This window comes from Streptomyces sp. NPDC046915, from assembly GCF_040644935.1.
Taxonomy (GTDB): domain Bacteria; phylum Actinomycetota; class Actinomycetes; order Streptomycetales; family Streptomycetaceae; genus Streptomyces.
This window is the reverse complement of sequence record NZ_JBEYXB010000011.1, coordinates 111254-167603: the sequence shown is the minus strand read 5'-3', so window position 1 is coordinate 167603 and position 56350 is coordinate 111254. Positions and strand designations below refer to the sequence as shown.

Sequence of the window (56350 nt, the reverse complement as noted above, 5' to 3'; positions counted from 1 at the left end):
GCCCGGCGGTCGAGTTCCTCGTCCAGGGCACCCTCTACCCCGACGTGGTCGAGTCCGGCGGCGGCACCGGCACCGCCAACATCAAGTCGCACCACAATGTCGGCGGCCTCCCCGAGGACCTGGAGTTCAAGCTCATCGAGCCGCTCCGCAAGCTGTTCAAGGACGAGGTCCGGATGGTCGGCCAGGAGCTCGGCCTGCCGGAGGAGATCGTCCAGCGCCAGCCGTTCCCCGGCCCGGGCCTCGGCATCCGGATCGTCGGCGAGGTCGACAAGGAACGCCTGGACCTCCTGCGCGAGGCCGACGCCATCGCCCGCGAGGAGCTGACGGCGGCCGGCCTCGACCGGGACATCTGGCAGTGCCCGGTGGTCCTGCTCGCGGACGTCCGCAGCGTCGGCGTCCAGGGCGACGGCCGCACCTACGGCCACCCGATCGTGCTGCGCCCGGTCTCCTCCGAGGACGCCATGACGGCCGACTGGTCGCGACTGCCGTACGACGTGCTCGCCCGCATCTCCACCCGGATCACCAACGAGGTCCGCGACGTCAACCGCGTCGTCCTCGACGTGACCTCCAAGCCGCCGGGCACCATCGAGTGGGAGTGATCACTTGCGCTTGACGACGCGCAAGGGCTCACCGGGCTTCCAGACCTGGACGACCAGATACGTGTCGTCCTCGACGTAGGTCCTCACGACCTCCGTCAGCTCGGTGCGGAAGAGGTGGAACGGCTCCGGCGGTTCCACCTTTTCCGTGTACGCCCCCTTCACCGCCGGGTCGTCGACCTCGACCGCGCGCCCGCCGATCCGTACGTCCCCGCCGCCCAGCCCCGTGCCTTCGCCCGGGTTGGCCTGGAGCGCGAAACGCGGATCGCGGCGCAGGTCGAGCGCCTTGAGCGAGCCCGGCATCATGCCGAGCCACAGCTGACCGTCGAGGAACCGGACCTCGAGCCCGGACGTGCGCGGTGAGCCGTCCGCGCGCAGGGTGGCGAGCACATGGTGGGTGAAGGCGCCGAAGCGCTCCTCGACGGTCTTGGCGAATTCGGGTTCGGCGGCGCTGAAGGATTCCCAGGTCATGCGCGCCAGTGTTCCGTCGATACCAGACGTCTTCTGTCGGAATTCGAGCCTGTGCGCCATCTTTACAGAACAGCTCTGCCCTTTTGCGCTGACCGGGGGTAACTTCCGGCGCGTGAGCAATCCCAGTGCCGCAGGCTCCCTGCACGGGCCCACCCCGCCCCCGCCGCTGCCCACCGACCAGCTGCGGTTCGCCATGCCGCCGAAGTTCGACTCGGTCGACGACGAACGCCGACACCGGAAGGAGCGGCTCGCGGGCGCCCTGCGGATCTTCGGGCGGTCCGGCTTCGAGGACGGGGTGTCGGGGCACATCACCGCACGCGACCCGGAGTACACCGACTGCTTCTGGGTGAACCCCTTCGGGATGCCCTTCAGGCACGTCACCGTCAGCGACCTGGTCATGGCCAACCAGGACGGTCAGGTGATCGAGGGCCGCTACCACGTCAACCAGGCCGCGTTCACCGTGCACGCCCAGGTGCACGCCGCCCGCCCGGACGTCGTCGCGGTCGCCCACTGCCACTCGGTGCACGGCCGGGCCCTGTCCGCGCTCGGCGACCTGCTCGACCCGATCACCCAGGAGAGCTGCGCCTTCTACGAGGACCACGCCCTCTACAACACCTACACGGGCGTCGCCGTGGACGCCGACGAGGGCCGCCGGATCGCGACCGCGCTCGGCAGCCACAAGGCGCTGGTGCTGCGCAACCACGGGCTGCTGACCGTCGGCGACTCGGTGGACGCGGCGGCCTGGTGGTTCCTGTCCATGGAGCGGTCCTGCCAGGTGCAGCTGATGGCGAAGGCGGCGGGCCGGCCGCTGCTCATCGACCACAAGCTCGCGGTGGCCACCCGTGAGCAGCTCGGCGGCGACCTGGTCGGCTGGATCAACTACCAGCCGCTGTGGCAGGACATCAGCCGCAGCGAACCCGACCTGCTCAGCTGAAGCCCCGCAGCACCGCCGCCTTGGTCATCGCGAACTCCTCGTCCGTCAGCACCCCGTCCCGGTGCAGCTCGCCCAACTCCCTGAGACGGCGCAGCAGCACGTCGTGCTGATCGGCCGGCGCCGGTACGGCCGCCCCCGCCCCCGGCCACCCGTCGGTGTGCTCACCGCCGCCGCGGGTGGAGGGGTGCGGCAGGCGTGCGGTGACGGCGGCCGCGACCAGCGCGGTGAGCAGGTCACGCCGGACGTTTCCCCACAGGTCGAGGGTGTACGGGTCGCGCTCGGGCGGCAGCTTGGAGTACGCCGTCTCGCGGGTGACGAACCGCAGGAAGCCGTCCTCGTACCCCGAGTTCGGCAGCCACTCGACCTGGGCCAGGTCGCCGACGCCGATGATCCGCGGCCCCGTGGCCCGCTTGACCCGGTCGGAGGTGTCCGCCCAGTCGATACGGACCTGGCTGCCGTCGAAGGAGACCGTGCCGTCGGAGGACCGCACCGACACCGGCACCGGCGGCCCCGCCAGCAGATACGTCGTGGTGGGCTCCTTGGGGATCTGGTCCAGCAGCAGGGCGTGCCGGATCTCCTCGGCCACGTACTCCGCCACCCCGGAACGGTCCGCGTCCACGGTCAGCCGGTAGGGGTCCGCCGTGTCCGGCAGCCGTCCGCCCGTCGCGTGCAGCAGCGGGTCGGCGCCCTCGCGCAGCCGCATGCGCAGCCTGCCGCGCTTGCGCTCCGGTTCGTAGACGACGCCCGAGACGGCTTCCAGGGGCACCGTGATCTCCCCGTAGGTCTGCCGGAACAGCGGCACGGAGCGGTGGAGTCCCGGCGTGATCCGGACCGTGCTGCCGTCGAAGGCCCAGGTCCCGTCGCGCTGGATGATCTCGGCCATATCGGAATTCTCGCAGCAGGGTCAACAGTGCAGGACCCGCTTCACCCGCGGTGACCACACCTGCCGGGCAGGGAGGGCGTGGTGTAGGGCACAATGCGTCGTCGCAGGGGTCGCAGGGGAGTTCCACGGCGACGGCGGGGCCCGCGGAAGACGGTGCCGGCCGTGCCGGCCGTGCCGGGGTCGTGGTTCGTGGGGTCGTGGGGAAGGCGGGCATCGGGCGTGGCGGTGCAGGAGGCGAGACAGGGTGCGGACACGGGCGTCCACGCGGGCGGCTGCGCCTGCGGGGACTGTCCGGTCGGGGCGCGCGAGGGGCACCGTCGGGCGGTCGCGGAATTCCGGCTGAAACGGGACGAGTTCGCGGCCGGACAGGGCCTGCCGGTGGCCGTGGCCCACTCCGCGTCGGCGTCCCGGCAGTGGGTCTCCGAGGAGTTGACGCAGTCCGCCGAGGTGGTCGCCGAGCGCGGCCGGGTGGAGGGCGAGGCCTGGCTGGCCCGGCTGTGGGTGCGTACCGCGTGCGCGGTGTGGGCGGCCGTCTTCGCGCTGCTGCTGACCCAGTCGCTGACCGCGACCGGCACGGGCTGGACGAGCGCCCGCACCGCCGGACTGCTCGCCGCGCTGGTGACGGCCGGTGCGCTGACCGCCGCGTCCTGGTTCCACCGGGCGCGCGGCGGGGCGCTGGCCCCCGTCGTCGGCGAGGACAACCGGCTGTCCACCTCCCGTACCGTGGCCGCGGTCTGGGTGCTGTTCGTCGCCTACGCGGTACTGGTCCTGGCCGGCCGGCTGGCCGCCGCCTCCGGGCACGCCGAACGCGACGCGCTGATCTCCGGCCTCGATCTCGCGCGCGGGGCGGGCGTGGTGACCGTGCTCGCCGTGGTCTGCGGGATCGCGATGCTGGTCCGGCGGGTGGTCGGGACCCGGGTCACGGGGCAGCGGCTCCAGAAGGTGCGCGCCCATCGGCCGAGGGCGGCCGATCTGCTCACCGACGACGCCGGGCGGGGCACCTTCGCCGACATCCAGTACGTCGTGATCAGCGCCGTCGCCCTGCTGTTCGCCGCCGTCCGGCTCGCCCGGCGCCCCGACCAGTTGCCCGACCTGCCCTGGGGGCTGGCGGTGGTGATGCTGGTGTCGGCGGCCACCTATGTGGCGGGCAAGTACGCCGAGGGCGGCCGTCCGGTGATCCACTCCGTGGTCCGCGCCCGCGAGGCCGGCGACCTGGACGGGCCGATCCGCACCGGCGACGACATCGAGATCCGCGGCACCGGCTTCGTCCCGCCCGGCGCCCAGACCGCCGACCGCCTCTCCCGCATGGTCGTCCGCATCGGCGCGGTCAACGTCCACGTCCCCCTGATCCCGGTCACCGGCGGCTTCAGCAACCCCACGGACACCGTGCTGACCGTCCCCGTGCCGGCCGAGGTCGAGCCCGGATCGGTGGAGATCCAGGTGGTGACGGCGGTCGGGGTGGCGACCAACCGGTGCGTGGTCGAGGTGACCGAGTGACCCGGCTGTGCGGCCTTGCCCTCGCCGCTGCCGTCGGGCCTCCCGTACGGCAGATACGGGCATACATCTGACTCGTCCGGCTCATCCGACACTCCGCAGAAATTCGGAAAAACGTACGGCGCAGGATTGAGCAGCGCCGACTTGTCGTACGTATCGTCTTGTTGAGGGTGTCGGCACGTCGGGTGAGAGGTGGCTAGAGCGATGACTCACGGCATGCGCATGGACACGCAAAGTTCCTATCGTCACGGCGGGGGCCGGGACTGGCGGGATGCCGCTGCCCACTACGCGCTCCTTCCGCTGCGCGTCTTCCTCGGCGTGACCTTCATCTACGCCGGGCTCGACAAACTCACCGACAGTGCCTTCATGAAGTCCGGCGGCGCCGGCTCGATCGGCGACACCATGCGCTCGGTCCGGGATTCCTCGGCCATCCCGGCCCTGGTCGACCTGGCCCTGAAGAACCCCGTCGGCTTCGGCTACGCCATCGCCTTCGGCGAGCTGGCCGTCGGCATCGGCGCCCTGCTCGGCCTGCTCACCCGCCTGGCCGCACTCGGCGGCGCGCTGATCTCGCTCAGCCTGTGGCTGACGGTGAGCTGGGCCTCCGACCCCTACTACTACGGCAACGACCTCGCCTACCTGATGGCCTGGCTGCCCCTCGTCCTCGCCGGCGCACCGTACCTCTCCCTGGACGCGGCCCTGCGCACGAGGCGAGGACCACGGACGGACGATTTCCGCTAGGGGCGGATCTGCGCCGTGTCCGGCGTGCTGACCCGGCCGCGACGTCTGCGTATCGCCCGGGTCAGCGTGCCCACCGCGCCCGCCAGGCACAGGCCGCCGACGACCACGGGTATGCCCGCGAACCACGGGGCGTCCCAGGCGTCGCCCGCGTCGCCGGCGTAGATCGCGCCCGCGATGGTGAGGAAGAGACCGGCGACCAGCTTCCCCGGCTGGAACTCATGACGCAGCACGGGTGACCTCCACCTGTCCCACACCGACCTGGAGGTCGAGGTCGAGCGTGCCGGTGTTCTTGACGCCCGGCTTCGGCGACAGCGTCACGTCCTTGTGCCTGTCCGGCTTCACGTCCACGTCCTTCCTGTCCTCCCCAGGCAACCGGATGTCGCCCACACCCACGTCGATGCTCATTTTCACGGTCACGCCCGCCGGCGCGATCACCTTCAGTTGCCCCGCGCCGACCTCGGCCTCCGTCTTCAGCGTCTGCCCCTTGCCGGGCCGTACCCGGCTCAGGTCCAGGGTGCCGACGCCCGTGCCGAGGTCGTACGCGGGCCGCAGGTCACTCGCGGCGGCGGGCGTCCACGACGTGCGTATCCAGTGTGTGGTGATGTTCTTGGGCAGCACCGCCGTGCCGACCAGCAGCGCCGCCGTCACCATCGCCAGGAACACCGACCCTGCCCCGGTCCGCCCCAGGAAGGAGCTGACCGCGATACCGAGTCCGAAGACGACCAGCGCGCAGGCCAGGCCGGTCTGGAGGCTGGTGGCGAGCGGATGCTCCTCCCACGTCGCGCCGGTGCCCAGGCCCCCGGCCAGCAGAGCCAGCAGGAAGACCCAGCCGCCTATCCAGCGGGGGCCGCGCGGCCTGGCGGGCGGGGCGTGCCGGGCGCGTGTGCCGTCGTAGGCGAGCCAGGAGTCGCCGCGGGCGACGTAGACCCCCGCCGCGACATCGCGGTCGCGTGCCTCACCGGGGCCCCACAGATAGCCGGTGCCGCCGACGTGCGTGCCGTCCTTGACGATCGGATCGCGCCACCACGACGGGTAGGAGACGGCGACCGGCGGGGCCTGGGCCTCCGGAGGGGCGTCGGCGACGGCCTGCGCGGCCAGCGGATCGGGATCGGGGGCGTCGCGCCGCTGCGACCAGTACCCGGCGCCGGCCACGAGCAGGGAGAGGACCACGGCGAAGGTGAGCACCCCGCCGTTCCTCAGCATGGTCAGGAAGACCCCGCACCCGACCAGGGCGAAAAGCACGGCCGCCAGCGCCTGTCCGTCCACCCGGCCGGTCAGCAGCTTGCGGACCTCGTTCTCCTCGTCGTCCTCGTACGGCACGAAGAGCCAGGCGAAGCCGTAGAAGATGAGCCCGATCCCGCCGGACGCGGCCAGCACCGCGAGCGTGATCCGGAAGATCACGGGATCCATGTCGGTATGGCGCCCGAGCCCCGCGCACACGCCCGAGATCATCTTGTGCCGCCGGTCCCGCCGGAACCTCCGGGGAGCCTCGGTCGCGGCGGGCGCGGCATCCGTCGGCCCGGCGCCCCGGCTGGGGCTCGGGCCGGGGCCGGGTCCCGGACCCGTCGCGGCGATGTGGTGTTCCGTCATGCGTCCATGGTGACGGCCCGGCCGCCGCGGCGGCAGTCGGTATGACCCTGGGCGAACCCTGATATCCGCCCTGAGACGGAGCCCGTGACGTGTTCGACGTACAGATTTCCGAAGATCAGGGCTGTTTCGGGGCTGGACCCTGATGCCCCGCTGCTCCGGCCGTGTGACCATCGTTGGCATGCCGGAAGCCGCAGCAGTGCCCCACGACGACCCGCGGCCCCTGCGCAAGCTCTACCGCAGCAGCGACGGCCGCTGGCTCGGTGGCGTGGCGCGGGGCCTCGCCGGGCATCTCGGGCTGCCCGTGATCTGGGTGCGGCTCGTCTTCGCGGGCCTGTTCCTGGCCGACGGCCTCGGCGGCCTGCTGTACGCGGCGTTCTGGTTCTTCGTCCCGCTCGGTGTCGGAGGCGTCGGCGACCAGCGGCCGCCGTCCCTGGTCGGTACGGAGACCGCGCCGGACGGCCGGCGCCGGCTCGTCGCCCGCAGACCGGACCGGGGACAGATCGTCGCCCTGCTCCTCATGGTCGTCGTGGCCGTGGTCTTCGTGGGCAGCGTCAACCTCGGCAGCGCGGCCAAGGCGTATCTCATCCCCGCCGTCCTGGTCGGCGCGGGTGTCGCCCTCGTCTGGCGCCAGGCGGACAACGCCCGCCGGGCCCGCTGGGTGGAGGTCGGCAGACGCCGCCGCACCCTCACACTCCTGCGCGCGGTCGCCGGCGTCCTGCTCGTCACCGCCGGTGTCTCCGGCATGTTCGTGCTCCAGGGCTCCGCGGCCCACCTCGGCTCCGTCCTCCAGGCCGCCCTCGCGGTCCTCGTCGGCATCACGCTGCTCGCCGGTCCTTACCTCGTCCGCATGACGCAGGACCTCTCCGAGGAGCGCCTGATGCGCATCCGCGCCCAGGAACGCGCCGAGGTCGCCGCACACGTCCACGACTCCGTGCTGCACACCCTGACCCTGATCCAGCGCAACGCGGAGAACGCGGGCGAGGTGCGCCGCCTGGCCCGCGCCCAGGAGCGCGACCTGCGCGCCTGGCTCTACAAGCCCGAGGGCAACGGCAAGGACGAGGCCGACGAACCGGCCACCCTCGCCGAGGCGGTGAAGCGCAACGCCGCCGAGGTGGAGGACAAGCACGGCGTCCCCATCGAGGTCGTCGTGGTCGGCGACTGCCCGCTCGACGAACGGATCGGCCCGCAGATGCAGGCCGCGCGCGAAGCGATGGTGAACGCCGCCAAGTACGGTGGCGAGGGCGGCGCCGTGCAGGTCTACGCCGAAGTCGAGGGCAGGACGGTCTTCGTGTCCGTCCGCGACCGCGGCCCCGGCTTCGACCTCGACTCGATACCCGCCGACCGCATGGGTGTCAGAGAATCGATCATCGGCCGCATGGAGCGCAACGGCGGCACGGCCCGGCTGCGGGCGGTGCCGGACGGCGGCACGGAGGTCGAGCTGGAGATGGAGAGGGCGGAGAAGACGTCATGAGCGACGCGACCGAGGCGAACGGCACGGCGGGGGCGACGGGTGAGCGCCGGGTGCGCGTGGTCCTCGTCGACGACCACCGTATGTTCCGTACGGGAGTCCAGGCCGAGATCGGCCGGACCGAGGAGACCGGCGTCGAGGTCGTCGGCGAGGCCGCCGACGTCGACCAGGCGGTCACGGTGATCACCGCGACCCGGCCCGAGGTGGTCCTCCTCGACGTCCACCTCCCCGGCGGCGGCGGGGTCGAAGTGCTGCGCCGCTGCGCCGCGTTGATGTCCGACGCCGAGCAGCCGGTCCGCTTCCTCGCGCTGTCCGTCTCGGACGCGGCCGAGGACGTGATCGGCGTGATCCGCGGCGGTGCCCGCGGCTACGTCACCAAGACGATCACCGGCACGGACCTGGTCGACTCCGTCTTCCGTGTCCAGGAGGGCGACGCGGTCTTCTCCCCGCGGCTGGCCGGCTTCGTCCTGGACGCCTTCGCCTCCACCGACGCCCCACCGGTCGACGAGGACCTCGACCGCCTCACCCAGCGCGAGCGCGAGGTACTCCGGCTGATCGCACGCGGCTACGCCTACAAGGAGATCGCCAAGCAGCTCTTCATCTCCGTCAAGACGGTCGAGTCCCATGTGTCGGCGGTCCTGAGGAAGCTCCAGCTGTCCAACCGGCATGAACTGACCCGCTGGGCTACGGCGCGCCGGCTGGTGTGAGCGTCCCGTTGCCCCGAGGAGCGGGAGTCAGCGTGGGCGGAAGAGATAGGCGAGGTTGAGCACCACCAGCCCAGCCCAGGAGACCAGCACCGTGATCCCACCGGAAGTGAAGATCGTCGCGACGGTGCCGAGGACCAGCGAGGCGAGTACGACCCCGAGCTCCGCCCTGCGGTCGCGGGCCACAGCCCGCTGGAGGGGGCCGGGCTCCGCCAGCCGCTCGGCGTACAACTCGTCGAACGACGCGGCGACATGATCGTCGATCCGGTCCCCGAGCCGTTCGACGAACAGGTCCACGATGGTGTTCTCGCTGTCGCCTTCCGGGGTCTCGGCGCGCTTGGGGTGCTCGGCCGGTGCCGGGGGCTGCTGGGGCATGGTGGTCTCCTCCTGTGGTGTGGGCGGGGGTAATCCGGGGCGGTAGGGAGCGGTGGCCAGCACGACGCACAAGGCCGCCATCGGCAGTTCCGCGACGGCGGCCATCGCGATCGCTGCGGTGAGCTCGGCCCCGGGGGCTGCGGTGACGACGTCGAACCAGGCGTCGACGACCAGCAGTGCGCCCGTCGACGCCGCGGTGAGCGAGCGCCGAGGATCCCGGCGCAGCAGCAGTACCCCGGTGGCGACCAGCCCCACGGCCTCCAGCGCATCCAGCCCGACCCATGCGGCCGACCAGTGAGGGACGCTGGTTGTGGCGGGCAGCGAGACCGCCAGCACCAGCAGCCAGGGCAGCATCGCGATGCCGCACCCGATCAACGCGATGCCGGGCCACCGCGTCCTGCTACTCCTCCCTTGCTCACGCAGGCCGGCGGTGCGCGGGAAGAGGATCACGTCCGCGATGCCGGCGGCCGGCGCGTGCGCAGCGCCGCGGACCGCCGAATCGACAAGGGCCATGGGGATGCGTCTCCTCCTGATGCCGGCTGTGTGCCTTACAGGGACAAGCCTTCCTGCGGTGCGGGCCCGGGTCGGTAACGCGAAGGTCCGACTTGGGGGTGGCACCAGCTTCACCATCGATCCGGAAGCACGGTGCATGGCATGTCCATAACCTGGCGCTTTACCGTCGAGCCATGAGGACTTCCCGGACGCTGCGACGCGCGTCTCTTCGAGCGCGGCGGGACACCGGTTTCGTGGCGGCCGGGATTCCACTGCACCTTGCTCTGGTGCCGCTGTGGAGCTGGGGCGTGACGAGCGTCGTGGAGGCGAACGCGTGGGCCGTGGTCCCGATACCGTTCGCGCTGTTCCTCGTCGTCGCCCCGACGCTCACCGTTGTGCAGAGAATCCGTTACCGATCGCTACTCGGCGTGGAGGTCCTCCGGCTGACACCGACGCCGGAACGATGGCTGCCGAGGCGGGCCCTGCGGTGGCTGTCCTCCCCCCAGACCTGGCGGCAGGCCGGATACCACCTCCTGCTCGGGCCGTTCCTGGCGGTGCTGGAACTGCTGGTGCTCGCGGTGTGGGCCGCAGGCGTGGCGGGCGCGACCGTCTACGCGTGGGCCTGGGCGCTGCCGCTAGAGGTACGTCTGACCGAGTTCGCCTATACGACGCAGGCGCTGTACTACACCGTCGGCGGCGTCGTGCTGCTGTGCGGCGCGCCCTGGCTGGCCGGTGCGACGGCCCGGTCCGAGACCCGACTCGCGCTCGCGCTGCTCGGGCCCAGCCGGAGCCAGCGGCTTCAGCAGCGGGTCGAGCACCTGGCCGAAAGCCGCACCGATCTGATCGAAGCCGTCGACACCGAGCGCCGCCGCATCGAGCGCGATCTGCACGACGGCACCCAGCAGCGCCTGGTCTCCCTCGCGGTCAATCTGGGACTGGCCAAGGCCACCCTCACCGACCTGCCGGACGATGCCCGCACCGTGATCGACGAGGCGCACCGGGAGGCGAAGGAGGCCATCGCCGAACTCAACGACCTCGTGCGCGGGTTGCACCCCGCGGTCCTCGAAGACCGCGGGCTGGACGCGGCGTTGTCCGGCCTGGCCGCCCGGGTACCGTTGCCGGTGCGCCTACGAGTCGACATCGAAGAGCGGGCGGCGCCCACCGTGGAGTCGGTCGCCTACTTCGTGGTCTCCGAGGCGTTGACCAATGTCACCAAGCACGCCCGCGCCACGAGCGCGGAGGTGACCGTGAAACGGATCGGGAAGGTGCTGCGCGTGAACGTCACCGACGACGGGATCGGCGGCGCCGACGCCTCCGCCGGCAGTGGGCTGAGCGGACTGGCCAAACGCGTCGGCTCCGTCGACGGATCGTTCCGCGTCAGCAGCCCCGCCGGGGGCCCGACCACCATCGCCGTGGAGCTGCCGTGCGAGCCGTGATCGCCGAGGACTCGGTGCTGCTGCGTGTCGGGCTCGTCAAGGTGCTCGAGATGGCCGGCTTCGAGATCGCGGCCGACGTGGACGACGCGGACGCCCTGTTGACCGCCGTCGAGCAGCACCGGCCCGAACTCGCCCTGGTCGACGTCCGGATGCCACCGGGCTTCACCGACGAGGGGGTGCGCGCCGCGTTGGTGATCCGTCGCCAATGGCCCGGAACGGCGGTGGTTCTGCTCTCGCAGTACGTGGAGGAGCGGTACGCGGCCGATCTGCTGACCGCCAACACCAGCGGAGTCGGCTACCTGCTCAAGCAACGCGTCGCCGAGGTAGAGGAGTTCATCGCCGCGGTGCGGCGCGTGACGGACGGCGGCACGGCGCTGGACCCCGAGGTCGTCGCCCAGTTACTGCTGCGCCGCCACAGCGACCCATTGGAGCGGCTGACACCGCGTGAACGGGAGGTGCTGGCGCTGATGGCCGAAGGGCGCTCCAACGCCGGGATCGCCGAGGCCCTGGTGGTCAGCGACAGCGCGGTCGCCAAGCACATCAACAACATCTTCGCCAAACTCGACCTGCCCACCGCCGACGCCGACCACCGGCGCGTCCTCGCGGTGCTGAGATTCCTCGGCGCGTCCCCGGCCTAACAGCCCGGACCGGTGGCGAGTTCGAACCACACCTCCTTGCCGATGCCGCACTCCCTGCCCGCTGCGCCCCAGTCGTCCGCCAGCGCCGCCACCAGCGCGAGGCCCCGGCCCGACTCGTCGTCCGGGGAGGCCGTGCCCGGGGATGGGAGGGTTGCGCTCGCGTCCGTCACCGTGACGCGGAGGCGGTCCTCCGTGACCGCGCAGCGGGCCCCGATCTCGCGGCCGGCCGGGACCTTCGCATGGCGGTACGCGTTCGTCATCAGCTCGCTCAGGAGGAGTTCCGCCGTGTCCGTCACGTCCTGCGGGAGCCCCCAGGACGCCGCCTGTTCGCGGAACAGCGCGCGTGCCCTGCCCGCGCTTCGGGCATGACGCGGCAGCCGCCACTCGATGTCCTTCGGGGCGGCCGTCGTGGGCAGTGGGGGCCACGGGGTGTGCATGCGCTGTTCATCCCTTGCGTGGAAGTTCTGACGTTGTGCCAGATCACGCTCCTGGGGCGCGCGTAATCTCACGAGTAACCGTGCGGGTACAGAGGGTGGTGGTACCTGTCGTGGACCCGGTGGAGGTGTGCGTGACGACCGAGGTGAACTCCCAACCGCCGACCGCGTGGCGGTACTGCGGCAGCCAGATCAAGCTGTGGCGCGCGGAGGCCGGCATCGGCCGGGAGGCGCTGGCCAAGGAGGCCGGTTACGACTACGAGTACGTCAAGTCGATGGAGAACGGCCGCCGCCGGCCCACACTGCGGTTGTTGCAGATCGCGGATCAGGTGTGCGGGGCGGGCGGGAAGCTCGTCGCGGCGCAGGAGTACCTGAAGCCGGAACCGTTCCCGGCGCGGTCGCAGGAGTTCATGGTCCTTGAGGCAGAGGCGATCGCCGTCTCGTGGTACGAGCCTCTGCTGATTCCGGGCTTGTTGCAGACAGAGGCGTACGCGCGGGCGCTGATCGGCGACAGCTCACCGCCTCTTGATGACGAGACGGTCCACGAACGCGTGGCTGCCAGGCTTCGCAGGGCCGACGCGCTGCGGCGCAAGGTCGGGGTGATGTACGGGTTCGTGATCTACGAGGCAGCCCTCCGCACGTGTGTGGGTGGGACAGAGGTGATGGGTGAGCAGTTCCGGCACCTGTTGGAAGTAGGTGAGCTCCGTAACGTGTCGATCCAGGTCCTGCCCTTTGGGCGCTGTAGCGGTGTTGCCCTCAACGGCAGCATCGTTCTGTTGGAGACGCCTGAGCACGAGCACTATGGGTACATCGAGGCGCCGGAGGTCAGCGTTCTGCATGCCAGCCCCAGCAAGGTGAGTGCGCTGACTCAGGCTCATGCAATGATCCGCATGCACTGCCTCAGCGTGGAAGAGTCGGCCACGTTCATCAGAAAGGTGGCGGAGTAAAAATGAGCGAACCCTTGGCCTGGTACAAGTCCAGCTACAGCGACAGCCAAGGCGGCGCCTGCCTCGAAGTCGCCCCCTGCCCCCACACCGTCCACGTCCGGGACTCGAAACTCGGCCCCGACAGCCCCCGGTTCACGGTCGCCGGACAGGCCTGGGCCGCGTTCGTCGCGTACGCCCCAACCGTCCTCACGCCACCCGCGTAGCCCCCGCGAACGGCATCTCGTCGATCGGGGCCAGCCTTACCGGGGCCGACGGGTTGGGGGCGTGGATCATCTGGCCGTTGCCCACGTAGATGCCGACGTGGCTGATGCCGGAGTAGAAGAACACCAGGTCTCCGGGGGCGAGTTCGGAGCGGGAGACGCGGCGGCCCGCGTTGATCTGGGCGTAGGTCGTGCGGGGCAGGGAGATGCCGGCGGAGCGGTAGGCCGCCTGGGCGAGGCCCGAGCAGTCGAAGGCGTGGGGGCCGGTCGCGCCCCATACGTAGGGGCTGCCGAGTTTCTGGTAGGCGTACGCGACGGCCGCCGCGGCGCGTGAGTTCGGGGCCGTCGGAATGGCCTCGTCTGCGGCCGGAGGGGCCGGCGTGCGGTCCCGCGCGGGCAGTTGGGACAGCAGCCGCCGCGCCTCGGCCAGCTTCCCGGTGACGGTCTTCTTCTGCCGCTCCAGCTCCGCCTGCCTGGACCTGAGCGAGGTCAGCTCGACGTGGGCGGCGCCCCGCAGCTGCTCGATCTCCCGCAGGCGCTTCCGTACCCGCGCCACGGCGTGCGCCTGCCGGTCGCCGGCGCGTTCGGCGAACGCGGCCCCGTCCAGGTACTGGTCGGGGTCGTCGGACAGCATCAGCTGTAGCGCCGGATCGATGCCGCCGGCCCGGTACTGCGCCGTGGCGACGGAACCGAGCGCGTCACGGGCGGAGTTCAGCTTCTCCTGCTTGCGGGCGGCCTGGTCCCGCAGCGTGTTCAGCCGCCGCTGGGCCGTGTCCGCCTGCTCCTGGACGCCGTTGTACTTCTCGGTGGCGACCTCCGCCTCCTGGTACAGCTTGTCGACCTTGGCCCTGACCTCGGCCGGTGTCAGCTGCGGCGCGGCGTGCCCGGTCCCGTCGAAGCCCGTCGCGGTCGCCGCGCCCGCCAGGGCGATGGTGGCCGCCGTGCGGGCGGTGTTGCCGCTGAGCGGGCGCTGTCTTGGCTTGCGGTGCGCTGCCACCTGGACCGTCATGTCCTCTCGTACGACCGCCGTGGGGAGCGGTTTACGCGTCCGGCGGCGGCCCGCACAGGGGGAACGGGCCGCCGCCGGACCTTCTTGGCGGTGGTGTCCGACTGCCGCCCCTGGCCCGGGCGGCGTTGGGGAGCCGGTCACCTGGAGGAGGACGCTAGGCCCCACAGTGACGGCTTTGTAACGCAATGTACGCAACTGACCTCACAGGGTCGCCAGATGTCCGTACCTGACCGCGCTCCCGGCCCACAGTCGCCGACTTCGGGCAGCGCACTGACCGATGCGGCGGTTTCCCGGGTGTGCGCCGGCCATGGGGTGCTATGGGGCGCATATATGCGGCCCATTAGGCTCCGACCTCATGGACGTACTCATCCATCTCTTCGTCGGCCTGCACATCGTCGGCATCGCCGCGCTCCTCGGCGGCTTCCTGACCCAGATGAAGGCGATGGGACGCGGCGAGGCCCGCTTCGTCCCGGCCATGCTGCACGGCGCCTTCACCATGCTGGCGACCGGCGTGATCCTGGTCGGGCTGAACGAGGCCGACGACCACCACGTCAACACCATCAAGATCGGTGTGAAGCTGGCCCTGCTGATCGTGATCCTCGGGCTGGTCTACGTGAAGCGGGACGAGGAGCGGGTCGACAAGAACCTCTTCGGGCTGGTCGGCCTGCTGACCACGGCGAACATCTTCATCGCCGTGCTGTGGACCTGACCGCGCCCACGGCGACCACGAGCCACGCCGCCACCGAGATCCACACCAGCACCACCCCGGGCCCCCGCAGCCACGGGACCCCGAGGGCGGTGCCGACCGACAGCGTGCCCGCCGCGGTCATGCCCATCGGGAACACCGTCGACCAGCGGCGCACGTCGTAGCCCGGACGTGGCCGCACCGCCTCCGTGACCAGCAGGGCGGCGTACCAGGCCCAGTCCAGCACGAGCAGCGCGACCGTCACGGCGCGCAGGACGCCCTGGTCGTCGCGGCTCCACAGGTACAGGGGCGTGTCGTCGGCGGAGACCAGGCGCGCCCCGGCCAGCGCCGACACGGCGAGCGCGCCGCCGCCGATCCACTGGTCCCCGGCACCCTCCAGCAGCTGCCGCGGATCGAACCGGGCCAGGGCCAACCCGTAGAACACCAGTCCCAGCCAGAACAGCACGAGCGCGGTGTGCGCGAGCCACGCCGTGGCCGTCGCCGCGGCCAGCACGGCACCCAGCGCGGCGATCGACTCCGTGGCCACACAGCCCAGGAACACCGCCCCCGGCATACGCCGCTCCCACCGCCGAACGACGAGGACGAGCAGCACGGGCCAGAGCACGACCGCCGGCGCGAGCAGCGCCTCGGCCAGGACCGGCCGGCCCAGCAGTGAGAACCGGGTGCCCAGCACCGCCGTGGCGGCCACCGCGGTGAGCGCGCTCGGCGTCTCCGCCTCCGCCGCCCACCGCTCCCGCTCGCGCAGCAGCCGCAGGGTGAAACCGGCCGCGAACCCCAGCCAGGCGGCGCAGGCCAGCCCCAGGGCGACCCGGGACAGCACCTCGTGACCGATCAGCTGCAACCCCACCGACACGATCCCGGTCGCCATGACAGCGGCACCGGCCGCCGGTGAACGCCGAGCCCACCAGACGCGTATAGGTGAGTAGGGGCCGGGCATGAGCCCGATGCTAGGGCCCCGCCGGCTCAGGCCGGACGCACCACGCTGTGGATGATCGATTCGCCGCCGTAGTAGATCGACTCCTCACGGACGTAGGCGCCGGGCTTGGGGGCGTGGATCATCATGCCGTTGCCGATGTAGACGCCGACGTGGCTCACATCGTCGTAGAAGAAGACCAGATCACCGGGCTGGGCGTTGGCGAGGGAGACCGTGGTGCCGGCATTGACCTGGTCGTAGGTGGTGCGTGGCAGGCTGACGCCGGCGGCTCTCCAGGCGGCCTGGGTGAGGCCGGAGCAGTCGTAGGAGCCGGGGCCGGTGGCGCCCCAGACGTACGGCTTGCCGATCTGCGCGCGGGCGAACGCGATCGCCTTCGCGGCCTTGGCGGAGGACGAGGAGGTCGGCGTGGACGGCGAGGTCGACGTGGACGAGCCCGACGAGGAACCCGTCGAGGTCGACGTGTCCGACGAGCCGCTGTTCTGCTGCTGTGCCTTCGCCTGCGCGGCTGCCTGCGCCGCCGCCTGCTCCTTCGCGAGCTCCGCCGCCTTGCGCGCGGCCTCCTCCTGCTTCTGCTTCTCGATCGCCGCGAGCCGCGCCTTCTCCTGCGCCGTCAGCGTGGACAGCAGCTCACGCGCGGTGGAGAGCTTCTTCTGGACGGTCGACTTGGCGGCCTGGAGGTCGTGCTGGGAGTCGGTCAGCGTCTCGAGGCTCTGGGTGGCCTCCTGACGCTTCTTCATGGTCGCGGACTGCTCGGTGACGTAGTCGTCGACCGCGCCCTTCTCCCGCTTGGTCAGCCGGCTCATCAGCTGGGTCTGGTCGAAGTAGTCCTGCGGGGTGTCCGCGAGCAGGAAGGTGGCGGTGTCGGGGGCGGCGGCCCCGGTCCGGTACTGGGCCGCGGCGAACGAACCCAGCTTCTCGCGCGCCTTGTTCAGCTTCTCCGTGCGCTTGGCCACTTCGTCGAGGAGGGTGTCGACTCGCCGGCGCTGCTTGCCGGTCGTCTCCTTGGCCGCGTTGTACTTCTCGGTCGCCGACCCCGCCTGCCGGTACAGGTCGTCGACCTTCTTCTCGACCTCTTCCATGCTCGGCTTGTTGTCGGTGGAGGGGGTCGAGGGGGTGGCGTTGGCCGTCTGGGAGAGCAGGGCGACGGAGGTGAGGGCGGCGGTGGCGAGGGCGGGCTTGCGTATGCCTGCCCCACCCGAGGGGCGCTTGCGGTGCGACGCCAAGGGAGGCGACTCCTTCCAATGCTCCGCCTACCGGGTTAGCTGTCGGGTTCGGGCGGGTGGTTCGGAAGGGTTGCCCTACGGCCGTCGTCCCCGGTGGGGAGGGCGGGCCGATTCACCCCAAGGTCTCGGTGGGTCCCCGGCTCCGGCTGCCGTAAGGGGCGCACCGGACTCGGCGGAGGCCGCGCGGCCCGGCGAGGTTCGCCGGTGGGGGTCGAGCGGCCTGGCCGAACGCTAGCCAACTCGTGTGACTCATGTGAAGGTTGGTGCACTATATGTCCGATACATTTTCGTGACACGGGACACGCGTGTCGCTCTTGTGACCATGCGGTTCCGCAGGGTGAGGGGATCGTCCGCCGGCCAAGTTCCGAGGGTGGCGGCCGGTTGTCGGTGGGGCGCCCTAGACTCGGAGAGCGATGAGCAGCCTCTTTGACGACAGCTTCCTGGCGGACCTCCAGACCCCTCGTGGGCACGAGGAGGAACCCCCGCCGCCGCCCGAGGACGATCACGCTCCGGAGCCGGTTCCGGACGATCTGTTCGGCGGGAAGTTCGATGTGCCACCGGACCGGGACGGGTACTACCGTGACGGCGCCCCACGCCCGGCGATCGACGCCGCCGCGCTCCTGGACGGGCTGAACGAGAACCAGCGCGCGGCCGTCGTCCACGCCGGCTCCCCGCTGCTCATCGTGGCCGGCGCCGGTTCCGGCAAGACCCGCGTGCTCACCCACCGCATCGCCCACCTGCTCGGCGAGCGAGGCGTCCACCCCGGCCAGATCCTCGCGATCACCTTCACCAACAAGGCCGCCGGCGAGATGAAGGAGCGCGTCGAGCAGCTCGTCGGCCCGCGCGCGAACGCGATGTGGGTGATGACCTTCCACAGCGCGTGCGTGCGCATCCTGCGCCGGGAGAGCAAGAGGCTCGGCTTCACGTCGTCGTTCTCGATCTACGACGCCGCCGACTCCAAGCGGCTGATGGCCCTGGTCTGCCGCGACCTGGAGCTCGATCCCAAGCGCTTCCCGCCGAAGTCCTTCAGCGCCAAGATCTCCAACCTGAAGAACGAGCTGATCGACGAGGAGGACTTCGCCGCCCAGGCCGCCGACGGCTTCGAGAAGACCCTCGCCCAGGCCTACGCCCTGTACCAGTCGCGGCTGCGCGAGGCCAACGCGCTCGACTTCGACGACCTGATCATGACGACGGTCAACCTGCTCCGCGCCTTCCCGGACGTCGCCGAGCACTACCGCCGCCGCTTCCGTCACGTCCTGGTCGACGAGTACCAGGACACCAACCACGCCCAGTACGCCCTCGTGCGGGAGCTCGTCGGCACCTCCGAGCATCCGGCGCACCCGGCGGACGTGCCGCCCGGCCCGGACGACCTGACGCCCGCCGAGCTGTGCGTGGTCGGTGACGCCGACCAGTCGATCTACGCCTTCCGCGGCGCGACCATCCGCAACATCCTCCAGTTCGAGGAGGACTACCCGGACGCGACGACGATCCTGCTGGAGCAGAACTACCGCTCCACCCAGACGATCCTCTCCGCGGCCAACGCGGTCATCGAGCGCAACGAGTCCCGCCGCCCCAAGAACCTGTGGACCAACGCGGGCGCGGGCGCGCAGATCACCGGCTATGTCGCCGACACCGAGCACGACGAGGCGCAGTTCGTCGCCGACGAGATAGACCGCCTCACGGACGCGGGCGAGGCGAAGGCCTCGGACGTCGCCGTCTTCTACCGCACCAACGCCCAGTCCCGTGTCTTCGAAGAGGTCTTCATCCGCGTCGGCCTGCCCTACAAGGTCGTCGGCGGTGTCCGCTTCTACGAGCGCAAGGAGGTCCGGGACGTCCTGGCCTACCTGCGCGTCCTCGCCAACCCCGAGGACTCGGTCCCGCTGCGCCGCATCCTGAACGTGCCCAAGCGCGGCATCGGTGAGCGCGCGGAGGCGATGATCGACGCCCTCGCCCAGCGGGAGAAGGTCAGCTTCCCGCAGGCGCTGAAGCGGGTCGACGAGGCGTACGGCATGGCGGCGCGGTCGACGAACGCGGTCAAGCGGTTCAACGTGCTCATGGAGGAGCTCCGTACGATCGTCGAGTCCGGCGCGGGCCCGGCCACCGTCCTGGAAGCCATACTCGAACGCACCGGATACCTGGCCGAGTTGCAGGCCTCCACCGACCCGCAGGACGAGACCCGCATCGAGAACCTCCAGGAACTCGCGGCAGTGGCGCTGGAGTTCGAGCAGGAGCGCGGTGAGGGCGAGTCGGTGGGTCTGTCCGACTTCCTGGAGCAGGTCGCGCTGGTCGCCGACTCCGACCAGATCCCGGACGAGGAGGACGGCGACGGCGTCATCACGCTGATGACCCTGCACACCGCCAAGGGTCTGGAGTTCCCGGTGGTCTTCCTCACCGGCATGGAGGACGGCGTCTTCCCGCACATGCGTGCCCTCGGCCAGACCAAGGAGCTGGAGGAGGAGCGGCGCCTGGCGTACGTCGGCATCACGCGCGCGCGGGAGCGGCTGTATCTGACCCGGTCGGCTCTGCGCAGCGCGTGGGGCCAGCCCTCGTACAACCCGCCCTCCCGCTTCCTGGAGGAGATCCCGCCCGCCCATGTGGAGTGGAAGCGGAAGGGAGGGGCGGCGCCGATGCCCTCCGGACCGGCGTCCGGGGTGGCGGCCTCGCTGTCCTCCACCCGCTCGCGCTCCTCGGCGTCGGGCGCCTCGGGCTTCGCCACCCGCAGGAGCTCGGAGAAGCCGGTGGTGGCGCTGGCCGTCGGGGACCGGGTGACGCACGACCAGTTCGGGCTCGGCACGGTCGTCGGGGTGAAGGGCACGGGCGCGAACGCCGAGGCGACGATCGACTTCGGCGACACCAAGCCCAAGCGGCTGCTGCTGCGGTACGCGCCGGTGGAGAAGCTGTAGGGATGTAGGGAGAAGCCGTAGGAGGCGCGGGGCGCCGGGGTTCCGGGGGCGCGGCCCCCGGGGGCCTACGTCGGGTCGAGCCCGTGGCTGCGCAGCCACGGCAGCGGGTCTATGGCCGCTCCGCCGCCCGGCCGGACCTCGAAGTGCAGGTGCGGGCCGGTGGAGTTGCCGGAGTTCCCGGAGTACGCGATGGGCGTACCGGCCTTGACGCTCGTGCCGGCGGGAACCCGGTAACTGGAGAGGTGGCAGTACCAGGTCTGCGTGCCGTCCTTCGCCGTCAGGATCAGCATGTTGCCGTAGGCGCTGTTCCACTTCGTCGAGACGGTGCCGTCGGTCGCCGCCATCACCGTCGTGCCGTACGAGACGGGGAAGTCGATGCCGGTGTGCACCGACATCCAGTTCACGCCCGCCTGGCCGAAATAGGCGCTGAGCCCTTTCTGCGTGACCGGGAGGACGTACTTGGGGCGCAGCCGCTCCTTGCGGGCCGCCTCCGCGGCCGCCGCCTTCTTGTCGGCCTCCTGCTGGGACTTGAGGTCGATGCGTTCCTGCGTCCGGCTGGCCCGGTCGGCGAAGTCGTCGGCGCCGGCGGAGAGGGTCCTGAGCTGCGAGTCCAGCTTGCTGTTGGCGGCGGACGGTTTCACCGCATGTGTGTCCGAAGCGCTGGCCGTGGTGTCCTTGCCGCCGCCGTCGGTCAGGCTGCCGACGGAGGCGGCGGCGATCCCGGCCACCCCCATCACGCAGACCGAGGGCACGGCGACGGTCAGCAGGGCGGAGCGCTTGGGAGGCGTACGGCGACGGGAGCGGGCCGCGCTGCGGGAGCCCGGCCGGGGCGGCGCCGGGGTGACCTCTTCCTGGTCGTCGAGCAGGGGAGCGACGCCGGGCAACTCACCGGTGGCGGACAACTCGTCGCCGTCCGCGACGGGTTCCGCCTCGACGTCGTTCTCGTAGCTCTCCTCGTAGTTTTCCTCGTACCCCTCGTAGGAGACCTGCTCGAAGGTGGCGGTCCCCTGCTGGTCGAAGGACTGCTCGAAGGGCTCGGGTTCGGTGGCCGCGGCGGAGCCGTCGGAGTTCCACTGCGTGGCGTCGTACGCGCCGGTGTCGAAGGTCTGTGTGCCCCACTCCCACTGCTGGGTGTGGTCGGGCGCGGCCCCGGACTGGTCGGGCTGGAGCCAGGCGTTCGCTTCCCACTGGCCGCTGACGTCCGGGGACGTCGCCTGGTGCGGGATGCCGGCGAACTGCTGCTGGCCGGTCGTCCAGGCGGTGGCGTCGTAGGCGCCGGAGTCGTAGACGGTGTGGTGCTGGGCCGCGTACGGGTCGTAGTGCGCGCTCTGGCCGGCGCCGGTCGTCCACTGCGTGGTGTCGTACGCGCCGGTGGTGTGGCCCTGGCCCGGGAGATTGCCGAAGAGCGGGTCGGAATCGAAGGTCGCGGTGGCGTGGGCGCCGGTCTCGAAACCGGTGGCGCCGTACCCGTCGTACGTGGTGAAGTCGCCGTACTGGGTTTCCTGGCCGCCGTGGGTCGCGTAGTGCGCGGAGGCGGCGTCGGAAGCCGAAGCCGGGGTGGTCATGGTCCCCGACGGGTGACGGTCGTTCACCAACTTCTCTTTCGCCTCGACAACAGGGGCTGGCAGAGCAGTGCGGCGACTGTACCCGGCGGTACGCGGGCGCGACAATCTTCGGCCGGTTTCACGTTCGCGGGAAACGGGCATTCGGCCGTGTTTCGGGGGACGACGGGCGCGGGTTTGGCTTTGTGTTCGAAGGACGTTCGAAGCCGGATGGGTGTCGGCCCGGTAAACGGGCCGTCCCGGGCGGCTGTTGCACCGCCCGGTACGCGCGTGGCCGAGCCGGGATCAGGATGCGACCGTGAGGCCGTTCCGGCGCTTCGCCGCCCTTGCCGTCGGCCGCTCGCTGTCGAGGGCCTGCCGTATCCCGGCCGCGACGGCCGGATGCACCGGCAGGGCGAGATGCCCGATCCCCGTTACCGGCACATTCAGTGCCATCAGGTCGGGATGGTCGATACGGGCGGTTTCCAGCGGGTCCATCAGGGAGTCCAGGTCGCTCCAGAAGCTGACGAAGTACGTGCGGCAGCCGGGCGCCGGCCGGGTGAGCTCCTCGATCAGCTCGGAGTCGGGGCGCATCTGGCGCACGATCGGGTGCGCGTTCGCCAGCGGCACGGCCCGGGTGCCGCCGTGCGGGCTGCCCAGCGTCACGAGCGTACGGACCCGGTGGTCACCGCCGAGCCGCTGCACGTAGTAGCGAGCGATCAGCCCGCCGAGGCTGTGGCCCACCACGTCGACCTGCGGACTGCCGGTCCGCTCGCAGACCTCCTCTATGTGCCGGCCCAGCAGTTCCGCCGCGGCACGGATGTCCCGGGTCAGCGGCGAGTAGTTGAGCGACTCGATCCGCTGCCTGCCGTGCTGGAGGAGATTGCGGCGCAGCAGCAAGAAGACCGAGCGGTTGTCGACGAAGCCGTGCAGCAGGACGACCGGCGGCCGCTCCTGGACCGGCAGCTTCGCGCCGCCGTCCGGCACCGCCACGAGAGGGGAGCGGCGTTCCGGGAGGATGCCGGTCGGATACAGCAGCACATGCCCCGCGAGGATCGCGGCTTCCAGGGCGGTCGCCTTCAGGAGCGCCAGGGACAGGCCGGCGATTCTGTCCGGCACGAGACGGCGGCAGAGCGGGAGTATGGGGTCGAGTGCTCTGGTGACCATCATGGCCGGCCTCCTGTCGGCACGCCGGAGGACGGCTCCGCCCCCCGTGTGCGCTCATGGGATGCCACAAGAAGCGCGGTCGACGGGACACGAGTGGCCCGCGTGAGAGACGTGAGGCATGCGGCGCCCGCGGCGTCCTGCCCTACCTGCCCAACGTGCCTTTCGTGACCTCGTGGACCACGCCGCGGCTCCCTGACGTGTCCCACCGTGTGATTTCCCCCTCGGTCAGCGCCGTGAAACTGGTGGTTGCGGGATCCTGTAGATAACGTTCGTTCACTTCTCGCTTCATGGAGGCAGTCATGGGTGTGGCAGCCGGTCCGATCCGCGTGGTGGTCGCCAAGCCGGGGCTCGACGGCCACGACCGCGGCGCCAAGGTGATCGCGCGGGCGCTGCGCGACGCCGGTATGGAGGTCATCTACACCGGCCTCCACCAGACACCGGAGCAGATCGTCGGCACCGCGATCCAGGAGGACGCCGACGCGATCGGCCTGTCCATCCTCTCCGGCGCCCACAACACCCTCTTCGCGGCGGTCATCGACCTCCTCAAGGAGCGCGACGCCGAGGACATCCTGGTCTTCGGCGGCGGCATCATCCCCGAGGCGGACATCGCGCCCCTGAAGGCGAAGGGTGTGGCGGAGATCTTCACACCCGGTGCCACCACGGCGTCGATCGTGGAGTGGGTGCGGGAGAACGCGCGCCAGCCCGCGGAGGCGTAGCACCCGAGCCGGCTCGCCCGGCCGGGGCGGCGCGCCGGTCAGGGGACCTGGTGCCCCGGCGAGCGAGGGCACTGGGCCGCACCCAGCTCGTCCGCCATCGCCGCGCGCAGGCGCAACGTCGTGACGAGCCGCTGGAACGCCTCCGCCCAGTACCCTCCGGCCCCCGGCGACGCGTCCTCCGACTCGTCCGGCACCGCCAGCAGCCCGTCCAGTCGTGAGGCCTCCGCCGGGTCCAGACACCGCTCGGCCAGGCCCATCACGCCACTGAAACTCCATGGATAACTCCCCGCGTCCCGAGCGATGTTCAAGGCGTCCACCACCGCCCGCCCGAGCGGAGCGGCCCACGGCACCGCGCACATCCCGAGCAGCTGGAACGCCTCCGAGAGCCCGTGCGTCGCGATGAACCCAGCCACCCACGCGGCGCGTTCCGTCGCGTCCAGCGTGCCCAGCAGCTTGGCCCGCTCGGCCAGGGAGACCGCCCCGGGGCCACCCGCCTCGGGCGCCGACGGCGCTCCGAGCAGCACCCGGGACCACTCGGCGTCCCGCTGCCGCACCGCCGCGCGGCACCAGGCCGCGTGCAACTCGCCCAGCCAGTCGTCCGCGACCGGCAGCGCCACGATCTCCTGAGGTGTGCGCCCGCCGAGCCGTGCCGACCAGGTCCCGAGCGGTGCCGCTTCCACCAACTGGCCCAGCCACCACGACCTTTCTCCTCTACCCGTAGGAGGTTTGGGCACTACACCGTCTCTCTCCATCCTCGTGTCGCACTCAAGCGGTACTTCCACCACGATCGTCGCCCTGTCCCGCGTGTGATCGACGGCCACACAGGCCCCGGCCCGCACCGCCATCCGTGCGGAGAGCGCCGATCCCGGCAGCGCGGACAGCAACTCGGCGGCCGTCGCCCGTACGTTGCGGCTGCGGTCGGCCAGCGCCTGCTCCAGGAAGGGCTCGTCCTCCGCGGCGAGCCCCGTGCGCAGCGAGTCGAGGAACATCAGCCGGTCCTCCGCGCGCTCCGTCGCCCACGTGCCCGCCAGCAGCTCGCGCGCGACCGCCGGTCTGCCCGCCCGGACCGCCGCGAGCAGCGCGACCCGCTCGGCGAACAGCCCCTCCTCCCAGAGCCGTCGCACCCCGTCGGCGTCGTCCAGGGCCGGCAGCGCCGCGCCGCCACCGGGCGCCGCGCGCAGGGCGAACCGCCAGTCCGGGTTCAGCCGGGCCAGCCACAGTGCCCGCGCCCCCGCGAACTCCAGCACCGCCGCCCGCAGGTCCGTACGGCCCCGGGCCGCGTCCAGCAGTGCGGGCAGCGCCTGCGGGGGCGGAGCGTATCCGCGCGCGTTCGCCGCCGCGAGCCACTGGGGCAGCAGCTCCATGAGGTCGGGCGAGGTGCCCCGCCGGCCGCCCCCGCCCGTGCCGGGGCGGTCGGCCAGCAGCATCGCCAGCCTGCGCGCCGCCGGGGCGGGCAGTACGGGGCGCGGGTCCTCGGGCGCCGGTTCCGGCCGCCGGGCCGCCGGTGCGGGACGCAGCCCGGCCCGCCGCCGTACGGTCTCCACGGCCGCCGCGTCCAACAGCGCCACCGGGGCCTCCCGTCCGGGCGCGCCCCCGGCCGGTGGACGCCGGTCGGTACCGAGCAGGGCCGCGGTGACGAGCTCCTCCCACACGCCCGCGACGGGCGTGTCCGCCGGAGCGGGGGTGCTGTTCATGACGTGCCTCTCGGTCGGGGGCGGTGCGGCGAAGCGGTTGAACGGTCACCCACGCCGGGTGTCCCTCGGGACGGGCGATATGCGTACGTTCGCCCGGTCAGCACAGCGCCACCGCCTCTCCCACCCCCGCCGCCCAGGCCGTCAGGGGAGTGAAGCCCCGGTGGCCGCACTCGCCGAAGACCTTGACGGGAGCGCCGCCGGAGAGGGCGACGAGGCGCCACAGGCCCGGTCGGGAGCGGGCGGTGGGAGTGAGGGGGAGCGCCGAGTCGGTGCCGGCGTCCACCAGTTGCCAGGAATCACCGGCAGGGGCCGGGACGACCCGGTCCAGCGTGACCGGAACCGCGTCCAGCCAGGGATCGGCCCGCAGCGCCTCGCCGTACCGCGCGGCCGACTCGGCCGTGGTCAGACCCGGCGGCCGGATCGCCGCGGGCGCGGGCGCGGCGAACCGCTCGCCCAGCGCCGCCCGCGGCTGCCCGGCACCCGGGTACGCGGACACCTCGGCGTCCAGGGCCAGCCCGACCGGCAGCGCCAGCTCCGGGGGGCGGCCGGCCGCGCCGTACGACAGCAGCAGAGCCGTACGGCCCGACTCGGCGCCGTACAGCCATATCCGGCGCGTGGTCAGCTTCGGGTCGGAGGTGTCGTACTGGGCGAGGACGAGCCAGCGGTCGCGCACCGGCGGGCCGTCCGCCGAGGCGGGCAGACCGACGCGGGAGCGGACCGTCGCCGCGAGGCCGTCCGGAAGCCGCTCGCGGCGCAGCCAACCCTGGTCGAGCAGGTGCAGCAGCGCGCACTCCTCCAGCAGCCGCACCGGCCAGCCCGGCCCGGACGCCGGTATCGCCCCCAACTCCCGCACCCGGGCGGCCAGCCCCGGCGCCTGGGCGTCGACCATGCGGGCCGCGGTCTCCTCCCACAGTCCGTACCCCGCCGACTCCGCCGAGGCGAGGCCGCCGCGCAGCAGGTCCGCCAGCCGCTGCTCCAACTCCGTCGCGCCCGCGGTGACCCGCTCGGCCCGGCGCTCCGCCCGGCGCCGGGCCGCCTCCGGATCGGCGGCCCCGGAACCGGAACCGCCAACGTCACCCGCCCGTTTGTCCTCCGAGCGCTTACGTCTGCCCGAGATCCACTGCTCCGCCCAGTCCGGTGCCTGCGCCGCCCCCGGCACCGCGCCGTCCCCGCCCGCCCACAGCAGCAGCAGGCCGAGCGCGTGCTTGCACGGGAACTTCCGGCTCGGGCACGTGCACTTGTACGCCGGCCCGGCCGCGTCCGCGATGTCGACGACCGTCTGATACGGCCTGCTGCCACTGCCCTTGCACAGCCCCCACACCGTCCCCTCGTCGGCACTGCCCGTCTCGGACCACGGCCCGGCCACGCCGAGCTTGCTCCCCGCCTTGCGTGACGCGGCGTCAGGCGCCAGTGCCAGCACCTGCTCCGCGGTCCAGCGCACCCCCTGCTCAGTCATGCCAACGACGGTAGATCCCGCCACTGACAATCGGCCCTGCGAGCCCGTCTGTGCAGGTCAGAGCGATTGTCAGTGGCGTGGTGCAGGGTTGGTCACAGATCCGAACCGGCCGAGCTGGAGGGGGCCTCAGCCATGTCTGTGTCCGTGGAAGCGACGTCCGTGGAACCGACGTCCGTGCAGGCGCATGGGAAGCAGCCGGCCGACGAACTCAGGCCGCACGCCGAGGACGCCTTCGCGGCCGAACTCGCCGCGCTGGCCGCGCAGGACGACCGCCCGCGCCCGGCCCGCTGGAAGCTGTCGCCGTGGGCGGTCGCCACATATCTGCTCGGCGGCACGCTGCCGGACGGCACGGTGATCACGCCGAAGTACGTGGGCCCGCGCCGCATCGTCGAGGTCGCCGTCACCACGCTCGCCACCGACCGCGCGCTGCTGCTGCTCGGCGTGCCCGGCACCGCCAAGACCTGGGTGTCCGAGCACCTGGCCGCCGCCGTCAGCGGCGACTCGACCCTGCTCGTGCAGGGCACGGCCGGGACCCCGGAGGAGGCCATCCGCTACGGCTGGAACTACGCGCAGCTGCTCGCCCACGGCCCCAGCCGGGACGCCCTCGTGCCGAGCCCGGTCATGCGGGCCATGGCCGAGGGCATGACGGCCCGCGTCGAGGAGCTGACCCGCATCCCGGCCGACGTGCAGGACACGCTGATCACGATCCTGTCGGAGAAGACGCTGCCGATACCGGAGCTGGGGCAGGAGGTGCAGGCCGTCCGCGGGTTCAACCTCATCGCCACGGCCAACGACCGCGACCGAGGGGTCAACGACCTGTCCAGCGCCCTGCGCCGCCGTTTCAACACGGTGGTGCTGCCGCTGCCGGAGAGCGCCGACGCCGAGGTCGACATCGTCTCCCGCCGCGTCGACCAGATCGGCCGCTCCCTCGACCTGCCGGCCGTGCCCGACGGCATCGACGAGATCCGCCGCGTCGTGACCGTCTTCCGCGAACTGCGCGACGGGATCACCGCCGACGGCCGTACGAAGCTGAAGTCGCCCAGCGGCACGCTCTCCACCGCCGAGGCCATCTCGGTCGTCACGAACGGCCTCGCGCTGGCCGCGCACTTCGGCGACGGCGTGCTGCGGCCGGCCGACGTGGCCGCGGGCATCCTCGGCGCCGTCGTCCGCGACCCGGCGGCCGACCGTGTCATCTGGCAGGAGTACCTGGAGACGGTCGTCCGCGAGCGGGACGGCTGGAAGGACTTCTACCGGGCCTGCCGGGAGGTGAGCGCGTGAACGACACCCGACGGCCGGGGGCATCGGCCGCCGGACCGCTGCTGCTCGGCGTGCGGCACCACGGGCCGGGGTCGGCGCGGGCGGTGCGGGCCGCGCTGGAGGCGGCCCGGCCGGAGGCGGTGCTGATCGAGGGACCGCCCGAGGCCGACGCCCTGATCGCGCTGGCCGCCGACGACCGCATGCGGCCCCCGGTCGCGCTCCTCGCCCACGCCGTGGACGACCCCGGCCGCTCGGCCTTCTGGCCGCTGGCCGAGTTCTCCCCGGAGTGGGTGGCGATCCGCTGGGCCCTGGCACACGGGGTGCCGGCCCGCTTCATCGACCTGCCCGCCGCCCACACGCTGGCGTGGGAGAGAGAAGAAGGAAGAGAACAAAGCAGAGAACGAAGCAGAGAACAGGGGAGAGAAGAAGGAGAGGCGGATGACCTCCGCCTCGACCCCCTGGCCGTGCTCGCCGAGGCCGGTGGCTACGACGACCCCGAGCGCTGGTGGGAGGACGTCGTCGAGCACCGGGGCGCGGGCGACCGGGACCCCTTCGCGCCGTTCGCCGCGCTTGAGGAGGCCATGGGGGCGCTGCGGGAGCGGTACGGCACCGGCGGGCACGCCCGGGACCCCGTGCGGGAGGCGTACATGCGCCTCCAGGTGCGGGCCGCCCAGCGGGAGTTCGGGGACGAGGTGGCCGTGGTGTGCGGGGCGTGGCATGTGCCCGCGCTGCGGGAGAAGACCTCCGTCGCCGCGGACCGGGCGCTGCTGAAGGGGCTGCCCAAGGTCAAGGCGGACATGACCTGGGTGCCGTGGACGCACCGCAGACTCGCCCGGGCCGGCGGGTACGGCGCGGGCATCGACTCGCCGGGCTGGTACGGGCACCTGTTCACCGCGCCGGACCGGCCGGTGGAGCGGTGGCTGACCAGGGTCGCGGGGCTGTTGCGCGAGGAGGACCGGATCGTCTCCCCGGCGCATGTCATCGAGGCGGTGCGGCTGGCCGAGACGCTCGCCGCGATGCGCGGCCGCCCGCTGGCCGGCCTGAGCGAGACCACCGACGCGGTGCGCGCGGTGATGTGCGAGGGCTCGGACGTGCCGCTGGCCCTGGTGCACGACCGGCTGGTGGTCGGGGACGTGCTGGGCGAGGTGCCCGAGGGGGCGCCGGCGGTGCCGTTGCAGCGGGACCTGGCCCGGGAGCAGCGCCGGCTGCGGCTCAAACCCGAGGCGCTGGAGCGGGAGCTGGAGCTCGACCTGCGCAAGGAGACCGACGCCGGACGGAGCCGGCTGCTGCACCGGCTGCGGCTCCTCGGCGTCGACTGGGGCGAGCCGGCGGCCTCGCGGGGCAGCACGGGCACGTTCCGGGAGACCTGGCGGCTGCGCTGGGAGCCGGAGCTGTCCGTGCGGGTGGCCGAGGCCGGGGTGTGGGGTACGACCGTGGTCGCCGCCGCGACGGCCAGGGCCGAGGCGGACGCCCTGGCCGCCCGGTCCCTCGCCGACGTCACCGCCCTCGCCGAGCACTGCCTGCTGGCCGAACTGCCCGACGCCCTGCCCGTGGTGATGCGCGTGCTCGCCGACCGGGCCGCGCTGGACACCGACGTCGGCCACCTGGCGCAGGCCCTGCCCGCCCTGGTCCGCTCCCTGCGCTACGGCGATGTGCGCGGCACCGGCACCGAGGCTCTCGCCGAGGTCGCCGCGGGCCTCGCCGAGCGGGTCTTCGTCGGCCTGCCCCCGGCCTGCGCCGCACTGGACGCCGACGCGGCCGAGGAGATGCGCGGCCATGTGGACGCCGTGCACGGGGCGGTGGCCCTGCTCGCGGAGGCGGCCGTACCCGGACACGGCGACCTGCGACCGCGGTGGCGCGCGGTGCTGCGGACCCTGTCCGCGCGGGACGCCGTGCCCGGGGTGATACGGGGTCGTGCGGTGCGCGTCCTGCTGGACGAGGGCGAGTTGGGTCAGGACGAGGCGGCCCTGCTGATGGGGCTCGTGCTGTCGCCGGGGACGCCGCCCGCGGACGCCGCCGCGTGGATCGAGGGCTTCGTCGGCGGCGGGGGCGGGATGCTGCTGGTGCACGACGAGCGGCTGCTCGGCCTGGTCGACGCCTGGCTGACCGGGGTGCCCGCGGAGGCCTTCACGGACGTACTGCCGCTGCTGCGGCGCACGTTCTCGGCGTACGAGGCGGGCGTGCGCAGGACGCTCGGGGAGCTGGTGCGGCGCGGGCCTGGTGCCGCGGGGAGCGCGACGGCCACCGGCGGGGGCATACCCGGCTTCGCGGCCGAGCTCGACCCGGACCGCGCGGACGCGGTGCTGCCGGTGGTGCGGCTGCTGCTGGGCCTGTACGAAGACGGAGCGGCCGACGCGGCCGGCGCCTATGGCGCGTCCGCCGACGACAACGACCTGGTGGGGGTGGGCACATGACGAGCGAGCCGGCGCATGCCGACGACCCGGCCCGGGAGCGGCTGCGGCGCTGGCGGCTGGTCCTCGGGGGAGACGCGGCCGACGGCACCGGATGCGCCCTCTCCGGGCGGGACGCGGCGATGGACGGGGCGCTGACCGCGCTCTACGGCAAGGGCGACCGGTCGCGGACGGGCCGGGACCGGGCGGCGGGGCTCGGGGCGTCGGCGCCGTCCGTGGCGCGCTGGCTCGGGGACATCCGTACGTACTTCCCGTCCTCCGTCGTCCAGGTCATGCAACGGGACGCCATCGACCGGCTCGGGCTGGCCACGCTGCTGCTCGAACCGGAGATGCTGGAGGCGGTCGACGCCGACGTGCACCTCGTCGGCACGCTGCTCTCGCTCAACAAGGCCATGCCGGAGACGACGAGGGAGACGGCACGGGCGGTCGTGCGCAAGGTCGTCGAGGACCTGGAGAAGCGGCTCGCCACCCGCACCCGGGCCACGCTCACCGGCGCCCTCGACCGCAGCGCGCGGGTCAGCAGACCGCGTCACCACGACATCGACTGGAACCGCACGATCGCCGCCAACCTCAAGCACTACCTGCCGGAGTACCGGACGGTCGTGCCGGAGCGGCTCATCGGCTACGGGCGTGCCTCGCAGTCGGTGAAGAAGGAGGTGATCCTCTGCATCGACCAGTCCGGTTCGATGGCGGCGTCCGTCGTCTACGCGTCCGTGTTCGGGGCGGTGCTCGCCTCCATGCGGTCGATCAGCACACGGCTCGTCGTGTTCGACACGGCCGTCGTCGACCTCACCGACCAGCTGGACGACCCGGTCGACGTCCTCTTCGGCACCCAGCTCGGCGGCGGTACGGACATCAACCGCGCGCTCGCCTACTGCCAGTCGCAGATCACCCGGCCCGCGGAGACGGTGGTCGTGCTGATCAGCGACCTCTACGAGGGCGGCATACGCGACGAGATGCTCAAGCGGGTCGCGGCGATGAAGGCGTCGGGGGTGCGGTTCGTGGCGCTGCTCGCGCTGTCGGACGAGGGGGCGCCCGCCTACGACCGGGAGCACGCGGCCGCGCTCGCCGCGCTGGGCGCACCGGCGTTCGCCTGTACGCCGGATCTGTTCCCGGAGGTGCTGGCGGCGGCGATCGAGAAGCGCCCGCTGCCCATACCGGACGTGACGGACCGAATATGACCAACCGGATATGACTACCCATCGGTAACAGGGGGCTTGCGCAACCTCGGGCGGGCCGTGCGAGGATCGACGGCGCATCCCGTCGACCCCTCAGCCCGTCCCGTCGCACGAAGGATCCTCCGCTCTTGACCTGGCCGGCAGCCCTGTCCGGTGCCGCTGTGCGCGTCCTGCGCACGGCGGCCGGCCGGCGTGCCCTGCAACTGGCGCTGCTGGTCGGCGGCTTGTTCGCACTCGGTTTCCTCTGCGGTGAACAGGCGCATGCGGCCGAGAGGACGACACCGGGCGCGACGGCGTCGTCGGCGTCGTCGGTGTCAGCGGTGTCGCCGGTGGCCTCCGTGACCACCGAGGATGTCGTACGGTCCGTCAGCGCTCAGGTCACCCGGCCGGTCGGTGGCGTCGTCGGCACGGTGACCCGGGACCTGGACGAGGCGCGGGCGAAGGCACCGTCGTTGCCCGAGCTGCCCGCTCTGCCGAAGCTGCCCGCCGAACCCTCGCTGCCCTCGCCACCGGTCGTCGAGGTGCCCGAACCGCCGCTGCCGGGCGGCCCGGGAGTGTCCCCGTCCCCGGGGACCGCGTCCGCCGGACACGTCGGCGCGGCGGTCCGTACGGAGGCCCGTCAGGACTCCCGTACCGGGCGCCGTACCGAGCCCCGTGCGACGGTGACCGCGCCCCAGGGGCCGCGCGTCGCCCCGGATGTCGGCGCACCGGTCACTCGGGCGCACTCCGGCGGCCCGCGCACCGGGGACCGGGCCGGTGCCCCCTCTCGCCCCGAGCCGGCCGGAGACCCGGACGGGGTGCTCGCCGACCGGGCGGCGGTCGACGGCGGCATGTCACGCCATGCCGACGCGTATGCCGTCACCCCTGACCACCGGGCGCCGCTGCGTCTGACGTCCGGTGCCATCGCGCGCGGCGACGCGCCCGGGACCCGGGACAGGCACCGGGACATCCCCGTCTTCCCCGGCTAGGGCTCCCTCCCCGAGGCAGAAACGGCCATTTCTCCCGCCGTGGACCTGCCGCGCGGGGGCGGAACAGGTCTGCCCGCCCGTCCGGACATCCCCCAGTCCTCCGGACGGAAGCCGCTCACAAGACGTCCCGGAACCCTGAAGGAACTGACGCACACATGAACAAGAACATCCGCCGCTCCATCGTCATAGCCGCCGGTGTCTCCGGCGCGTGGGCGCTCGGCTCGGCCGTCGCCAGCGCCGACGAACTGCCCGCCTCGGCCCTCTCCGCGCCGGACACGGCCGCCGGCACCCCGAGCGCCGACACCCCCAGCACCGACACCCCGAGCACCGCCAAGGTCCAGGCGGCCCCGAAGATCAAGGCCGCACAGGCCGCCCAGGCCATCAAGGGCGCTCGGGCGGCCCGCGCCGCGCGGACCGCGACCGCGACCGCCGGCACGGTGGCCCACACCGTCACCGAGGCCGCCCCCACCCGTACCGCCCCGCAGGGCGAGGTCGACTACCTCTTCGGCCCCCTCTCCTCCTTCGCCCCCGAGCTGGACGAGACGACCGCCTCCGTCCTCCCGCCGGTTGCCGGGACCGCCGTGCGGGGCGCCGGCCCCGTCGCCGATCACGCCGTGGCCGCCGCCACGGGACTGCCACACGGCGTGGTCGCCGATGTGCCGCCGTACGCCACCGGTGTCACCGGGCAGGTCGCCCGTGACACCACGGACGCGGTGCTGCCGCCGGTCGCGAACACCGCCGTGCACGGGGTCGTGCCGGTCGCCGGGGAGGCCGTCGGGGACGCGGGGACGCTGGCGTACGGCGTCGTGGGCGACGTGCGGCCCTTCGCGGGCGGGGTCGCCGGTCAGGTGCCGCCGCTGGCGTACGGGGTGACCGGGCAGGTGGGGCCCTTCGCGCAGGGTGCCGTGGGGGAGGTGCCGCCGTTCGCCGACGGGGTCACCGGGGCCGTCCGGCAGGTGGCCGACCCGGTCGCCGGCAGCGCCACGACGCTGGCCCACGGGGTGGCGGGTGACGTCGCTCCGTTCGCCGGCGGGGTCGTCGGCGAGGCCGACCCCTTCGCCCGGCAGGTCGCCGGTCAGGTGCCGCCCTTCGCGCAGGACCTCACCGGGACCGTCCGGGCCGGCGCCGCTCCGCTCGCCGGGCACGCGGCCGGCGGCGTGACGGGCGTGGCCGAATCCGCGCTTCCGGGATATGTCCATGACACGGGGTACACGCACACCGCGCACACCACGCAGAACCCGCACAACGTGCACGACGGGCACACGTACAGCGTCTGAGGAGGCCCGTCCCGACCGACTCCGTGGGGTTGAACGGCCCGGACGGCCGAATGCCGTCGGTCCGACCGGCCGGCAACCTCACGGACCCGGGAGGTTGGTCCCCATTGGGGTGGGGATCAGCCGCCCACGGCCCTGAAAGGGCCATTTCAGAGGCCTCACCGGGTCAACCCCAGCCCGGTGAGGCCTCGCCGTTCCGGCACGCCGTGCCAGTGAGCGCGGCATCATGTGACAGGTATCACCGCTCAGGTGTGACCCTCGATTTAGGGACCCCCGGGAAGCGGCGATAACCTGCGAGACGGACATGCCGCGCGCTCGGACACCGTGTGCGCTTCCCCAGTGACCCAGGCGGACGTCACGTTGCCCTTCGCGGCACGCCCACGCATCCAACGAACCGCGAGATCACTGATAGGGACGGAAGCGCGTGGACCTGTTCGAGTACCAGGCGAGGGACCTCTTCGCCAAGCACGATGTACCGGTGCTGGCCGGTGAAGTCATCGACACGCCTGAGGCGGCGCGCGAGATCACCGAGCGGCTTGGCGGCAAGTCCGTCGTCAAGGCGCAGGTGAAGGTCGGTGGTCGCGGCAAGGCCGGTGGCGTCAAGCTGGCCGCCTCCGCGGACGAGGCCGTCGCCCGTGCGACGGACATCCTCGGCATGGACATCAAGGGCCACACGGTCCACAAGGTGATGATCGCCGAGACCGCCCCGGAGATCCTCGAGGAGTACTACGTCTCCTTCCTCCTCGACCGTGCCAACCGCACCTTCCTCTCCATCGCCTCCGTCGAGGGCGGCATGGAGATCGAGGAGGTGGCGGCCACCCGCCCCGAGGCCGTCGCGAAGATCGCGATCGACGCCATCGACGGCGTGGACGAGGCCAAGGCCCAGGAGATCGTGGCCGCGGCCAAGTTCCCGGCCGAGGTCGCCGACAAGGTCGCCAACGTCCTCGTCAAGCTGTGGGACACCTTCATCAAGTCGGACGCCCTCCTGGTCGAGGTCAACCCGCTTGCGAAGGTCGCCTCCGGTGAGGTCATCGCCCTCGACGGCAAGGTGTCGCTCGACGAGAACGCCGAGTTCCGCCACCCCGAGTACGAGGAGCTCCACGACAAGGACGCGGCCAACCCGCTGGAGGCCGCCGCCAAGGCGAAGAACCTCAACTACGTCAAGCTCGAGGGCGAGGTCGGCATCATCGGCAACGGCGCCGGTCTCGTCATGAGCACCCTGGACGTCGTCGCGTACGCCGGTGAGCAGCACGGCAACGTCAAGCCGGCCAACTTCCTGGACATCGGCGGTGGCGCCTCCGCCCAGGTCATGGCCAACGGTCTGGAGATCATCCTCGGCGACCCGGACGTCAAGTCCGTCTTCGTCAACGTCTTCGGTGGCATCACCGCCTGCGACGAGGTCGCCAACGGCATCGTCCAGGCCCTGAAGCTCCTGGAGGACCGCGGCGAGAACGTCACCAAGCCGCTCGTCGTCCGCCTCGACGGCAACAACGCCGAGCTGGGCCGGCAGATCCTCACGGACGCCAACCACCCGCTGGTGCAGCGCGTCGACACCATGGACGGGGCGGCCGACAAGGCCGCCGAGCTGGCCCACGCCGCCAAGTAAGCACTCAGGACGAGGACACCAACACACCATGGCTATCTGGCTCAACAAGGACAGCAAGGTCATCGTCCAGGGCATGACCGGCGCCACGGGCATGAAGCACACCAAGCTCATGCTCGGTGACGGCACCCAGGTCGTGGGCGGCGTGAACCCGCGCAAGGCGGGGCAGACCGTGGACTTCGACGGCACCGAGGTACCCGTCTTCGGGACCGTCAAGGAGGCCATCGACAAGACCGGCGCCAACGTCTCCGTCATCTTCGTGCCGGAGAAGTTCACCAAGGACGCGGTCGTCGAGGCCATCGACGCCGAGATCGCGCTGGCCGTCGTGATCACCGAGGGCATCGCCGTGCACGACACGGCCGCCTTCTGGGCGTACGCCGGCAAGAAGGGCAACAAGACCCGGATCTACGCCGGCAAGAAGGGCAACAAGACCCGGATCATCGGCCCGAACTGCCCCGGCATCATCACCCCGGGCCAGTCGAACGTCGGCATCATCCCGGGCGACATCACCAAGCCGGGCCGTATCGGCCTGGTGTCGAAGTCCGGCACGCTGACGTACCAGATGATGTACGAGCTGCGTGACATCGGCTTCTCGACGGCCGTCGGCATCGGTGGTGACCCGATCATCGGCACCACGCACATCGACGCCCTCGCCGCGTTCGAGGCCGACCCCGACACCGACCTGATCGTCATGATCGGTGAGATCGGCGGCGACGCCGAGGAGCGGGCCGCGGACTTCATCGCGAAGAACGTGACCAAGCCGGTCGTCGGCTACGTCGCGGGCTTCACCGCGCCCGAGGGCAAGACCATGGGCCACGCGGGCGCCATCGTCTCCGGTTCGTCGGGCACCGCCCAGGCGAAGAAGGAGGCCCTGGAGGCCGCGGGCGTCAAGGTCGGCAAGACGCCGACCGAGACGGCGAAGCTGGCGCGGGAGATCCTGGCCGGCTGAGGCAGGCCGACCGAGCGCCGGTAGGCCCGTTCCCCGAGATGAGGGGGCGGGCCTACCGCCTTTTCACGCCGCGGCACCGCTTTGCTCCGCGGCACCGCTTTGCTTTGCGGAAACGTTTCACTCCGCGGGATCACCCCGGCACCGGCAGCAGCCTCGCCGGTCCGTGCGCCGACTCCTGGCGCAGTTTGTCCCGCAGGGTCAGCTCGTTCGCCGACAGCGGGCCCAGGGCCGCTCTCGGCGGTACGCCCCGCACCGCCTGGGCCGCGCCGGGGGGTTTGTCGAAGTGGGTCGGAGCGGTCCGCAGCGTGAGTGTGGTCGCGCCGACGACCGAGGCCGTCAGAGCGATCGCGGCCCGGGTCCAGCGGCGGACCCGGCGTTCGCCGAGCGACCGCACCACCGTCGGCCCGGCGGCCCGCAGCCGATCGGTGGAGGCCAGTTCGGCCAGCCGCCGGTGCAGCAGCCGGCAGTCCGCCAGTTCCGGGATCCGCGCGGCCACCGCGGCGCGGGCGCGCGTCAGCCGGCGGGCCGCCGCCGGTGTGCTCGCCTCCGTCTCCGCCGCGGTCTCCGGCAGGTCGAGGCCGACACCGTCGTACAGCAGGAGCGTGCGGCGGTACGGCGGCGGGAGCCTCAGCAGCGCGTCCAGCAGGGCGCGGTCGGCGGCGCCGGCCGGGGGCGGGTCGGGGCGGCGGAGCAGGCGGAAGCGGTGCCAGGGGGAGAGCGCGCACTCGTACGCGGTGGCCCGTACCCAGCCCGCCGGATCCCGGTCCCGGGCCACCTCCGGCCAGCGCTGCCAGGCGAGCTCGAAGGCCCGCTCCACGGCGGCACGGGCCGATTCGCGCCGCCCGGTGAGCAGGTACGTCTGCCGTACGAGGGCGGGGGCGCAGAACTCGTACAGCGCGTCGAAAGCCTGAGCGGGCGTCAGGGCGGCGCCGGTCTGACGCGGCGTCATCGGTCAGCCCTCCAGAGGAAAAAACACATAAACATATATTGAGCGACACTTCGGTGGTTCGCCTGTTACGCCCGTAAAGCGCGTGTCGTTGGGAGCATGGCGGCGTGACGCAGATGACCGTTCGCCGACCGTCGTTGTCGTTCTTGCTCACCCGGCTGCGTGACCGGTCGCCCGGACTGGCCGCGAGCCTCCTGGCCGGCGCGGTCGCGGCCGGGCTCGGCCTCGGCTGCTTCGCCGTGCTCGTGATGGTTCTGTGGGTCAGCTCCCCGTACCCCGACAGCGGACCGGGCGGCGCGCTGCACGTCGCCGCCGCGCTGTGGCTGCTCGCGCACGGCGTCCTGCTGGTCCGCACCGAGACGCTCTCCGGCGTCCCCGCACCCGTCGGCGTCACCCCGCTGCTGCTCCTCGTGCTGCCGGCCTGGCTGCTGTACCGGGCGGCGCGGGACGCGACGGACGCGCCGGCCGACGCCGACGGCCCGCCGCCGGTCGCCGCGCCCACGGCGTGGACGGGCGTCGTCCTCGGCTACCTCGGGGTCGGCACCGGCGCCGCGCTGTACGCCTCGGGCGGTGCGCTGCGGCCCGTCTGGGAGTGGGCGGCGGTGTGTCTGCCGCTCGTCGCGGTGGCCGCGGCGGGCGCGGGAGTGTGGTCGGCGTACGGCCGTCCGCGCGAGCCCCTGCTGAGCGTGCTGGCGCTGCTGCCGGGGTTCCTGCGCCGCCGGGCCCTGGCTCCCGGCGGCCGGGCCGGGCTCCGGGCGGCCGTGCGGGCGGCGCTGACCGGGACGGCGGTGCTCCTCGGCGGCGGGGCGGTGCTGCTCGGGGTGTCACTGGCGGGGCACGGCGCGGCGGCCCGCGTCTCCTTCCTGCAACTGACGGAGGGCTGGACGGGACGGTTCGCCGTGCTCGTGCTGTGCCTCGCGCTGGCCCCCAACGCGGCGGTGTGGTCGGTGGCCTACGCCCTCGGCCCCGGGTTCGCGCTCGGTGCCGGACACCCGGTCGACCCGTTCGCCTCGCACCCCGCGCCGCTGCTGCCGCCGTTCCCGCTGCTCGCGGCGGTACCGGACGCGGCCCTCACGATGCCGTGGAACTGGGCCGCCAGGGCGGTGCCGGTGGCGGCGGGGGTGACGGTCGCCTGCTTCGCGGCGCGGGCCGGGGAGCGCCGGGCGCGCTGGACCCCCGCGCGGGCCGCCGGGACGGCCCTGCTGGCGGCCGTGTTGTGCGGGGCGGTGTTCGCCCTCCTGGCGAAGCTGGCGGGCGGCCCGCTCGGGGTGGCGGCGCTGGCCCGGTTCGGGCCGGTGTGGTGGCAGGTCGGCGGCGCGGTGGCGGCGTGGCTCGCGGCGGTGGCGGTGCCGGTGTCGATGGTGGTGCGGTGGTGGCGGGGACGGGCTTCGCGGGCGACGGTGGAAGGGGAGCCCGAGGGATCGGCGCGGGCGGGGACCGCGGAGGCCTCGAAGTGGGAGGGGGCCCTGAAGTGGGAGGAGGCTGTGAAGTGGGAGGAGGCGTCGAAGGCCCGGGAGGCGATGCCGGCGCCGGCGCCCGAGTCGTCCGTCTACGACAGCGCCCTGGACGCCTATGACGTACTGCCGGCCGAGGCACCGAGCCGACCTGTTCCGCCGCCCCCGGCCGCGTACATCCCGCCGGCCCCGACCGCGGAGCCGACGCCGGCCGCCTCGCCGACCGCGTCCACGACACCATCCCCGGCCACCCCGGCCACCCCGCCGGCTCAGCCGGCCCGACCGGACGACGACGAGTGACCCCGTTCGTCGCCTGCCCGCCTGCCCGCCCGCCCGCCCGCTCCGAGCGAGCAGTCAGCCGTTGTTCTGCCCCAGCAGCCCCCGCAGCTCCTGCGGCAGCAACTGCTTGCAGGTCTGCTTGGCCTCGTTGGTGAGGGAGTCGTTCACGCACGTGTAGTAGTCGCGGTAGGCGAGCTGGGCCGTGAAGGTGGCCGCCACGAGAGCCAGGGCCAGGGCGCCGGTGACCACGCCGCTGATCGCCGCCGTGGTCTGGGGGCGACCGCCGCCGGTCTGCGGGGCCGGGGTGTCCGGGTCGGGCCTGCGGGGCTTGGCGCGCAGGGCGCTGATGCCCCAGTAGAGGGCGAGGGCGCCGAGCAGCAGGGCCACGTACGGCCAGCTGAACAGGGCGAAGAAGAAGGCCCACATGCCGCACAGCAGCGCGTAACGGGCGTGGCGCTGGGCGGGGTCGGTGGGGTCCCAGCGCAGGTTGGGGCCGGGGCCGCCGCCCTGGCCCTCGGGGCCGCCGCCGGGGCGCTCGCCGAAACCGCCGGGGGAGCGGCCGGGCTGGCGGTCGCTCCACTGGCTGCCCCACGGGGAGTGGCCGTTGTCGCCGGAGCCCGGCGAGCCCTCGGAGCCCGAGGGACGGCGGGGCCGCCAGGGCCGGTCCGGGGTGCCCTCCGGCGGTGGGGCGAAGGGGTTGTCGTCCGTCGGCGCATCATCCTGGCCTTCACCGTCAGGCCGGCCCGAGGGCGCGTCGGGCGGTGAGGCGGGCCGCTCCCGCAGCAGCACGGAGCCCCGCTCCCTTCCCTGTTCCGGCTGCGGGGGGAACGTGAGGAGTCGCAGGCTGCGGTCCGGCATCAAGTGAGCGTCTTCCCCTAGATGAATACGGCTGTCAGAAGATGAATACGGCTGTCAGACGTGGGCTTCACTGAAGGGAACGCGCCGCGTGACGGCCGCGTTCCCGACCAGCTCTCCCCAGACGCTACCTTCCGGCCACGCCCCCGTCCCGTGGGGGCCGTCCCATGTGCCGGTATCGTTGCTGGCGGTCGGCCGCTTCGTAGACTTCCCCGTATCCCGGGGCGCGAAGCATTCGTATGAACGGACAAGCCGCCCGTACAACCGCTTCCCCGAGAAAGGGCCCCACCGTGGCCGCCAAGCCCGTGGCCAAGCGCCTCGTCGTGCTGGTCTCCGGATCCGGCACCAATCTCCAGGCGCTGCTGGACGAGATCGGCCGCGTCGGCCCCGGGGCCTACGGCGCCGAGGTCGTGGCCGTCGGTGCGGACCGGGAGGACATCGAAGGGCTCGCCCGCGCCGAGCGGGCCGGACTCCCCACCTTCGTGTGCAAGGTCAAGGACCACGCGAACCGCGCCGAGTGGGACGCGGCCCTCACCGAGGCCGTCACCGCGTACCGGCCCGACCTCGTCGTCTCCGCCGGGTTCATGAAGATCGTGGGGAAGGAGTTCCTCGCACGGTACGGCGGGCGGTTCGTGAACACCCATCCCGCCCTGCTGCCCAGTTTTCCGGGAGCCCACGGCGTGCGGGACGCGCTCGCGTACGGCGCCAAGGTCACCGGCTGCACCGTCCACTTCGTCGACGACGGCGTCGACACCGGACCGATCATCGCGCAGGGCGTGGTCGAGGTCCGGGACGAGGACGACGAGAGCGCTCTGCACGAGCGCATCAAAGAAGTCGAGCGAAGACTGCTCGTCGAGGTCGTGGGGCGGATCGCCCGCAACGGCTATCGCATCGAGGGACGAAAGGTAGTTATCCAGTGACCGCCGAGAGCAACAAGCGGCCCCTTCGCAGGGCGCTCGTCAGCGTCTACGACAAGACCGGCCTGGAAGAGCTGGCCCGCGGGCTGCACGAGGCCGGTGTCGAGCTGGTGTCCACCGGTTCCACCGCCGGCCGCATCGCCGGCGCCGGCGTCCCCGTCACCAAGGTCGAGGAGCTCACCGGCTTCCCCGAGTGCCTCGACGGCAGGGTCAAGACCCTGCACCCCAAGGTCCACGCGGGCATCCTCGCCGACCTGCGCCTCGACAGCCACCGCGAGCAGCTCGCCGAGCTGGGCGTGGAGCCGTTCGACCTCGTCGTCGTCAACCTCTACCCCTTCCGCGAGACCGTCGCCTCGGGCGCCTCGCCCGACGAGTGCGTCGAGCAGATCGACATCGGCGGTCCGTCGATGGTCCGCGCCGCCGCCAAGAACCACCCGTCGGTCGCCGTGGTCACCAGCCCCGCGCGGTACGCGGACGTCCTCGCCGCGGCCACGGACGGCGGCTTCGACCTCGCCACCCGCAAGCGGCTGGCCGCCGAGGCCTTCCGGCACACGGCCGAGTACGACATCGCGGTCGCGAGCTGGTTCGCGAGCTCCTACGCGCCCCTCGACGCTGGAGCCGACAGCGGCTCCGCCGCGGGGCTGTTCCCCGACTTCCTCGGCGCCACCCTGGAGCGCAAGAACACCCTCCGCTACGGCGAGAACCCGCACCAGCCCGCCGCGCTCTACGTCGACGGCACGGGCGTCGGTCTCGCCGAGGCCGAGCAGCTGCACGGCAAGGAGATGTCGTACAACAACTACACGGACACGGACGCCGCCCGCCGTGCCGCGTACGACCACGACGAGCCCTGCGTCGCGATCATCAAGCACGCCAACCCCTGTGGCATCGCGGTCGGCGCGGACGTCGCCGAGGCGCACCGCAAGGCGCACGCCTGCGACCCGCTGTCCGCGTTCGGTGGTGTGATCGCGGTCAACCGACCGGTGTCGAAGGAGCTGGCGGAGCAGGTCGCCGAGATCTTCACCGAGGTCATCGTCGCGCCGGACTACGAGGAGGGGGCCCTCGAAGCCCTCGCCAAGAAGAAGAACATCCGGGTGCTCAAGGCCCCGGCCGCGCCCTCCCACCCCGCCGAGGTCAAGCCCATCGACGGCGGTGCGCTGCTCCAGGTCACCGACCGGCTCCAGGCCGACGGCGACGACCCGGCCAACTGGACGCTGGCGACCGGTGAGGCGCTCGACGCCGAGGAGCTGGCGGAGCTCGCCTTCGCCTGGAGGGCGTGCCGGGCCGTGAAGTCCAACGCCATCCTGCTCGCCAAGGACGGCGCCTCGGTCGGTGTCGGCATGGGTCAGGTCAACCGGGTCGACTCCGCGAAGCTGGCCGTCGAGCGGGCCGGCGCCGAGCGCGCCCAGGGCTCGTACGCCGCCTCCGACGCGTTCTTCCCGTTCCCCGACGGCCTGGAGATCCTGACGGCGGCCGGCGTCAAGGCCGTGGTCCAGCCCGGCGGCTCGGTCCGTGACGAACTGGTCGTGGAGGCTGCCCGTAAGGCGGGCGTGACGATGTACTTCACGGGCACGCGCCACTTCTTCCACTGACCCGCAAGAGCTGACCCGCAAGAGCTGACCCGCAAGCGCTGATCCGGAACCACTGACCCGGAACGCACCAGGGCCGTGTCCCCCCTCGCGGGTGGGACACGGCCCTTGGGACGTGCGGTGGTCCGCCGCTTCAGAACCCCGGGTCAGTACTTCGGGCGGTTGAACCAGGCCGAGGCCGCGCCGTTGACCATGGACGCGAGGATGATCGCGCCGAAGGCGAGGGAGATGACGCCACCGAAGGTGCCGGAACCGCCCGCGCCCTTCACGATGTTGACCAGGCTGCCGAGCAGCATCAGCGACGAGTACACGATCGTCGTGATGCGGATGCCGCTGCCGCCGTTCTTGAACTTCACGCCCAGGAAGATCGACAGGGTGCCCAGTGCCAGCATCAGCAGGGCGAACGCGATGAGGACGCCGGTGGCCGTCTTGGTGTCGTCACCCGAGCCGAAGCCGTTGGAGGCGTCCTGCGCGGCGCCGGCCGCGATGCCGAGGAACAGGCCCACCAGGAACTGGAGGCCGGCGATGATGAACAGCAGGACCCGGGCGGTCTTGATCAGGCCCGGCATCTCCATCGGGGCGCCGTAGCCGTAGCCCTGCGGGACCGGCGGGGCGGCGGGGTAGCCGTAGCCGGGCTGCACGGGGGGAGCGGACGGGTAGCCGTAGCCCGGCTGGCCCTGCGGCGGCTGCTGGGGCGGGTAACCGGGGGGCTGGCCCTGAGGCGGGCCGTAGGGGTTGTTGGGGTCGCCGAAGCTCATGGCCGGTGTTTCCTCCGTTGCTTCAAGTGCGGGGACGACGCGCGGCACGGTGCGGAGGAAAGTTCTACAGATGCGGTCCGTCCCCCCGGTACTGCCCGCGGCACTGTCTCCTCATCGTTCTTTAGCAGGCTCTTACTTGTCCAGCCGCATTCGCGATGTGTTGTGCAAGTGCAACATCATCGATCAAGGCCGGACATGGGTGGCGGTAACCGGAAACCGTCGCCGGGACCCCCGGATTGGAACAGGGGGGCTGTCATCCGCGAGGATGGGACCATGACCGCCCAGATTCTCGATGGCAAGGCCACCGCAGCCGCGATCAAGTCCGATCTGACCGCCCGCGTGGCGGCGCTGAAGGAGAAGGGCGTCACGCCCGGCCTCGGCACGATCCTGGTCGGGGACGACCCCGGCAGCCAGAAGTACGTAGCCGGCAAGCACCGCGACTGCGCCCAGGTGGGCATCGCCTCCATCCAGCGCGAGCTGCCCGGCACGGCGACGCAGGAGGAGATCGAGGCGGTCGTCCGGGAGCTGAACGAGGACCCCGCGTGCACCGGCTACATCGTCCAGCTCCCGCTGCCCAAGGGCATCGACGAGAACCGCGTCCTGGAGCTGATGGACCCGGCCAAGGACGCGGACGGCCTGCACCCGATGAACCTCGGCCGGCTCGTCCTCAACGAGCCGGCCCCGCTGCCCTGCACCCCCAACGGCATCCTCACCCTGCTGCGCCGCCACGGCGTGGAGATCAAGGGCGCCGAGGTCGTGGTCGTCGGCCGCGGTGTGACCATCGGCCGCCCGATGCCGCTGCTGCTCACCCGGCGCAGCGAGAACGCCACGGTGACCCAGTGCCACACGGGCACGCGGGACCTGTCGGCGCACCTGAAGCGGGCGGACATCATCATCGCGGCCGCCGGTGTGGGCCACCTGATCCGGCCCGAGGACGTCAAGCCGGGCGCGGCCGTCCTCGACGTCGGCGTCTCCCGTGACGCCCAGGGGAAGATCGTCGGCGATGTGCACCCCGGGGTCGCCGAGGTGGCCGGCTGGCTCTCCCCGAACCCGGGCGGCGTGGGCCCGATGACCCGCGCGGAACTGCTCGTCAACGTGGTCGAGGCGGCGGAGCGCAGTGCCGGCTGAGGACACCCACGACACCCGCGACACGCACGGCACCCGCGACACCGGCGAGACGCACGACAGCGCGGAGCCGACCGTCCGGGACGCGATCAGCGCGCCCGACGCCGAGGGGCGGCCGAAGCGGGTCACGCGCCGCTTCCCGCTGTTCACCCGGGACACCGCGCGGCCCGAGGGCGGCGGCCGGGCCGCCTCCGGTGCCGCGCCGGCACCGGCCCGGCAGTGGCCGATGATCGCGGTCACCGCCCTGGTCGCGCTCGGTCTGCTGCTGACCGCGTTCGACCTGTTCCGGCTGGGCACCCTGATCATCGGTTCGGCCCTGCTCGCGGGTGCCGCACTGCGCTGGGTCCTGCCCGGCGTCGGCATGCTCGCGGTCCGCTCCCGCTTCACGGACATAGTCACCTACGGCGTGCTCGGCCTCGCGATCGTCCTCCTGGCGTTGATGGCGCAGCCCAAGCCGTGGCTGGAGATCCCCGTCCTCAAGGACACGCTGCACTTCACGATGACCCACTAGGCCGCGCCGTACGCCGCTTCCCTATGCCGCTTCCCCACTTCGGGTGACTACTTCGTGGATATGCCGCGAAGTAGTCATACAACCGGGCTAATGTGTCCAATCGGACGGTCCGGTGCACCCGTGCGCCCCCCGCCCGGCAACCGCGCCCCGGAGTGGACCCATCCCTGTGGGTAGCCAGAACGGGGACTGGAGGGCGCCCCCGCCCGTGGGGGCGGCGTGGGGCGAACGGCACCGACTGGGGAAGAGGGGGGAACCGATGCCTCGTTGGAAAGCCTTGCCGGACGAGCTCGATCCACAGGTGAAGGAGTTCACCGGGCAGTTGCGGCGGCTGGTGGACCGCGGCGGACTGAGCATCGCGGCGCTGGCCGACCGCACGGGCTACAGCAAGACGTCCTGGGAGCGTTACCTCGGCGGCCGGCTCCTCGCGCCCAAGGGGGCGGTCGTCGCGCTCGCCGAGGTGACGGGCACCGATCTTGCGCATCTGACCACCATGTGGGAGCTGGCCGAGCGCGCGTGGAGCCGCTCGGAGATGCGCCACGACATGACCATGGAGGCGAGCCGGATCTCCCAGGCGCGGGCCGCGCTCGGGGAGTTCGGGCCGCCCGCGGCGAACGGGAGCGGCGGTACCAGGGCCGCCCGCTTCGGCGGCAGCGCGACCGTGACCCCGGGCATCGCCGGTCCCGCGGGCGTGTCGCCCACGATCCCGCCCCAGCCGACGGCCCCGGACGCGGACGCGCGGGAGGCCGCCGGGAACGGCAGCGTCCCGAACGGCAGGGCGGCGCCGGGCTCGTACGGTGCGCACGGGGAGCCCTCACGGCAGCCCGACGGCCCCTCGGAGGGCAGACGACGGCTGACGATGTTCCTCGCGGGCGCCCTCGCCGCGCTCGCCGTGATCGCCGCCGTCTTCTTCCTCACCGACGGCGGTGGCAAGGGCGCCGAGGGCGCGGCCGGGTCGCCCTCCCCGTCCGCCGCCACCCGCCACGACCTGCCCGCGGGCGTGAAGTGCGCGGGCGGCGACTGCACCGGCAAGGACGCGGAGACCATGGGGTGCAGCGGCGATCGCGTCAGCACCGTCAAGACCGCCGCGGTCGGCACCACCGTCGTCGAGGTCCGCTACAGCAAGACCTGCCGGGCGGCGTGGGGCCGCATCACCGGCGCCGCACCGGGAGACACGGTGCAGGTCGGCGCGGGGGCACGCAAGGAGACCGGGTCCGTTGCGCGGAACGGGGACACGATCGCCTACACACCGATGACGGCCGTGCGCGACGCCTCCACGGTGAAGGCCTGCGTGACGCTGGTTTCGGGGCGGCGGGGCTGCACCAAGTAGTCCGGAGGAAAAGATTCAGGTCGGCACGCATGACCGCCGGATTTCCGGGCACGCGAACCGTACCCCCACGGGAGTCCGGCCACGGTCCCCCGATCGGCGGCCGTCTCTGTTCCTCCTCTCCCGGACAGGCGGCCGCCTTTTCGGTGTGCGCGCGGCGGCAGCGGCACGCCGCGCGGCGGCTTGTGGGGTGGGCCACACGGGCCCCGGCCGTTCGCCATCCCGGATGCGCGATAGCCTGATCGCTGATCTCTCTTGACGCCAAGAGATCGATCATTTGTACGTCCCACCCGGGGCAGGGACGCCCCACCGCCAGCTGTCATACGGAGAACGCCATGACCCGCACTCCCGTGAACGTCACCGTCACCGGCGCGGCCGGCCAGATCGGTTACGCCCTGCTCTTCCGCATCGCCTCCGGCCAGCTGCTCGGCGCGGACGTGCCGGTCAAGCTTCGTCTGCTGGAGATCACCCCGGCGCTCAAGGCCGCCGAGGGCACGGCCATGGAGCTGGACGACTGCGCGTTCCCGCTCCTCCAGGGCATCGACATCACGGACGACCCGAACGTGGCCTTCGACGGTGCCAACGTGGCGCTGCTCGTCGGCGCCCGGCCCCGCACCAAGGGCATGGAGCGCGGCGACCTGCTCTCCGCCAACGGTGGCATCTTCAAGCCGCAGGGCAAGGCCATCAACGACCACGCCGCGGACGACATCAAGGTCCTCGTCGTCGGCAACCCGGCCAACACCAACGCGCTGATCGCCCAGGCCGCCGCCCCGGACGTACCGGCGGAGCGCTTCACCGCGATGACCCGCCTCGACCACAACCGCGCGCTGACCCAGCTCGCGAAGAAGACGGGCACCACGGTCGCCGACATCAAGCGCCTGACGATCTGGGGCAACCACTCGGCCACCCAGTACCCGGACATCTTCCACGCCACGGTCGCCGGCAAGAACGCCGCCGAGACCGTGAACGACGAGAAGTGGCTGGCCGAGGACTTCATCCCGACCGTCGCCAAGCGCGGTGCCGCGATCATCGAGGCCCGCGGTGCCTCGTCGGCCGCCTCCGCCGCCAACGCCGCCATCGACCACGTGCACACCTGGGTCAACGGCACCGCCGAGGGCGACTGGACCTCCATGGGCATCCCCTCGGACGGCTCCTACGGCGTCCCGGAGGGCCTGATCTCCTCCTTCCCGGTCACCACCAAGGACGGCAAGTACGAGATCGTCCAGGGCCTGGACATCAACGAGTTCTCCCGCGCCCGCATCGAGGCCTCCGTCAAGGAGCTCGAGGAGGAGCGCGAGGCGGTCCGCGGCCTCGGCCTCATCTGAGCCGCACGCGTTTTCCCGTACGGGCCCCTTTCCGGTTTCTTCCGGAAGGGGGCCCGCGCCCGTTTTCACCGCTACCTTCAGGAGCAGTACGCAACACGCTGATTCGGGGGGTTCGCGATGAGCGGACGCAGCAGTCAGGACGGGCCCGAGCACGAGCCGGGCGAGGAGAGCGGCCAGGCGCCCTGGGCCGCCGGCGAGCCGGACCCGGCGCCGCCGTGGGCGTCGGCGCAGACCCAGACCGCCCAGTCGCCCCCGCCGTGGGCGGACCGGGCCGCGGCCGACCGCCGCGCGGGCGACCCACCGCCCCCGGCGACCGACCGGCAGTACCAGTACGGTGACGTGCCCCCGCCGCCGCACCCGTGGGCATCGTCCGGCCCGTCGTACGCCGGCGGCTCCCCGTACGCCGACGGCCCCCCGGCCCACGTCCCGCCCCCGGCCCAGCCACCCGTGCCGCCGGCCTGGACGTCATCGCCGGCCACGCCCGCGTACACCCCGCCCTCCGCGCCCCGGCGCACCACCGGCCGCCTGGCCGTCCTGGTCGCCGTGATGGTCCTGGTCGCGGCGGGTTCCTTCCTGGGGGTCCGGTACCTCGGCCGCGATCACGGCGGCGGCGGAACCGGCGCGCAGTCCGGCCCCGGGCCCGACACCGGCGTCTCCGAGCCGGCCCCCGGCACCTCGCCGCCCGCGTCGACCGCCTCGGGCTCGACGCTCCAGTCCCCGTCGGCCCCCAAGGGCTACCGCCTCGCCCACGACCCCGTCGGCTACACCCTCGATGTCCCCGAGGGCTGGAAACGCAGGCAGAAGCAGGGCGAGAAGGCCAAGGTGGTGTTCTACGACTCCCCGTCCGACGGCCGTCAGCTCCAGATCTTCGAGCTGTCCGAGTCCGGCCCCGCCGAGTCCCTGGACCTCGCCGAGAACGACTCCGTCTACGGCTACTCGCACCAGCCCGGCTACGAGGCCCACGACCGCACGTCCGGGGACACCTGGTCCGAGCTGACGTACCGCTACGACGACAAGGACAAGGGCGCCCGCCAGGTCATCGACCACCGCTTCCAGGCCGCCGACGGCACGCTGTTCGCGATCCGCTCCAGCGGCCCGGAGAGCCTGTCCGCCGGCCTGGTCCGCGCACCGCTGACCACGGCGGTGTCGTCCTTCTGCCCCGCCGGCGCCTCCTGCGGGTAGCCGTCACTCCAGTCCGCGCCTGCCCGGCGCCCAGAACGGCTTGGTGAGGACCGCCCGCCGGTCCCAGCCCGCCTCCCGCACGAGCACCTGCCGTACCGCCTGCACGGTCCGCGCCTCCCCGGCGACGTACGCGACGCCGCCGGGTCCCGGAGCGAGCCGCCGTACCGCCTCCGGCAGCGAAGTACCGCCCCTCTTCTGCCAGTCGAGGCGGTCGGCGTGGGCCAGCGGCAGCCGGTCCGCCGCCGTGGACGTCTCGACGCAGCCGGAGACCCGCGCGTCCTGGGGGAGCGCGGCCAGCATCGCGCCGAAGGCGACGCAGGCCGTCTCCTCCCCGACGAAGACGTGGTGCGCGGCGTCCCGGCGTAGCACGAAGGAGCCCTCCGGTCTGCCCAGCCGCACCTGGTCGCCCAGCTCGGCGGTCCGCCCCCACCGTGCGCCGGGCCCCGCCCCCGGATGGTCCAGCACGCACAACTCGACGGCACCGGCGGGCTCGTAGCGCCACACCGAGTACGTACGACGGGTCAGCCCGCCGCCGACCAGCACCCGCACCTGCTGCCCGGGGCGCACCTCGAGACCGGCGAGCGCGTCGCCCTCGATGCGCAGCCGGCGCATACGGGCGGCGATCGGTTCGGTGGCCGTGACGGTCCCGCGCAGCATCAGCAGGTCTAGGACGGGGTCCAGCAGGGCGGGCATGAAGGCTCCAGGAGGGGAAGGGGGGCGACCGGACTGCGAAGAGGGGCTCAGGAGCGCGCAGAACGCGATAGTACGCGTTCCGGCCCGGACGCGATAGTGCGTGAGCCGTTCCGTCCGCCGTACCCGGCCACCACGACCGCCGTCGCCGCCAGCACCACCAGGGCGACCGTGCGCAGGGCCGGGCCCATGCCGTCGGCCAGGTCGGCGTGGGAGGAGAGGACCGTGCCGGTGACCGCGACGCCCAGGGCCGCGCCGATCTCCCGGGCCGAGGTGCCGAGCCCGGAGCCGAGGCCCGCCTGGTGGGGCGGGAGCGAGGAGACGACGCCGAGGGTCAGGGCGGGCATGGACAGCCCGGCGCCGGCCGAGATGACCAGCAGCCAGCAGGCCCACGTCCAGTACGGCGTGCCCGCGTCGGCGGTGGACGCGCCGAGCAGTCCGAGGCCGATGAGGGCGAGACCGCCGCCCACGACCGGGCGGGGGCGGCTCGCCCAGCGGGCGGCGAACTTGGGGACGAGCGCCATGCCGAGGACCAGCGGCATGATCGCGACGCCGGTGAGGGCGGCGCCAAAGCCGTGGACCTCTTGCAGGTACTGGGAGTTGACGTAGAAGAGGGAGAACAGGCCGAAGAAGCCGGTGGCCGTGCCGAGCGCGGCCGAGCGCAGGCGGGGCGAGGCGAAGACGCGGGGGTCGAAGAGCGGTGCGGGCGAGCGCAGGGCGTGGGTGGTGAAGGCGGCGACGAGCAGTGCGCCCGCCGCGAAGGCACCCAGGATGCGCGCGGAGGTCCAGCCGTGGGCCGGGCCCTCGATGATGCCGAAGAGGACCGCGACCAGGCCCGCCGTGAGCAGGACGGTGCCGAGGGGGTCGAGGTTGCTGCGGGCGGCGCGGTCCGTGCGCGGGGTGGTGACGGCCACCGCGAGGGCGAGGAGCGCGGCCAGCGGGACCATCGCGGCGAACAGGGCCCGCCAGGACAGGAACTGGCCGACCAGGCCGCCGCCGAGGTTTCCGGCGGCGCCGCCCAGGCCCAGCGCCAGGGTCCAGGAGGCCAGCGTGCGGGCGCGGTGCTCCGGGGCGGCCAGGTGCACCAGGATCGACAGGGTGGCCGGGGTGATCAGCGCCGCCCCGGCGCCGGACAGGCCGCGGCCGGCGATCAGTACGGCCGGGTCGGTGGCGAGCGCGCTGGTGCCGGCGCCCGCCGCGAACAGGGCCAGCCCGGTGAGCAGGGCGCCCTTGCGGCCGTACCGGTCGCCCAGGGCGCCCGCCGGGATGAGGAGTCCGGCGAAGGCGATGACGTAGGCGTCGACCGTCCACAGGATCTCGCTGTGCGAAGGATGCAGCGAGGAGGAACTCAGCTGCGGGATGAGGAGGTTGATGGCGGCGACCATGCTCTGCGCGACCAGCACGCAGGCGCACAGTGCCAGCAGGGTCGGGCGTTTCAGGGCGTGCGAGGGCACGGCTCCTCCCGGGAGCTCGGTGGGTGGTGTGGGTTGCCCCGTCACCGTAGGCTCGGCGGTGACCTGCTTTCCAGTGCAACTTTCGCAAGGGACAATTGCGCATGACGCAATCCGTGGACTCGCCGGCGGGGATCGATCTGAATCTGCTGCTCGCGCTGGACGTCCTCCTCGAAGAACAGAGCGTCCAGGGCGCGGCCCGTCGCCTGCACCTCTCCGAACCGGCGATGAGCCGCACCCTGGGCCGCATCCGCAAGGCGCTCGGGGACCCCGTGCTGGTCCGCGCCGGCCGCCGGATGGTGCCGACCCCGCACGCCCTGGCCGTACGCGCCGAGGTGAGCGCGGTGGTGGAGCGGGCCCGCGCCCTGTTCGCGCCGGGCCGCGACACCGATCTGCGCACGGTCTCCCGCACCTTCACGGTCCTCGGCCCCGACGCGATCGCCGCCGCGCTCGGCGTGACCCTGTTCGCCCGCGCCGCCGAGGAGGCCCCCGGCATCCGCATCCGCTTCCTCGCCGAGAGTCACCTGGACGCGCCGTTCCTGCGCCAGGGCACGGCCGACCTGGAGGTCGGGGTGATCGACACCGCCACACCCGAGGTGCACGTGGAAACCCTGTGCGAGGACCGGATGGTCGGCGTCGTACGGGCCGGGCACCCGCTCCTCACCGGCGAGTTGACCGCCGAGCGGTACGCCACGGAGGCCGATCACCTCAGTGTCTCGCGGCGCGGCAGGCTGCACGGCCCGATCGACGCCGCGCTGGCCGAACTCGGCCTGGAGCGCCGGGTGGTGGGCACCGTAGGCACCTTCCCGGCCTCGCTCTTCGTCCTCCGCGACACCGACCTGGTCGGGCTGGTCAGCTCCTGGAGCCTGCCCCTGGCCGCCGCCCTCGGCCTGGTCACCTTCGAGGTTCCGCTCCCCCTCCCCGCGCTGCGACTGGGCCTGGCCTGGCACCCCCGCCACGACGCCGACCCGGCCCACGCCTGGCTGCGCGCCCGCGTACGCGATCTGATGACCGGCTGGCCGGACGCCCGTCCGGCGGACTGAAGGGACGCCTCGCGCCCGAATTCGCCCCTGTTTGTCCGTATTCGCAGTGACGCGAAGCACTTTCGGCCATCGATTGCGCATGCAATCCGGAGGTCCGGGCAGGCGGACACGGTCCCCGAGAGTGACACGTGTGTGACACACGGGAGCTGAACAGGAACGGAAGGCAACAGCGAGCATGGCGACGACAACGGAACGACAGGCGCGGGCGACGATCCACGCCGGGGGCGAGTGGCTGGAAGCGGTCTCCGGCGCGACCCGCGAGATCCTCGACCCCGCGGACGCCCAGCCCTTCGCCGTGGTCGCGGAGGGTGACGAGAAGGACGCGGAAGTCGCGGTGGCCGCCGCCCGCCGCGCCTTCGACGAGGGGCCGTGGCCACGCACACCGGTCGCCGAGCGCGCGGCCCTGCTGCGCCGGGTGGCCGACCTCCTCGCGCGCGACCGCGAGGAACTCGGCCTGCTGGAGAGCCGGGACGCGGGCAAGACCGTCGAGGAGGGCCGCGTCGACATCGACTGTGTCGCCGACGCCTTCCGGTACTTCGCCGACCTCGTCGCCGGCGAGGCCCCCGGGCGGGTCGTCGACGCGGGCTCGCCCGATGTCCACAGCGTCGTCGTGCACGAGCCGGTCGGCGTCTGCGCGCTGATCACCCCCTGGAACTACCCGCTCCTCCAGGCCAGTTGGAAGATCGCCCCGGCACTCGCGGCCGGCAACACCTTCGTCGTCAAGCCCAGCGAGATCACCCCGCTGACCACCGTCGCCCTGATCGAGCTGCTCGCGGAGGCCGGGCTCCCGGCCGGCGTGGCCAACATCGTCACCGGCCCCGGCCACACCGTCGGCGCCCGCCTCGCCGAGCACCCCGACGTCGACCTGGTCTCCTTCACCGGCGGCCTGATCAGCGGCACCAAGGTCGCCCAGGCCGCCGCCCCGACCGTCAAGAAGGTCGCCCTCGAACTCGGCGGCAAGAACCCCAACGTCGTCTTCGCCGACGCCTGCGCCACCGACGAGGGCTTCGACACCGCCGTCGACCAGGCCCTCAACGCCGCCTTCATCCACAGCGGCCAGGTCTGCTCGGCCGGCGCCCGCCTCATCGTCGAGGAGTCCGTCCGGGACCGCTTCGTCGCCGAACTCGCCCGCCGCGCGGAGAAGATCCGCCTCGGCCGGGGCACCGAGGACGGCGTGGAGTGCGGCCCGCTCGTCTCCGCGCAGCAGCGCGACAAGGTGGAGGCGTACGTCGAATCCGCCCTGTCCGAGGGCGCGGTGCTGCGCTCCGGCGGCAAGCGGCCCCGGCCCGCCGACACCCGCCCCGAGTCCGGCTGGTTCTACGAGCCGACCGTCCTCGACCGCTGCCACCGCGAGATGAAGGTCGTCCGGGAGGAGGTCTTCGGCCCGGTCCTCACCGTCGAGACCTTCCGCACCGAGGACGAGGCCGTGTTCCTCGCCAACGACACCGAGTACGGCCTCGCCGGCGCCGTCTGGACCGCCGACGCCGGCCGCGCCCGCCGCGTCGCCGGACGGCTGCGGCACGGCACCGTCTGGATCAACGACTTCCACCCCTACCTGCCGCAGGCGGAGTGGGGCGGCTTCGGCAAGAGCGGCGTGGGACGCGAACTCGGCCCCGCCGGACTCGCCGAGTACCGCGAGACCAAGCACGTCTACCAGAACCTGGCGCCGAAGCCGGTGCGCTGGTTCGCCGGCTGACCTCGCCCCGGCCGACTTCCCCCGACTCTCCCCGAGCGTTCCCCCACCCTGGAGTGAGCACCCCCATGTCCGACAGTCCCCACGTCTACGACTACGTCGTGATCGGCGGCGGCACGGCAGGCTCCGTCATCGCCTCCCGCCTGACCGAGAACCCGGACGTCACCGTCGCCGTCATCGAGGGCGGCCCCAGCGACGTCGGCCGCGACGACGTCCTCACCCTGCGCCGCTGGATGGGCCTCCTCGGCGGCGACCTCGACTACGACTACCCCACCACCGAACAGCCGCGCGGCAACTCCCACATCCGGCACAGCCGCGCCCGCGTCCTCGGCGGCTGCTCCTCCCACAACACCCTCATCGCCTTCAAGCCCCTGCCCTCCGACTGGGACGAGTGGGAGGCCGCCGGCGCCAAGGGCTGGGGCCCCGTCCTCATGGAGGCCTACTACGCCCGCCTCCTCAACAACATCGTCCCGGTCGACGAGAAGGACCGGAACGCCATCGCCCGCGACTTCGTCGACGCCGCCCAGTCAGCACTCGGGGTACCCCGGGTCGAAGGCTTCAACCGCAAGCCCTTCACCGAGGGCACCGGATTCTTCGACCTCGCCTACCACCCCGAGGACAACAAGCGCTCGAGCGCCTCCGTGGCCTATCTGCACCCGGTGATGGACGAGCGCACCAACCTCACCGTCCTGCTGGAGACCTGGGCGTACAAGCTGGAGCTGGACGGCACCCGCGCCCGCGGCGTGCACGTCCGCACCAAGGACGGCGAGGAACTCCTCGTACGCGCCCGCACCGAGGTCCTGCTGTGCGCGGGCGCGGTCGACTCGCCCCGCCTGCTGCTGCACTCCGGCATCGGTCCGAAGGCCGACCTGGAGCGGCTCGGCATACCGGTCGCCCACGACCTGCCGGGCGTCGGCGAGAACCTCCTGGACCACCCCGAATCGGTGATCGTCTGGGAGACGAACGGCCCGATCCCCGAGAACTCCGCGATGGACTCCGACGCCGGCCTGTTCGTGCGCCGCGACCCCGAACACGCGGGCCCGGACCTGATGTTCCACTTCTACCAGGTCCCCTTCACGGACAACCCCGAGCGCCTGGGCTACCGGCGACCGGAGTTCGGCGTCTCGATGACCCCGAACATCCCCAAGCCGAAGAGCCGCGGCCGCCTCTACCTGACCAGCGCCGACCCGTCGGTCAAGCCCGCCCTGGACTTCCGCTACTTCACCGACGAGGACGACTACGACGCCCGCACCCTCGTCGACGGCATCCGCATCGCCCGCGAGATCGCGAAGACCGAACCGCTCGCGGGCTGGCTGAAGCGCGAGGTGTGCCCGGGGCCGGAGATCCTCGGCGACGCCGAACTCAGCGAGTACGCCCGCAAGGTCGCGCACACCGTCTACCACCCGGCGGGCACCTGCCGCATGGGTGCCGTCGACGACGAACTCGCCGTCGTCGACCCCGAACTGAAGATCCGCGGCCTCGACGGCATCCGCATCGCCGACGCGTCCGTGTTCCCGACCATGACCGCCGTCAACCCGATGATCGGGGTGCTGATGGTCGGTGAGAAAGCCGTCGACCTGATCGGAGGTGGTGTGCGATGACCGCCACACCCACCACACCCGCCACCCGCAAGCCGCCCACCGACGACGCCCCCGTCTTCGCGGTGGACGGCCTGTGGAAGGTGTTCGGCCCCAAGGCCGACAGCGTCCCCGACGACCCCGAGCTGACCGGCCTCACGCCCGCCGAACTGCGTTCCCGCACCGGCTGCACGGCCGCCGTCCGCGACGTCTCCTTCGACGTCCGCAAGGGCGAGGTCTTCGTCGTCATGGGGCTGTCCGGCTCCGGCAAGTCCACCCTGGTGCGCTGTCTGACCCGGCTGATCGAACCGACCTCGGGCACCATCGCCATCGACGGCGAGGACGTCCGCTCCATGGACCGCACCCGGCTGCGCCAACTGCGCCGGCACCGCGCCGCCATGGTCTTCCAGCACTTCGGCCTGCTCCCGCACCGCACGGTCCTCGACAACGTGGCCTACGGACTGGAGATCCAGGGCGTCGGCCGCGCCGAGCGCCGGGCCCGGGCGAAGGCGGTCGTCGACAAGGTCGGCCTGAAGGGCATGGAGAAGCGCCGGCCCGCCCAGCTCTCCGGCGGCCAGCGGCAGCGCGTCGGCCTCGCCCGCGCGCTCGCCGTCGACCCCGAGGTGCTGCTCTTCGACGAACCGTTCAGCGCCCTCGACCCGCTGATCCGGCGCGACATGCAGGACGAGGTGGTCCGCCTGCACCGCGAGGAGGGCCGCACGATGGTCTTCATCACCCACGACCTCGCCGAGGCCCTCAAGCTCGGTGACCGCATCGCCCTCATGCGCGACGGCGGCGTGGTGCAGCTCGGCACCCCCGAGGAGATCGTCGGCTCCCCGGCCGACGACTACGTGCGGGAGTTCGTCCGGGACGTCCCGCGCGAACAGGTCATGACCGTCCGCTCGGCCATGCGCCCCGGCGACTGCGGCGGCCCGGACCACCCGGGCGCGCTCCGGCCGGACATGGTCGTCGCCGACGCGATCAAGGCCGTGGCGGCCGACGGCAGGACGACGTGCGTGGTGGACGAGGGGCGGTGCCTCGGGGTGGTCGACGCGGACGCACTGCTCGGGTTCGTGGCCGGCAACCCCCCGGCCGCCAGCAGCCGTGCCGCCCAGGTGGCCGCACGCGCCCGGCAGAAGGCGGGCCTCCCGAAGCGCCCGCGGCAGACGCCGCCCGCCGCCACCGACGCGGAGACCGTCTGATGGCAACCGTCACCGCGAGCGCGCCCCGCCTCACCCTCCCCGG

Annotated in this window: 51 protein-coding genes and 1 riboswitch (2 of these 52 cut by a window edge); of the genes, 33 read left to right on the top strand and 18 right to left on the bottom strand. The window is 72.5% G+C overall.

Going from position 1 to position 56350, the window contains the following annotated elements:
- A protein-coding gene (gene guaA, locus ABZ915_RS27835; RefSeq protein ID WP_361808757.1) for a glutamine-hydrolyzing GMP synthase crosses the window boundary here: on the top strand, positions 1-599 show its 3' portion. The gene continues 979 nt to the left of window position 1, outside the view; the window shows 599 of its 1578 coding nt (coding positions 980-1578); its start codon lies off the left edge, out of view; its stop codon occupies positions 597-599.
- Here guaA and ABZ915_RS27830 read toward each other — a convergent pair whose 3' ends face one another.
- The gene (locus ABZ915_RS27830; protein WP_361808754.1) at positions 600-1067 is read right to left on the bottom strand and encodes a pyridoxamine 5'-phosphate oxidase family protein; all 468 of its coding nucleotides are present in this window, start codon (positions 1065-1067) and stop codon (positions 600-602) included. It abuts the gene before it with no gap.
- A 139-nt stretch (positions 1068-1206) separates the two neighbouring features.
- Between ABZ915_RS27830 and ABZ915_RS27825 the strand changes: the two genes are divergently transcribed.
- A complete protein-coding gene (locus tag ABZ915_RS27825; RefSeq protein ID WP_361809103.1) occupies positions 1207-2001 on the top strand; it encodes a class II aldolase/adducin family protein in 795 nt (264 codons plus the stop codon).
- Here ABZ915_RS27825 and ABZ915_RS27820 read toward each other — a convergent pair.
- Positions 1994-2884 carry a DUF4429 domain-containing protein gene (locus ABZ915_RS27820; protein ID WP_361808751.1) on the bottom strand — a complete coding sequence of 297 codons (891 nt, stop codon included), beginning with the start codon at positions 2882-2884 and terminating at the stop codon, positions 1994-1996. The two genes, ABZ915_RS27825 and ABZ915_RS27820, sit on opposite strands and share 8 nt — an antisense overlap.
- 219 nt (positions 2885-3103) lie before the next feature.
- Between ABZ915_RS27820 and ABZ915_RS27815 the strand changes: the two genes are divergently transcribed.
- Positions 3104-4381: a hypothetical protein gene (locus ABZ915_RS27815; protein ID WP_361808748.1), complete on the top strand. Its 1278-nt coding sequence runs from the start codon at positions 3104-3106 to the stop codon at positions 4379-4381.
- 201 nt (positions 4382-4582) lie between these two features.
- The gene (locus tag ABZ915_RS27810) at positions 4583-5116 is read left to right on the top strand and encodes a DoxX family protein (protein WP_361808745.1); all 534 of its coding nucleotides are present in this window, start codon (positions 4583-4585) and stop codon (positions 5114-5116) included.
- Here ABZ915_RS27810 and ABZ915_RS27805 read toward each other — a convergent pair.
- Both ABZ915_RS27805 and ABZ915_RS27800 read right to left on the bottom strand, forming a co-directional pair.
- A complete protein-coding gene (locus ABZ915_RS27805) occupies positions 5113-5346 on the bottom strand; it encodes a hypothetical protein (RefSeq protein ID WP_361808742.1) in 234 nt (77 codons plus the stop codon). The two genes, ABZ915_RS27810 and ABZ915_RS27805, sit on opposite strands and share 4 nt — an antisense overlap.
- Entirely contained in the window at positions 5333-6706 is a 1374-nt protein-coding gene (locus ABZ915_RS27800) for a PspC domain-containing protein (RefSeq protein ID WP_361808739.1), read from the bottom strand. The genes ABZ915_RS27805 and ABZ915_RS27800 overlap by 14 nt, the downstream gene beginning before the upstream one ends.
- Positions 6707-6884: 178 nt before the next feature.
- Between ABZ915_RS27800 and ABZ915_RS27795 the strand changes: the two genes are divergently transcribed.
- Together ABZ915_RS27795 and ABZ915_RS27790 are read left to right on the top strand one after the other, a co-directional pair.
- On the top strand, positions 6885-8177 hold the full coding sequence (locus ABZ915_RS27795) for a PspC domain-containing protein (RefSeq protein ID WP_361808736.1): 1293 nt from the start codon (positions 6885-6887) through the stop codon (positions 8175-8177).
- The gene (locus ABZ915_RS27790) at positions 8174-8881 is read left to right on the top strand and encodes a response regulator transcription factor (RefSeq protein ID WP_361808733.1); all 708 of its coding nucleotides are present in this window, start codon (positions 8174-8176) and stop codon (positions 8879-8881) included. The genes ABZ915_RS27795 and ABZ915_RS27790 overlap by 4 nt, the downstream gene beginning before the upstream one ends.
- Positions 8882-8908: 27 nt before the next feature.
- Here the strand turns inward: ABZ915_RS27790 and ABZ915_RS27785 are convergent, their stop codons facing one another.
- Entirely contained in the window at positions 8909-9766 is an 858-nt protein-coding gene (locus tag ABZ915_RS27785; RefSeq protein WP_361808730.1) for a hypothetical protein, read from the bottom strand.
- 173 nt (positions 9767-9939) lie between these two features.
- On the opposite strand from ABZ915_RS27785, the gene ABZ915_RS27780 reads away from it, so the two are divergent.
- Together ABZ915_RS27780 and ABZ915_RS27775 are read left to right on the top strand one after the other, a co-directional pair.
- The gene (locus ABZ915_RS27780; protein WP_361808727.1) at positions 9940-11181 is read left to right on the top strand and encodes a histidine kinase; all 1242 of its coding nucleotides are present in this window, start codon (positions 9940-9942) and stop codon (positions 11179-11181) included.
- Positions 11169-11819, top strand: a complete 651-nt coding sequence (locus tag ABZ915_RS27775) for a response regulator transcription factor (RefSeq protein ID WP_361808724.1) — start codon at positions 11169-11171, stop codon at positions 11817-11819. Before ABZ915_RS27780 ends, ABZ915_RS27775 begins: the two co-directional genes overlap by 13 nt.
- Here ABZ915_RS27775 and ABZ915_RS27770 read toward each other — a convergent pair.
- Entirely contained in the window at positions 11816-12256 is a 441-nt protein-coding gene (locus ABZ915_RS27770; protein WP_361808722.1) for an ATP-binding protein, read from the bottom strand. The two genes, ABZ915_RS27775 and ABZ915_RS27770, sit on opposite strands and share 4 nt — an antisense overlap.
- A 131-nt stretch (positions 12257-12387) precedes the next feature.
- On the opposite strand from ABZ915_RS27770, the gene ABZ915_RS27765 reads away from it, so the two are divergent.
- Both ABZ915_RS27765 and ABZ915_RS27760 read left to right on the top strand, forming a co-directional pair.
- Complete coding sequence (locus tag ABZ915_RS27765) at positions 12388-13200, top strand: helix-turn-helix transcriptional regulator (RefSeq protein ID WP_361808719.1); 813 nt, start codon at positions 12388-12390, stop codon at positions 13198-13200.
- A gap of 2 nt (positions 13201-13202) precedes the next feature.
- Positions 13203-13403 (top strand): DUF397 domain-containing protein, encoded by a 201-nt coding sequence (locus ABZ915_RS27760; RefSeq protein ID WP_361808716.1) that lies wholly within the window; start codon positions 13203-13205, stop codon positions 13401-13403.
- Here the strand turns inward: ABZ915_RS27760 and ABZ915_RS27755 are convergent.
- A complete protein-coding gene (locus ABZ915_RS27755) occupies positions 13387-14397 on the bottom strand; it encodes an NlpC/P60 family protein (protein ID WP_361809100.1) in 1011 nt (336 codons plus the stop codon). The genes ABZ915_RS27760 and ABZ915_RS27755 overlap by 17 nt on opposite strands.
- 367 nt (positions 14398-14764) lie before the next feature.
- Here ABZ915_RS27755 and ABZ915_RS27750 point away from each other — a divergent pair, with 367 nt between their 5' ends.
- Positions 14765-15118 carry a hypothetical protein gene (locus ABZ915_RS27750; RefSeq protein WP_361808713.1) on the top strand — a complete coding sequence of 118 codons (354 nt, stop codon included), beginning with the start codon at positions 14765-14767 and terminating at the stop codon, positions 15116-15118.
- Here the strand turns inward: ABZ915_RS27750 and ABZ915_RS27745 are convergent.
- Positions 15096-16052 carry a tellurite resistance/C4-dicarboxylate transporter family protein gene (locus tag ABZ915_RS27745; protein WP_361808710.1) on the bottom strand — a complete coding sequence of 319 codons (957 nt, stop codon included), beginning with the start codon at positions 16050-16052 and terminating at the stop codon, positions 15096-15098. The genes ABZ915_RS27750 and ABZ915_RS27745 overlap by 23 nt on opposite strands.
- A 26-nt stretch (positions 16053-16078) precedes the next feature.
- Positions 16079-17272: an NlpC/P60 family protein gene (locus ABZ915_RS27740; protein ID WP_361808707.1), complete on the bottom strand. Its 1194-nt coding sequence runs from the start codon at positions 17270-17272 to the stop codon at positions 16079-16081.
- Between the two features lie 7 nt (positions 17273-17279).
- A riboswitch (cyclic di-AMP (ydaO/yuaA leader) is annotated at positions 17280-17457 on the bottom strand.
- 228 nt (positions 17458-17685) lie between these two features.
- On the opposite strand from ABZ915_RS27740, the gene pcrA reads away from it, so the two are divergent.
- Positions 17686-20175 (top strand): DNA helicase PcrA, encoded by a 2490-nt coding sequence (gene pcrA / locus ABZ915_RS27735; RefSeq protein ID WP_361808704.1) that lies wholly within the window; start codon positions 17686-17688, stop codon positions 20173-20175.
- 65 nt (positions 20176-20240) lie between these two features.
- Here the strand turns inward: pcrA and ABZ915_RS27730 are convergent, their stop codons facing one another.
- Both ABZ915_RS27730 and ABZ915_RS27725 read right to left on the bottom strand, forming a co-directional pair.
- The gene (locus tag ABZ915_RS27730) at positions 20241-21767 is read right to left on the bottom strand and encodes a M23 family metallopeptidase (protein ID WP_361808702.1); all 1527 of its coding nucleotides are present in this window, start codon (positions 21765-21767) and stop codon (positions 20241-20243) included.
- A gap of 255 nt (positions 21768-22022) precedes the next feature.
- Positions 22023-22886: an alpha/beta fold hydrolase gene (locus ABZ915_RS27725; protein ID WP_361808699.1), complete on the bottom strand. Its 864-nt coding sequence runs from the start codon at positions 22884-22886 to the stop codon at positions 22023-22025.
- A 296-nt stretch (positions 22887-23182) separates the two neighbouring features.
- Here ABZ915_RS27725 and ABZ915_RS27720 point away from each other — a divergent pair, with 296 nt between their 5' ends.
- On the top strand, positions 23183-23599 hold the full coding sequence (locus ABZ915_RS27720) for a cobalamin B12-binding domain-containing protein (protein ID WP_361808696.1): 417 nt from the start codon (positions 23183-23185) through the stop codon (positions 23597-23599).
- Between the two features lie 38 nt (positions 23600-23637).
- Here the strand turns inward: ABZ915_RS27720 and ABZ915_RS27715 are convergent, their stop codons facing one another.
- Positions 23638-25293: a DUF5691 domain-containing protein gene (locus ABZ915_RS27715; RefSeq protein ID WP_361808693.1), complete on the bottom strand. Its 1656-nt coding sequence runs from the start codon at positions 25291-25293 to the stop codon at positions 23638-23640.
- A gap of 97 nt (positions 25294-25390) precedes the next feature.
- Positions 25391-26749, bottom strand: coding sequence for an SWIM zinc finger family protein (locus ABZ915_RS27710; protein ID WP_361808690.1), 1359 nt, complete (start codon positions 26747-26749; stop codon positions 25391-25393).
- A gap of 132 nt (positions 26750-26881) precedes the next feature.
- Between ABZ915_RS27710 and ABZ915_RS27705 the strand changes: the two genes are divergently transcribed.
- The 7 genes from ABZ915_RS27705 (at position 26882) to sucD (ending at position 36389) form a co-directional block, all read left to right on the top strand.
- On the top strand, positions 26882-28027 hold the full coding sequence (locus ABZ915_RS27705; protein ID WP_361808687.1) for an AAA family ATPase: 1146 nt from the start codon (positions 26882-26884) through the stop codon (positions 28025-28027).
- Positions 28024-30420 carry a DUF5682 family protein gene (locus tag ABZ915_RS27700; protein WP_361808684.1) on the top strand — a complete coding sequence of 799 codons (2397 nt, stop codon included), beginning with the start codon at positions 28024-28026 and terminating at the stop codon, positions 30418-30420. Before ABZ915_RS27705 ends, ABZ915_RS27700 begins: the two co-directional genes overlap by 4 nt.
- Positions 30417-31598: a VWA domain-containing protein gene (locus ABZ915_RS27695; protein WP_361808681.1), complete on the top strand. Its 1182-nt coding sequence runs from the start codon at positions 30417-30419 to the stop codon at positions 31596-31598. Before ABZ915_RS27700 ends, ABZ915_RS27695 begins: the two co-directional genes overlap by 4 nt.
- Positions 31599-31723: 125 nt before the next feature.
- Entirely contained in the window at positions 31724-32563 is an 840-nt protein-coding gene (locus ABZ915_RS27690) for a hypothetical protein (protein WP_361808678.1), read from the top strand.
- Positions 32564-32718: 155 nt separating this feature from the next.
- A complete protein-coding gene (locus ABZ915_RS27685; RefSeq protein ID WP_361808675.1) occupies positions 32719-33840 on the top strand; it encodes a hypothetical protein in 1122 nt (373 codons plus the stop codon).
- 421 nt (positions 33841-34261) lie between these two features.
- Positions 34262-35443 carry an ADP-forming succinate--CoA ligase subunit beta gene (gene sucC / locus ABZ915_RS27680; RefSeq protein WP_361808672.1) on the top strand — a complete coding sequence of 394 codons (1182 nt, stop codon included), beginning with the start codon at positions 34262-34264 and terminating at the stop codon, positions 35441-35443.
- A gap of 28 nt (positions 35444-35471) precedes the next feature.
- Positions 35472-36389 carry a succinate--CoA ligase subunit alpha gene (sucD, locus tag ABZ915_RS27675; RefSeq protein ID WP_361808669.1) on the top strand — a complete coding sequence of 306 codons (918 nt, stop codon included), beginning with the start codon at positions 35472-35474 and terminating at the stop codon, positions 36387-36389.
- A gap of 130 nt (positions 36390-36519) precedes the next feature.
- On the opposite strand, the gene ABZ915_RS27670 is transcribed toward sucD, so the two are convergent.
- On the bottom strand, positions 36520-37338 hold the full coding sequence (locus ABZ915_RS27670; RefSeq protein WP_361808666.1) for a sigma factor-like helix-turn-helix DNA-binding protein: 819 nt from the start codon (positions 37336-37338) through the stop codon (positions 36520-36522).
- A gap of 113 nt (positions 37339-37451) precedes the next feature.
- Between ABZ915_RS27670 and ABZ915_RS27665 the strand changes: the two genes are divergently transcribed.
- Entirely contained in the window at positions 37452-39089 is a 1638-nt protein-coding gene (locus ABZ915_RS27665) for a DUF6350 family protein (protein WP_361809097.1), read from the top strand.
- A gap of 54 nt (positions 39090-39143) precedes the next feature.
- Here the strand turns inward: ABZ915_RS27665 and ABZ915_RS27660 are convergent, their stop codons facing one another.
- On the bottom strand, positions 39144-39926 hold the full coding sequence (locus tag ABZ915_RS27660; RefSeq protein ID WP_361808663.1) for a hypothetical protein: 783 nt from the start codon (positions 39924-39926) through the stop codon (positions 39144-39146).
- Between the two features lie 287 nt (positions 39927-40213).
- Here ABZ915_RS27660 and purN point away from each other — a divergent pair, with 287 nt between their 5' ends.
- Together purN and purH are read left to right on the top strand one after the other, a co-directional pair.
- Complete coding sequence (gene purN, locus ABZ915_RS27655) at positions 40214-40843, top strand: phosphoribosylglycinamide formyltransferase (protein ID WP_361808660.1); 630 nt, start codon at positions 40214-40216, stop codon at positions 40841-40843.
- On the top strand, positions 40840-42429 hold the full coding sequence (gene purH / locus ABZ915_RS27650; RefSeq protein ID WP_361808657.1) for a bifunctional phosphoribosylaminoimidazolecarboxamide formyltransferase/IMP cyclohydrolase: 1590 nt from the start codon (positions 40840-40842) through the stop codon (positions 42427-42429). Before purN ends, purH begins: the two co-directional genes overlap by 4 nt.
- Before the next feature lie 143 nt (positions 42430-42572).
- Here purH and ABZ915_RS27645 read toward each other — a convergent pair whose 3' ends face one another.
- Complete coding sequence (locus ABZ915_RS27645; protein WP_361808654.1) at positions 42573-43184, bottom strand: hypothetical protein; 612 nt, start codon at positions 43182-43184, stop codon at positions 42573-42575.
- 273 nt (positions 43185-43457) lie between these two features.
- Between ABZ915_RS27645 and ABZ915_RS27640 the strand changes: the two genes are divergently transcribed.
- The 5 genes from ABZ915_RS27640 (at position 43458) to ABZ915_RS27620 (ending at position 48651) form a co-directional block, all read left to right on the top strand.
- On the top strand, positions 43458-44312 hold the full coding sequence (locus ABZ915_RS27640; RefSeq protein WP_361808651.1) for a bifunctional methylenetetrahydrofolate dehydrogenase/methenyltetrahydrofolate cyclohydrolase: 855 nt from the start codon (positions 43458-43460) through the stop codon (positions 44310-44312).
- Positions 44313-44397: 85 nt separating this feature from the next.
- Positions 44398-44820 carry a DUF3017 domain-containing protein gene (locus ABZ915_RS27635; RefSeq protein WP_361809094.1) on the top strand — a complete coding sequence of 141 codons (423 nt, stop codon included), beginning with the start codon at positions 44398-44400 and terminating at the stop codon, positions 44818-44820.
- 256 nt (positions 44821-45076) lie between these two features.
- Positions 45077-46147 (top strand): DUF2690 domain-containing protein, encoded by a 1071-nt coding sequence (locus ABZ915_RS27630; RefSeq protein ID WP_361808648.1) that lies wholly within the window; start codon positions 45077-45079, stop codon positions 46145-46147.
- Between the two features lie 332 nt (positions 46148-46479).
- Positions 46480-47469, top strand: coding sequence for a malate dehydrogenase (locus ABZ915_RS27625; RefSeq protein ID WP_361808645.1), 990 nt, complete (start codon positions 46480-46482; stop codon positions 47467-47469).
- Between the two features lie 117 nt (positions 47470-47586).
- Positions 47587-48651 carry a hypothetical protein gene (locus tag ABZ915_RS27620; protein WP_361808642.1) on the top strand — a complete coding sequence of 355 codons (1065 nt, stop codon included), beginning with the start codon at positions 47587-47589 and terminating at the stop codon, positions 48649-48651.
- A 3-nt stretch (positions 48652-48654) separates the two neighbouring features.
- On the opposite strand, the gene ABZ915_RS27615 is transcribed toward ABZ915_RS27620, so the two are convergent.
- Both ABZ915_RS27615 and ABZ915_RS27610 read right to left on the bottom strand, forming a co-directional pair.
- Complete coding sequence (locus ABZ915_RS27615) at positions 48655-49344, bottom strand: siderophore-interacting protein (protein WP_361808639.1); 690 nt, start codon at positions 49342-49344, stop codon at positions 48655-48657.
- A gap of 47 nt (positions 49345-49391) precedes the next feature.
- Positions 49392-50795: an MFS transporter gene (locus ABZ915_RS27610; protein WP_361808636.1), complete on the bottom strand. Its 1404-nt coding sequence runs from the start codon at positions 50793-50795 to the stop codon at positions 49392-49394.
- 101 nt (positions 50796-50896) lie between these two features.
- Here ABZ915_RS27610 and ABZ915_RS27605 point away from each other — a divergent pair, with 101 nt between their 5' ends.
- The 5 genes from ABZ915_RS27605 to ABZ915_RS27585 all read left to right on the top strand — a co-directional run.
- Positions 50897-51835: a LysR family transcriptional regulator gene (locus tag ABZ915_RS27605; RefSeq protein ID WP_361808633.1), complete on the top strand. Its 939-nt coding sequence runs from the start codon at positions 50897-50899 to the stop codon at positions 51833-51835.
- A 175-nt stretch (positions 51836-52010) separates the two neighbouring features.
- Complete coding sequence (locus ABZ915_RS27600; protein ID WP_361808630.1) at positions 52011-53531, top strand: aldehyde dehydrogenase family protein; 1521 nt, start codon at positions 52011-52013, stop codon at positions 53529-53531.
- 65 nt (positions 53532-53596) lie between these two features.
- On the top strand, positions 53597-55129 hold the full coding sequence (locus ABZ915_RS27595) for a GMC oxidoreductase (RefSeq protein WP_361808627.1): 1533 nt from the start codon (positions 53597-53599) through the stop codon (positions 55127-55129).
- Positions 55126-56307: a glycine betaine/L-proline ABC transporter ATP-binding protein gene (locus ABZ915_RS27590; RefSeq protein WP_361808625.1), complete on the top strand. Its 1182-nt coding sequence runs from the start codon at positions 55126-55128 to the stop codon at positions 56305-56307. Before ABZ915_RS27595 ends, ABZ915_RS27590 begins: the two co-directional genes overlap by 4 nt.
- On the top strand, positions 56307-56350 hold the beginning of the coding sequence (locus ABZ915_RS27585; protein WP_361808622.1) for an ABC transporter permease subunit. The gene runs 1909 nt beyond the window's last position; only the first 44 of its 1953 coding nucleotides appear in the window; its start codon is at positions 56307-56309; the stop codon falls past the right edge of the window. Before ABZ915_RS27590 ends, ABZ915_RS27585 begins: the two co-directional genes overlap by 1 nt.

Coding starts and splice junctions, on each gene's coding strand:
- ABZ915_RS27780 (WP_361808727.1), top strand. CDS start 9,940: ATGAGGACTTCCCGGACGCTGCGACGCGCGTCTCTTCGAGCGCGGCGG.
- ABZ915_RS27670 (WP_361808666.1), bottom strand. CDS start 37,338: ATGACGCCGCGTCAGACCGGCGCCGCCCTGACGCCCGCTCAGGCTTTC.
- ABZ915_RS27645 (WP_361808654.1), bottom strand. CDS start 43,184: ATGAGCTTCGGCGACCCCAACAACCCCTACGGCCCGCCTCAGGGCCAG.
- ABZ915_RS27720 (WP_361808696.1), top strand. CDS start 23,183: ATGGGTGTGGCAGCCGGTCCGATCCGCGTGGTGGTCGCCAAGCCGGGG.
- ABZ915_RS27590 (WP_361808625.1), top strand. CDS start 55,126: ATGACCGCCACACCCACCACACCCGCCACCCGCAAGCCGCCCACCGAC.
- ABZ915_RS27705 (WP_361808687.1), top strand. CDS start 26,882: ATGTCTGTGTCCGTGGAAGCGACGTCCGTGGAACCGACGTCCGTGCAG.
- ABZ915_RS27790 (WP_361808733.1), top strand. CDS start 8,174: ATGAGCGACGCGACCGAGGCGAACGGCACGGCGGGGGCGACGGGTGAG.
- ABZ915_RS27750 (WP_361808713.1), top strand. CDS start 14,765: ATGGACGTACTCATCCATCTCTTCGTCGGCCTGCACATCGTCGGCATC.
- ABZ915_RS27810 (WP_361808745.1), top strand. CDS start 4,583: ATGACTCACGGCATGCGCATGGACACGCAAAGTTCCTATCGTCACGGC.
- ABZ915_RS27760 (WP_361808716.1), top strand. CDS start 13,203: ATGAGCGAACCCTTGGCCTGGTACAAGTCCAGCTACAGCGACAGCCAA.
- ABZ915_RS27600 (WP_361808630.1), top strand. CDS start 52,011: ATGGCGACGACAACGGAACGACAGGCGCGGGCGACGATCCACGCCGGG.
- ABZ915_RS27685 (WP_361808675.1), top strand. CDS start 32,719: ATGAACAAGAACATCCGCCGCTCCATCGTCATAGCCGCCGGTGTCTCC.
- sucD (WP_361808669.1), top strand. CDS start 35,472: ATGGCTATCTGGCTCAACAAGGACAGCAAGGTCATCGTCCAGGGCATG.
- ABZ915_RS27695 (WP_361808681.1), top strand. CDS start 30,417: ATGACGAGCGAGCCGGCGCATGCCGACGACCCGGCCCGGGAGCGGCTG.
- ABZ915_RS27615 (WP_361808639.1), bottom strand. CDS start 49,344: ATGCCCGCCCTGCTGGACCCCGTCCTAGACCTGCTGATGCTGCGCGGG.
- ABZ915_RS27640 (WP_361808651.1), top strand. CDS start 43,458: ATGACCGCCCAGATTCTCGATGGCAAGGCCACCGCAGCCGCGATCAAG.
- ABZ915_RS27715 (WP_361808693.1), bottom strand. CDS start 25,293: ATGAACAGCACCCCCGCTCCGGCGGACACGCCCGTCGCGGGCGTGTGG.
- ABZ915_RS27620 (WP_361808642.1), top strand. CDS start 47,587: ATGAGCGGACGCAGCAGTCAGGACGGGCCCGAGCACGAGCCGGGCGAG.
- ABZ915_RS27710 (WP_361808690.1), bottom strand. CDS start 26,749: ATGACTGAGCAGGGGGTGCGCTGGACCGCGGAGCAGGTGCTGGCACTG.
- ABZ915_RS27800 (WP_361808739.1), bottom strand. CDS start 6,706: ATGACGGAACACCACATCGCCGCGACGGGTCCGGGACCCGGCCCCGGC.
- ABZ915_RS27785 (WP_361808730.1), bottom strand. CDS start 9,766: ATGGCCCTTGTCGATTCGGCGGTCCGCGGCGCTGCGCACGCGCCGGCC.
- ABZ915_RS27595 (WP_361808627.1), top strand. CDS start 53,597: ATGTCCGACAGTCCCCACGTCTACGACTACGTCGTGATCGGCGGCGGC.
- ABZ915_RS27660 (WP_361808663.1), bottom strand. CDS start 39,926: ATGCCGGACCGCAGCCTGCGACTCCTCACGTTCCCCCCGCAGCCGGAA.
- ABZ915_RS27625 (WP_361808645.1), top strand. CDS start 46,480: ATGACCCGCACTCCCGTGAACGTCACCGTCACCGGCGCGGCCGGCCAG.
- ABZ915_RS27745 (WP_361808710.1), bottom strand. CDS start 16,052: ATGCCCGGCCCCTACTCACCTATACGCGTCTGGTGGGCTCGGCGTTCA.
- ABZ915_RS27605 (WP_361808633.1), top strand. CDS start 50,897: ATGACGCAATCCGTGGACTCGCCGGCGGGGATCGATCTGAATCTGCTG.
- ABZ915_RS27630 (WP_361808648.1), top strand. CDS start 45,077: ATGCCTCGTTGGAAAGCCTTGCCGGACGAGCTCGATCCACAGGTGAAG.
- ABZ915_RS27795 (WP_361808736.1), top strand. CDS start 6,885: ATGCCGGAAGCCGCAGCAGTGCCCCACGACGACCCGCGGCCCCTGCGC.
- ABZ915_RS27820 (WP_361808751.1), bottom strand. CDS start 2,884: ATGGCCGAGATCATCCAGCGCGACGGGACCTGGGCCTTCGACGGCAGC.
- ABZ915_RS27770 (WP_361808722.1), bottom strand. CDS start 12,256: ATGCACACCCCGTGGCCCCCACTGCCCACGACGGCCGCCCCGAAGGAC.
- ABZ915_RS27665 (WP_361809097.1), top strand. CDS start 37,452: ATGACCGTTCGCCGACCGTCGTTGTCGTTCTTGCTCACCCGGCTGCGT.
- ABZ915_RS27830 (WP_361808754.1), bottom strand. CDS start 1,067: ATGACCTGGGAATCCTTCAGCGCCGCCGAACCCGAATTCGCCAAGACC.
- ABZ915_RS27725 (WP_361808699.1), bottom strand. CDS start 22,886: ATGATGGTCACCAGAGCACTCGACCCCATACTCCCGCTCTGCCGCCGT.
- pcrA (WP_361808704.1), top strand. CDS start 17,686: ATGAGCAGCCTCTTTGACGACAGCTTCCTGGCGGACCTCCAGACCCCT.